Here is a 55,932-nt window from a genome sequence, read left to right on the forward strand (position 1 = left end):
GCCCGAGACCGCTTCTGAACAGCCACATGTGTCCATGTCGCGGCGGTGCAGAGCCGGGCTGGTCGGCCTGCCTGCCGGAACGGGCGACTCGCGCACGCATTCCGGGCGACTCGCGGGGTGGGGGCGACATGGACACGTGTGGCTGATTTTCGGGCCCGGATTCCGCGACATGTGTCCATGTCGCGGTGCGACCTTCTCCCGTCGCGCGCGGGTCGGATGGGTGGTGGCGTGGGCGCCCGGACCGTCGGAAGTTTCGGAAAATTGCCGATTGTGCGGTTGCGTGTCGTATGCGACCGTTGCAAGCGCTTTCCGACCCCCGTCACCGTCGATCGGAGATCCGTGAGCACCCGGCCCCCGTTCCCCGCCGACAGCTCGGCACGCTGATGCCCTACGCCGGCGCCAGCGGCCCCGTCGGCGGCCTGCTGCCCGAGCCCGCCCCCCTCGGGCTCGGGCTGCAGCACGAACACGGCCGCTCGGTGTCCGTCACCCACCACGGCGCACAGCTGCTCCGCTACGTCACGCACCCGTGGGACCCGCAGCTCGAGTCGCCGCGGCCCTACGTCCATCCACTGCGGACGCTGTCCGGGCAGCTGGTCAGCCTCTACCGCCCGCACGACCACGTGTGGCACAAGGGTCTGGGCTTCGCGCTGCCCAACGTCGGGGAGCACAACTTCTGGGGTGGCCCGACCTACACGCGGGGCCCCGGCTACCGGCAGTCGGACAACGACGGCTCGATGCGGCACCGCAGCTTCGACGTGCTGCACGCCGACGCGGACAGCGCCACGATCGGACACGTCCTCGACTGGGTCACGGCCGCCGGGGAGACGGCGATCGTCGAGCACCGCCGCATCGACGTCACCGTTGCGGCGGGCGCGAACGCGTGGGTACTGACGTGGTCCACCCGGCTGACCAACGTCTCCGGCGGAGCGTTGCCCATCGGCAGCCCGGCGACCGAGGGCCGCGAGGGCGCAGGATACGCCGGGCTGTTCTGGCGCGGTCCGCGCTCCTGGACCGGCGGCACGGTGCTGGCCCCCGGCCGGTCCGGAGACGACGACCTCAACGGCGTCCACGGGCCGTGGCTGGGCTTCACCGGACGGCACGACGAGGGCGGCGACGCCTCCACGCTGGTGTTCGTCGACGCCGAGGACAACCTGCGGCACCCGACGCCGTGGTTCGTCCGCTCCGGCCTCTACGCGTGCCTGTGTCCGGCGCCGTTCGGCGAGACCGAGTACGTGCTCGACGACGACGCGGAGCTGCACCTGCGCTACGCGGTGGTCGTGGCGGACGGCGAGCACGACCCCGACGGCGCCGCGCACCTCGCCGCGCTGGGCGCGAAGTCCCTGACGCAGCGGTCCCGCTGACTCCCCTACCGATCTGGAGGAACGCATGCTCAACGGAGAGCGGCACCGATCCCGTCTCCTCGCCGCGCTGGCCTGCGCCGCCGTCCTGCTGCTCACCGCCTGCGGCGGGAGCGGCGGAGGCGACGGTGGGGACGGCGGTCCGGTGGAGCTCCGCTACTCGTGGTGGGGCAATGCCGACCGCGCCGCTCTCATGCAGCAGGCGATCGCGATCTTCGAGGCCGACCATCCGGACATCAAGATCACCCCGAACTTCTCCGACTTCGCCGAGTACTGGCAGAAGCTCAACACGGAGTCGGCGGGCGGCGGCACCCCGGACGTCCTGCAGATGGACTTCAGCTACCTGCGGGAGTACGGCGACCGGGGTCTGCTGCTGGACCTCGACAAGTCGGAGAACCCGGTACCCGTGAACGACCTGCTGCCCGGCCTGCAGCAGGCCGGCGTGGTCGACGGCCAGCGGTTCGCGGTGGCCCTGTCCGGCAACACCTGGGGCCTGATCTACGACCCGGCCGCGTTCCAGACCGCGGGGGTCAGCGTCCCCGAGCGCTGGACCTGGGAGGAGTACGGGGCGGCGATCACGAAGGTCGCGCAGACCTCCGGCATGGCGGGCGCGTGGGACTACACGTCGATCATGGGTGTCTTCGAGATCTGGCTGCGCCAGCAGGGCAAGGCCCTGTTCACCGAGGACGGCCGCATCGAGGCCACGCCCGCGGACCTGGAGCGGTTCTGGCAGCAGGGCGTCGACCTGCGGGCGGCCGGGGCGTTCCCACCCCAGGACAAGGTGGCGCAGGCCCTGCCGGTCACGGTGATGGGCGCCGACCTGGCGGCCTCGACCGTCAACCTCGACAGCATGGTCACCCGCTATGCGGGCGAGTCCGATCGGGAGTTCGCTCTCGGCGCGCTGCCCAGCTCGAACCCCGCCGACCTGGGGATCCGGCTGCGGCCGGGCATCCTGCTCTCGGCGTTCAGCGGTACCGACCACCCGCGGCAGGCGGCCCAGCTGATCGACTTCATGGTCAACGACCCGCGGGTCGGGGAGATCTTCGGCGGTAACCGCGGCCTGCCGGCCAGCAACGCGCAGCGCGCGGCCGCCACTCCGAAGCTCTCCGCCACCGACGCGGCGGTTGCCGAGTACGAGAAGACGATCGCACAGCAGCTGACGGTGCCGTCGGCCCTGCCGCCCGCGGGCGTGGGCACCGCCGACTCCGCCTTCCTGCGCATCAACGAGGAGATGGCCTACGGCCGCATCTCGGTGCAGGACGCGGCGGCGCAGTGGTTCTCCGAGACCGAGGCGGCACTCAGGTGACAGCGGGGACCAGTGCAGGGCCTGCCCTGTCCCGGGGCCTGCGCCCGAGCGCCGGTCCCCAGCAGGCCGGCCCGGGCGGGCGCACGAGGAAATCGTTGCGCACGGACGGGCCGGCCGGGTACTTCTTCCTGAGCCCGTGGATCCTCGGCATGCTCCTGCTGACGCTGGGGCCGATGCTCGCGTCGCTCTACCTGTCGTTCACGGACTACAACCTGTTCACGGCGCCGGAGTGGGTCGGGCTCCAGAACTACGTCGACATGTTCGCCGACCAGCGGTGGCGGCAGTCGGTGCTGGTCACGCTGACGTACGTGGTGATCTCGGCACCGCTCAAGCTCGCCGTCGCGCTGGCCGTCGCGATGCTGCTGGCCCGCCCGCGCCGGAGCCAGGGGTTCTACCGGTCGGCGTTCTACGCGCCGTCCCTGATCGGCGCGAGCGTCAGCATCGCGATCACCTGGCGGGCCTTGTTCAGCGACGACGCCGCGGTGGACCGGGTGCTCACCGCGCTCGGTTTCCCCTCGGGCGGCTGGGTCGGCGACCCGTCGCGGGCGCTGATGATCCTGGTGCTGCTGGCGGTGTGGCAGTTCGGCGCCCCGATGGTGATCTTCCTGGCCGGGCTCAAGCAGATCCCGCGCGAGCTGTACGAGGCCGCCGAGTGCGACGGCGCGGGCCCGTGGCGGAAGTTCTGGTCGATCACGCTGCCCACACTGTCGCCGGTGATCTTCTTCAACGTGCTGATGGAGACGATCGGCGCGTTCCAAGCCTTCACCAGCGCGTTCGTCGTCAGCAGTGGCAATGGTCTCGGCGGACCCGCCGGGTCGACCCTCTTCTACACGCTCTACCTGTACGAGCGCGGCTTCCAGGACTTCCGGATGGGCTACGCGTCGGCGATGGCCTGGATGCTGTTGCTGGCCGTCGGGCTGGTCACCGCGGTGCTCTTCCGCACCTCGCGTTCGTGGGTCTTCTACAACGACGGGAGCAGCTGATGACCACGCGCGTCCGCTCGGTGGTCTGGCACGTTGCCGCGCTCGCGATCCTCGTGGTGCTGCTCTACCCGGTGGCCTGGACGATCGGGGCGTCGTTCACGCCGTCCCGGGACATCGTGGGCAACCTCGAGCTGTTCCCGGCCACGCCGACCGGGGCGAACTACGCCCGGGCCGCGGAGGGCATTGCCGGGGTGAGCATCTGGAGCTTCTTCCGCAACTCCGTGGTGCTGGCCGTGCTCTCGGTGATCGGCACGGTGGCGTCGTCGGCGATGGCCGGCTACGCCTTCGCCCGGCTGCGCTTCCGCGGGCGGGGACTGATGTTCACGATGATGATCGGCACGCTGCTGCTGCCGTTCCACGTCATGATCATCCCGCAGTACATCATCTTCCAGCGGGCCGGCCTGATCGACACGTTCGTGCCGCTGCTGATCGGCAAGTTCCTGGCCACCGAGGCGTTCTTCGTGTTCCTGATCGTGCAGTTCATGCGCACGCTGCCGCGGGAGCTGGACGAGGCCGCCACGATCGACGGCTGCGGGCATCTGCGGCTGTTCTGGAACATCATCCTGCCGCTGTCGCGGCCCGCGCTGATCACCGTCTCGATCTTCACGTTCATCTGGACGTGGAACGACTTCCTCGGCCCGCTGCTCTATCTCAACAGCCCGGAGAACTACCCGCTGCCGATCGCGCTGCAGGCGTTCATCGACCAGACCACCACGTCGGACTACGGCGCGATGATCGCGATGTCGTTGCTGGCCCTGATCCCGGTGCTGCTGTTCTTCCTCGCGTTCCAGCGCTACCTCGTCGAGGGTGTGGCGACCTCGGGGATGAAGGGATGAGCAGCGACACCACCCGGGTCGGCCGGCTGGAGCTCTTCGCCGAGTGCCTGCTGCTCGGCGTGCTGGTGGCGGTTGCGGCGCTGCCGCTGGTCACCCTTCCCGCGGCACTCGCGGCCGGGTGTTCGGGTGTCCGCAGGCTCGTCGAGCACCGGACCAGCGGGGCGCGGGTGTTCGTCGGCGACCTGCGGCGGGCGCTGCACACCAGCGCGCCCGCGGCCGCCGGTGTCGTCGGGGGCTGCGCGCTCCTCGGGTTCGACGCCCTCGTGGTCGTGCGGGCCGGGCTCCCCGGTGCCGTCGCGGTGGCCGGGGTGGTCGCCGCCACCGCCGTCGCGGGGCTCGTCGTCCTGCTCCGCGCCGCGGCGCTGTGGCGCGCGGACGGCCCGGCGTGGTCGGCCCTGCTCCGGCTGGCGGGCGCTCGCGCCGCGGCCGACCTCTCCGGCTGCGCGCTGCTGGTCGGTGCGCTCGTCGCCGTCACCGCGCTCGTCTGGCAGCTGCCGGTACTCCTGCCACCCGCCGTCGGATGTCTCGTTCTGGCCGGCACCGCGATCGAGGCACGAGCGAGCGCCCGGATCTGACCGGGTGCCGGTCGCGTCGACCGGCCACACCGCAAGCTCTCCCGGTATCGGGGCTCACATCCCCTCACCAGCGGTGATACTTCCTCGGGCGTATAGTTGCTTATTGTCAGGCAACTATCTGGAGGAGGCGACATGACGGACACCTTCGACGACGAGGCAGTCGCCCGCCTCCGGATCGCACTCGCCCGCATCTCGCGTCTGCTCGACCGGCAGTCGCGCGGTGACGCGCTGACCCGCACCCAGGCATCCGTGCTGGCCACGGTCGTGCGTCTCGGGTCGGTACGCCTGTCCGAACTCGCTGACGTCGAGGGCGTCAACCCCACGATGCTCTCGCGCATCGTGGCCAAGCTCGAGGACGGCGGTCTGCTCCGTCGCGACCCCGACCCCGACGACCGGCGCGCCGCTCGCGTGGAGTGCACCGACGTCGGGCGTGCGGAGCACCTGCGCCTGCGCGCCGAACGCACCCAGCTGCTCAGCGCCCGTCTCGCGACGATGCCAGCGGCCCACGCGGCCGAGCTGCTCGCCGCGCTGCCCGCGCTCGAATCCCTCGCCGACCAGCTGACCCCCGCCATACCCCGCAAGGAGAACCAGTGACTCTCGTCGGCGAGCGAACCCTCGCCCCTCTCGATGCGCTGCGCCGGCAGACCTTCGCGTCCTTGTCCAACCCCAACTACCGGCGCTACATCAGCGGCCAGTCCATCTCGCTCGTCGGCACCTGGATGCAGACGATCGCGCAGTCCTGGCTGGTCCTGCAGCTCACCGGCTCGGCGACGGCGCTCGGCCTCGTCGTCGCGCTGCAGACCCTGCCGACGCTCGTCCTCGGCCCGTACGGCGGCGTGATCGCCGACCGGATGGACAAGCGCAAGCTGATGATCGGCCTCCAGTCGATGATGGGCGCACTCGCGCTGCTGCTCGGGCTGCTGACGATCACCGGCGTCGTCCAGCTGTGGCACGTGTACGCGCTCGCCTTCCTGCTCGGCCTCAACAACTGTTTCGAGAACCCGGCCCGCCAGTCGTTCGTCCTGGAGATGGTCGGTCCGACCGACCTGCGCAACGCCGTGAGCCTCAACTCGGTGCTGGTCAACTGCGCCCGCGCCGTGGGCCCGGCCGTGGCCGGCATCGTCATCGCCACCGGCGGCATCGGGCTGTGCTTCATGCTGAACGCGGTGAGCTTCGTCGCCGTTGTCGTGTCGCTCAGCCGGCTCGACACGTCGAAGCTCAGCCCCTCGGACCCCGCTCCCCGCGCTCCCGGACAGCTGCGTGAGGGCTTCAGCTACGTCCGCCGGACGCCGAAGCTCGCGGTGCCGCTGCTCATGATGGGGCTGGTCGGCTGCCTCGCGTACGAGTTCCAGGTGGTGCTGCCGATCGTCGCCAGCGAGACCTTCCGCGGTGATGCCCGCACCTACGGCTTCCTGACCGCCGCGATGGGCGTCGGCGCCGTGGTCGGTGGCCTCTACGTGGCCGCGCGGGGACGGACGGGGATGAAGTCGATGGTCGTCGGGGCCACCGCGTTCGGCGTGGCGCTGCTGGCCACCGCCTTCTCCCCCACGCTGATGCTGGCGCTCGGCGGAATGGCACTGGTCGGAGCGGCGAGCGTCGCCTTCCAGTCCACGGGCAACAGCACCCTGCAGCTGACCGCCGCACCGCACATGCGGGGACGGGTGATGGCGCTGTGGGCCGTCGCGTTCCTCGGGTCGACGCCGATCGGCGGCCCCATCGCCGGCGTGGTCAGCCAGCACTTCGGAGGTCGCGCCGGTCTGGTGCTCGGCGCCATCGCATGCCTCGTCGCCGCCGGGCTGGGAGCGATCGTCGTCCGCCGGGAGTCAGCCGCCGCCAGGGCGTCCGAAATCGTCGGGTGACACGTCGTCGAGGAACTCCCGGAAGTGCGCAGCTGCTGGTCCGGTGGGGCGTCCGCACCGTTCGGGAACAGGTCGCTGACCGGCTGACCGACCTCGTCGAGGATCGCGTCTGCCACGCCGATGGACAGGCCCTCCCGCACCGCGAAGGCCAGTGCGTCACTCGGCCGGACCGGAACGCGGTGGCCGCCGTCGAACACCAGCGCGGCCGAGTACCTGCCCTCGCGCAGCTCGGTGATCTCGGCGCCGTCGAGGTGGTGTCCGAGGCCCGTGACCACCGGCAGGAGCACGTCCTGCGGCAGCGGCGGGCGGGACTCGTCCCTCCGACCGGCCGCGATCACCTCCGCCGGGCCGCGGTGCAGGAACACGGGAAGGCAGCGGTCGCCGTCGACCTCGCCGAGCAGCAGCACCGGCTCCCGCGTCCGCACGTGGACCACCAGCCGCAGCACACGCATCTCCCGCATCCTCGGCCTCACTCCTTCGGGCGCCGCGGCCAGTCTGCGCCACCGGTGTCGCCGACGCGACGCGTCGGGGTGAGGTCGACGTCGTGGGTGGTGGCGAGGTCGTCGCCGAACCACGCCTGGATCCCGGCCTCCCGGACACCGAGGTACTCCGGGTGGTCGCGCCCCTCCGGCCAGACGAGCGGGACGTCGTGGCCAGGAACGACGACGGCGCCGGGCCGCTCGCGCCACAGAGCCGTGATGAGCGCAAGGGTGCGCCTGCTGGCGTCGCGGTCGGTGGTCATGTCGACGTCGCCGGACAGCAGCTCGGCACGGTTCTTCGCGGCGTCGCCGGTGAACAGGACGGGACCGGCGGTCCCCTCCACCAGGAAGACGAGGCTGCCCGGGGTGTGGCCAGGGGCGGCCACGGCCGTGATGCCCGGCACGACCCGGCAGCGCGCGTCCGGCCCGGTCTCGATCGGGCGGGTTCGTGGGTTGGTCGCCAGGTCTTTCACGTAGAGCTCGGGCACCGGGCCGAACGCGGGACCGACGGCCTGCGCCCAGGCGAGCTCCGCCGCGCCGACGTGCACTGCGGCTCCGGGGAACAGCAGGTAGTTGGCGGCGTGGTCGTGGTGGGTGTGGCTCAGCAGCACGTCGGTGACGTCACCCGGCTCGACGCCGTGTTCGGCGAGCCGCTGCGCGAGCACCGCCCGCATCCCGAAGCTCCCCGAGTCGACGAGCACCAGCCGGTCGGTCCCGCGCAGGAGCGTCACGCTGCTCCAGCCGAGCACGCCGTGCCGGGTGCTGCGACCCGGGAACCCCTGCACGAGCTCGACGACCTCGTAGGTCTCGTTCATGCGTCCACCTCCGGAGCCCTGAGCAGGTCCCACCGATTGCCGGCGACGTCGAGGAACACGGCGACGCGCCCGTAGTCCTCCCCACGGGGCGGGGTCACGAACTCGACGCCCGCGGACGCCATCCGCAGGTAGGCGGCATCGAAGTCGGCCACCTGGAGGAAGAACCCGACTCGGCCGGCCACCTGGTTCCCGACCGCGCCGGACTGACGTTCCCCGTCGGCGCGGGCGAGAAGCAGCCCGGTCCCGGCGCCGGGCGGCCGGACGACGACCCACCGCTTCGGCCTGCCGTCGTTCGTGAGCGACGGGGAGTCCTCCTCGAGCTCGAAACCGAGCACGTCGACGAAGAACGCGATGGCAGGGTCGTAATCGTCGACGACGACGGTGACCAGATCGATTCGCATCTGCACCTGGCGATGATGACCCCTTCCGCGCGCCGGGTGCGGTCTGCACAGGGCCCACGGGGCCTGCGAGGACCACAGCCGGCGCGCGGAACTGCCCGGCCTCGTACTCAGAGCTCGGCAGGCCCCTCCTGCGGCACCATGCCGAGCTGGTCGGCGACCGAACCCATCACGTCCTGCACCGCGACGGTGTCGGCGAGCGGCATGACCTCGCTCTGTGTGCGCCCCGCCAGGACACCGTCGGTGACCTCACGCAGCTCGTGGGCATAACCGCCCCCGACGTGCGGCACCGTGACCTCCTCCGCGTCGTGCCCGGTGCGGTGGAGCACGAACGTGTCGGGGTGGTGGAAGCGCGGCAGGAGGTCGATCCAGCCTCCGGTGCCGAAGATGCGCATCTGCCCGGGGGTGGCGCAGCGGAGCGAGGTGAAGAGGGACGCGGTGCGGCCGTCGGCCCAGCCCAGCAGCACGGCCTCCTCGATGTCGACGCCGTTCGCGGCGAGCGTGCCGTGGGCGGCGACCGTGTCGGGGGTGCCGAGCACCATCTGGGCGAACGAGATCGGGTACACGGTGAGGTCGAACAGCGCGCCGCCGCCGATGGCGATGTTGTAGTAGCGGTCGAGCGGGTCGGTCGGGGCGTTCACCCCGAGCTCGCCCTGCACTCCGCGAACCTCGCCGATCGCGCCGTCGGCGATCAGCTCCCGCATCCGCACCACGGCGGGCTGGAAGCGGGTCCACATAGCCTCCATCGCGAACACCCCCGCGTCGGTGGCCGCATCCGCGATCTCCCGGGCGGCCGCGGGCGTGACCGTGAACGCCTTCTCCACCAGCACGCCCTTGCCCGCCTTGATCGCCGCCAGCGCAACGGCACGGTGGTGCGGGTGCGGGGTGGCGATGTACAGCACGTCGACGGCGTCGTCCTCGACGATCGCGCGGTAGGAGTCGTGGACGCGGGCGATCCCGTGGGTGGCGGCGAAGGCCTGCGCGCGTTGAGCCGATCGGGACGCGACCGCGACGACCTCCGCTCCCGGTACGTGCGGGAAGTCGGCCACCACCTTCTCCGCGATCCGGCCCGGCCCCACCACTCCCCAGCGGACGATGCTCATGCCCCCATCCTGGCGGCGCCGCGGCTCCGATGCCGGACGGCATCCACAGCTGTGGACAGCTCGGTGGACAACTCGAACGGACGTTCGAGATTCAGATTGTGACGGTTTCGACCCGGGCGCTTGGGTTGCCGATCGATGCCTGGGATACCTCCCAGGAGTGGGCGCCGGTACCCGGCGCCACACCACGGACAGCCCCACATCCCGAGCGCTGATGGACAGGAACACAGATGGCAGACGAGACAGCAGAATCGACACCGACGGCCCGCCGGAGCACCGGCACAGATCGTCCCCGCACCGCACAGGCCGAGCGCGGCGAGCGCGGCGAGCAGGGCGTCCGCGGAGCAGCGGGCCCCGGCGGCGAGCAGGGCCGGGCGGGCGAGCCGGGCACCCGCGGCGGACAGGGCCTCCGCGGCGGGCAGGGCACGCCCGGCAACAAGGGCGAGCACGGCGCACCCGGCGAGAACGGCCGCCAGGGCGGACCCGGAGACAAGGGCGGACCCGGAGACAAGGGCGAGCACGGAGACAAGGGCGCACACGGCGAGCAGGGTTCGCCCGGCGAGCGCGGCCAGCAGGGCGCACCCGGCGAGAAGGGCGCGCCCGGCGACAAGGGTGAGCGTGGCGAGCAGGGCCCCAGCGGCGAGCAGGGCGAGCGCGGGGAGCACGGCCTGCCCGGCGAGCGCGGTGACAAGGGCCTGCCCGGAGAGCAGGGCCCACGCGGAGAGCAGGGCCTGCCCGGCGAGAAGGGCGAGCGCGGCGACCAGGGTCCGCGCGGCGAGCAGGGCGAGAAGGGCGAGCGCGGTGAGAAGGGCGAGCAGGGCGAGCCCGGAATCCGCGGTGCGCAGGGGCCGGCCGGCCCTCCCGGGCCCCCCGGGCTGCCGGGCCCGCAGGGACTTCCCGGTCCGCAGGGACAGCAGGGGTGGGCGCCCGCGCCCAGTCAGCCGGCAGCGGCGGGAACCCGATGGGTCGTTCCGGCCACGCCGGCGAAGGCCGTCGCGTCGGGGGTCGAACTGGCGTTCGCGCCGGTCCGGATCTTCGCCTCGATGGTCGAGACCATGGTGCGGGTGCAGCAGCAGACGTGGTCGGCGCTGACCGCGGCCCAGCAGCCGGGCTCCCGGGATGCCATGCGGCGCTGACCTCCGCGCGTCCACCGGCGGGTGCCCTCCTCCGGATCAGGAGGGCACCCGCCGGTGCCGTTCACGCGTCGCCGCGGACGTCGCCCGCTCCGCCGCCCCGAGGGCCGGTGGCGCCGGCCGCCGGGCGCGTGACCACGTAGTCCAGGCGTTCGAGCACAGCGGCGGCCACCTCCGGTGCGACCCGGACCGCGTGGGCGAGATCCTGCACCGGGGCCTGCCGCTCGGCACGCCGTCCCCGTCGGCGCAGCGGGGCGGGCCACAGGTCCTGCAGTGCGGCGTTGAGGTGGGCGCCGAGGATGATCGCGAGCGCGATGAAGAAGTTGCCGAGCAGGAAGGCGATGGGTGCCGCCAGCGCGCCGTAGGTGTAGCCGGTGCCGGTGATCCAGTCGAGGTAGAGGCGCAGGCCCGTCGCGCCGACGAGGAACACCACGGCGGCCAGCAGCGCGCCCGGCAGGCCCCGGTACCACGGCGGCTTGAGCGGCAGCGCGATCTTGTAGAACGTGGTGAGCGCCAGCACGAGCACCAGCCCGATGAACGGGTAGTACAGCGATCCGAGCACCACTCCCGCCAGCGGTTCCCAGGCATCGGGGAGCAGCGGGAGCAGGCGGTCGGGGCTCAGCGCGATGATCGGGAGGAACACGATCCCGACGGAGAGACCCACCAGGTAGAGCAGGATCGCGAGGATCCGCTGCCAGACCAGGTTGCGCAGCTGGTACTGGCCGTATGCCCTGGTCACCGCATCGACGAACGCGGCCATCGCCGAGGATCCCGACCAGAAGCTGAGGACGAACCCGATGGAGATCACCTCACCACGGGCGGAGGTCAGGACGTCCGCCACGGTCGGGACGATGATCTCCTCCACCGCGTTGCGGCTGAACACGCCGCTGGTGAGGTCGATGATCCACTGCTGGACGGCCACGACCGTGTCCGGGCCGAACCAGCCGCCGACGTAGCCGAGCACGCCGAAGAGGCCCAGCAGCAGGGGTGGCAGCGACAGCGTCTGCCAGAACGCGGCGGAGGCGGACTCGCTGAAGATGTCGTCGTCCCACGCGCTGCCGACCGTGCGCCGCAGCACCCGGCGCACCGCGTGGCCCCGCTCGCGGGTGTCCGTCACCGCCGGGCGCTCGTGGTCCGGCCCCGACCCTCGTCCTCCCGCGCCCCCGTCACCGCGTAAGGATGCGCCGCAGCCACCCGGCTGTCGCTGCCGACGGCGACCACGGCTGCCGTCTTGATCATTCCGAGATCCAGCTACCGTCAACTTCGGGTTGACGAACCTCTACCGTCAACTTAGAGTTGACGCATGACGAACCGCGTCCGCATCGCCAACCCGGTCCGACTCGACGACCTGATCGACGGCATCAAGAAGGTCCACACCGGCGCCCTCGACCAGCTGTCCACCGCAGTCATCACCGCCGAGGCCCTCGACGACCTGGCCGACCACCTCATCGGCCACTTCGTCGACCAGGCACGACGCTCCGGCGCGTCCTGGACGGAGATCGGCCGCAGCATGGGCGTCTCCAAGCAGGCGGCGCAGAAGCGCTTCGTGCCGAAGGGACCCGGTGAGCCGGCCGACCTCGATCCCGATCAGGGGTTCAGCCGGTACACCGACCGTGCGAGAAACGTGGTGGTCGTCTCCCAGAACGAGGCCCATGCTGCCCGGAACGACACGATCCGGCCCGAGCACCTCGTGCTGGGTCTGCTGGGCCAGCCGGACGGGCTCGGCACGCAGGCGATCGTCGCGCAGGGCGTGGAGCTGGAGACGGTGCGCCAGGCGGTCGTGGCGGCCCTGCCCCCCGCGGCCGATCCGGTGCCCGACCTCGTCCCGTTCGACCCGCAGGCACGCAAGGCGCTGGAGCTGACGTTCCGGGAGGCCCTGCGGCTGGGCCACGACCACGTCGGGACCGAGCACATCCTGCTCGCGCTTCTCGAGCTCGAGAACGGCACGGGCGTGCTGGGCGGCCTCGGTGTCACCAAGGAAGGCGCCGAAGCCACCATCACCGCCGCCGTGGCCGCCCGCGCGGCCGCCGACGAGCAGCAGTAGACGGGGGGCGCCCGGGGCTCGTCAGTCGTCCTCGGGAGGCGCGAACCGCCGGAGCGCGTCGATGGAGGGGACGGTGTAGTAGCCCCCGGAGACGGGCTGGGTGTAGCGGGTCAGCGCGTCGCGGATCCCGTCGCCGACGCCCGCCATCTGCCGCAGCATCTCCTCGAGCCGGAACTGCTCGCAGCTGAATCCGACGAACGCCGTGCCGTGCCGGGTGGCGGTTCCGTAGGCGACGTTGCGCCGGAAGATGTCCAGTTCCTGCCCGTCGACCTCCAGCGTCGACCGCGAGACGTGGCTGTCGGCGGGCATCGTCTCGTCGTCGAACTCGATGCTGTCGGGCTTGGTCCGGCCGATGACCCGTTCCTGCTCCTCCTGCGGCAGCTTCTCCCACGCAGTCGTGCTGTGCTCCCACAGCTGGACGAGGACGATGCTGCTGCCCGCCCCCGGCTTGCCGCCGGGCACCAGCGCGACCTCCGGGGCCTCCAGCAGCGACGGGTTCTCGGTGCCGTCGATGAACCCGGTGAGGTCGCGGTCGTGGCGGTACAGCCAGCCGGCCGTCTCCCGTCGCAGCCGGGCGACCGCCGAGAGGCCGTCGACGATCGCCCGTCCGTTGTCGAACACCGCCGTGCGGTCCCCACCCGCCGTCCACAGCCAGGCGTCGTGCTGGGTGGCGGGCATGGTGAAGCCGTCAGGACCGGCGATGCCCTCCTCCCAGCCGCGGGCGCCCGACGGCACCTCGGCGGGGTCGGCCACCTCCGCCCAGAGTTCGGGCCGGAAACCGACGACGAGGTTGACACCACCCGTGGTCGACAACGGTCCCACCAGCGAGGCCGCGGCCGTGACGAGATCGACCGGCTGCGCTCCGGGCAGGAGGTCGAACTCCTGATACCCGTGCTCCGGTGTACCCAGGGCGAAGATTCCCGGCTGCGCATTCACGACGACCATGCTGGCAGTGTCCACACTGGCGCGCTGCCGCCCCGGCTGTGTGTTCGGGCACCGATCGGGCGATCAGCCGCCGTCGGCGGCCGTGACCCTGGCCTTCCGCCGCCTGCGCAGCACGACGAGGAGCAACAGGGCAGCGGCCGCACCGGCCACCGCACCCGGCCGGTCCCGAAGGATCTTCCGGACGGCTTCGGCCTTCTCGACGGCGAGCCGGTACATCCGGTCGAACTGCTGCTGGGCCGCCGCGACCGTCTCCACCTTCTTGGCCTGCACCCGCGCCGGGACGTCCAGGCGCGCCACGAGCTCCTCGACGGTGTCACCGAGCTCCGCGCGGAGCTCGTCGATATGCCGCAGCCGATCGTCGTCCAGCTCGACGACCTCCTCGCGGAGCTCCTCCGACGACTTCCCTCTCCCGTCGACCACCGGTCGGTCCGGTGCCACGGGCACCGTCCCCTCGCCGGCGTCGTCGGGCTCCCTGCCCGTCGCACCCGTGCTCATCGTGGTGCCCTCCTCCTGATCCGACGTGGCGTCGCCACCCACGTGGATGACCGTTTCTCCGGCCGGCCAACCGCGAACATCGGCGATGGCACCCAGGAGAGCCACGGCCGGGCGCCGCCACCGAATGGGGACTTCATGGCGATCACGACCATGAACGAAATGCGACAGATGCCGTTCCAGCGAGATTTCTCCGCTCCATTCGGCCCAATTTCGCCGCCTCATGTTTTCCTCCCGGCCACCCCGGAAACGCTCAGCTGTTCAATCCGTGATCGACGCAGAGCGAGGTGGGCAGTGACGGCCAAGGCGAGGACGACGGAGAAGCAGCCCGAAGACGTGCGCCCGGACCGCCCGGCCGAGGGCCGGTTCGAAGGACACCGGTCGGCCACGGTGAACCTGCCGTTCGTGACCGCCCAGTTCCGCGTGCCGGATCTGCATGCGCCGAGCCGCGGGGACCTCGACGCCGCCGCACGTGGAGCGCGGTCGATGCTGCCGTCGACGAAGTCGATGTTGTTCTTCGGCGGTCTGGCGGCCACCGCCGTCGTCGGCGTGCTCGAGTGGCCGGTGGCGGCGGCCATCGGCATCGGCAGCGCGTTGGCCAGCCGGGGTTCGGCGGATCCCCAGCCCCGCGCGGCGTTGCCATCCGCGCAGGCCGAGACCACGGGTTCGACGACGACACCGGGGTCGCCGCCCCAGGCGGGGAAGGCACAGAACTGACCTGATCCGTCAGGACGAGCCGCGCCAGGTCGCGGCTCGTCCTCATGCTTGGCTGCGAGGCACTGGTGTTGCAGAGCGTCTTCGACCTGGCCGGTGCCGCCGTAGGCACGATCGCCGGCGCTGCGAGTGGGGTGGCCGAGCTGATCTCGGCCACCACCTCCGGCGCCACCTCGGTGTCGGACGGGCGGGTGCACGTCCCCGTCCGCGGACTCCACACCGGCGACGCGCCGACCACCGCCATCGAGGACCGGCTTCTCGCCAACGAGGGCGTCTGCCGGGCCGAGGTCAACGCGGCGCTGGGCCATGTGCTGGTCGAGTTCGATCCGGACCTGCTCCCCGTGTCCGAGGTGCTGGACCTCGTGCAGGAGGTCGAGGAGGACCACGGGCTCGCGTCGGAGCCGCACACCGACCAGGACCACCCGGGAGCCGCCGGCCGGGCGCTGCAGGAGGCCGCGCTGTTCGGCCTCCATGCCGTCGGGTTGGTCTACACGACCGTGGGCAGCGCGCTGCCCGCCGCGCCGATCGCGCTGCCGTCGTCGATCCTCGCGCTCGTCGACGCCACCCCCCGCCTGCGCGGACTCGTCGAGGCGGCGGTCGGCGAGCCCGTCGCCGAGGCGCTGCTCAGCACGGGCGCCGCGATGTCCAACGGGCTGGGCAAGCGGCCGATCGGGCTCGTCGTCGACGCCTGCCAGCGCTACCTCCTCTACCAGGAGAGCCAGGCCCGCCGTCGGGCGTGGACGGTGTGGGACGGCGCTCTTGCCGGTCAGGAGGGCGCCCATCGGGCTGCGGCCCACCCGGTCGGCCCCCGCCCGGCGCCCCTGCCGCCAGGACCGGTGGAGAAGGTCGCCGACCGGTCCGGCGTGGCCGCTCTCGGCGGCGCCGCGGCGCTGTTCGCCGCCACCCGGTCGATGCCGCTGGTCACCACCTCACTCGCTCTCGGCGCACCCAAGGCCGCGCGGTCGGGGCGGGAGGGGTTCGCCGCCCAGCTCGACCGCGCCGCCGCCGCGAGGGGCACCCTCGTCCTCGACCGCCACGTGCTGCGCAGGCTCGACCGCGTCGACACGATCGTGCTGGACTCGGAGATCCTGCTCACCGGCCGCCACGGCATCGACGAGGTGATGCCGATCGGCGAGGGCGTCGATCCGGCCGAGCTCGTCGAGCGGGCCCACGACCTGATCGACATGCGCAGGCCACGACGTCCGAGTGCCCAGGAGGGATGGGCGGTCGCGCCGACCGGCCCGGAGGCGGCGGAACGGACGGGCGAGGCGGCCACCGCGCTCTCCCGGCGGTCGTCGATCATGCTCACCCTGCGCCGCGACGGCGATCCGGTCGCCCTCGTCGGCGTCTCACCGGTGCTCGATCCGTTCGCCGAGGCGGTCGTGGCGGCCGCCGCACGGGCCGGCCTGGTTCTCGTCGGAGGTCCTGCCGAGCTGGCCCGGCGCCTGGAGCTCGACGGGGCCGTCGCCGGCGGGGCCGGGCTGGTCGGCGCGGTACGGGCGCTCCAGGCCGACGGTCACGTGGTCGCCGTGGTCAGCGGGACCCACCACGGCGCGCTCGTCGCCGCCGACGTGGGCATCGGAACCGTGACGCCCCGGCAGACCCCGCCGTGGACGGCGGACGTGCTGACCCGGTCGGCGGGCGAGGTGTGCCTGCTCCTGGACGCCGTCGGCGCGGCCCGGCAGGTGAGCCGCCGCGCCGCGCAGCTCGCCGTGGCGGGGTCGGGGTTCGGAGCCCTGCTCGCCGTGCTCGGGCCCCCGACCGGCGCGGCGAGCCGCGCCGCCATTCCCGTGCACACCGCCGCGCTGCTCGCGCTCTGCCTCGGCGTCTGGTCGGCGACGACGCTCGACCGGCGCCCCGCCCCGGTGCCGGCCGACCGGACGCCGTGGCACGCCATGTCGGCCGGGGCCGTGCTGGGCACGTTGCGCAGCACACCGACCGGTCTCTCCGAGGTGGAGTCGCGGCGGCGCCACCACGAGCGGTCCACGCCCGGCGACCCCGACGCGGCCGGTCTCGGCCGGGCGACCCTGGAAGAGCTCGCCAACCCGCTCACCCCCGCACTCGCCGCCGGGGCCGGGGTCTCGGCGGCCACCGGCTCGATCCTCGACCCGCTGCTGATCACCACCGTGCTCGCGGTGAACGCGCTCATCGGTGGGGTGCAACGGGTCGCCGCGCAGCGGGCGCTGCGCACCCTGCGGCACAGCAGCGCGTCCCGGGTGCACGTCCGCCGGGGTGGGTCCGAGGCGGAGCTGCGCGCCGACGAGCTGGTCCGAGGTGACGTGATCCGGCTGCAGGCCGGTGACGCGGTCCCGGCGGACTGCCGGGTGCTCTCCGGGCACGACCTGGAGGTGGACGAGTCGTCCCTGACGGGTGAGTCGGTGCCGGTGGCGAAGTCGAACCGCGCGACGAACGCCCGGACGCTCGCCGACCGGCGCTCGATGCTCTACGAGGGCACGGTGGTCGCCGCCGGGCGGGCCGAGGCGGCGGTCGTCGCGACCGGTAGCCACACCGAGGCCGGTCGGGCGCTGCACCACGACGGCGAGCAGGCGCCCCCGACCGGCGTGGAGATCCGGTTGCGCAAGCTCACGGCCCGCACCCTGCCCATCTCGCTCGGCGCAGGCGTCGTGCTGATGGCGGTGGACCTCCTGCGCCGGCAGCCGACGGGGGTGGCACTGACCCGGGCGGTCAGCCTCGCGGTGGCCGCCGTGCCCGAAGGGCTGCCGTTCGTGGCGACGGTGGCGGAGCTCGCGGCCGCCCGCCGGCTGTCCGCCCGCGGCGCACTGGTGCGCAACCCGTCGACGATCGAGGCCCTCGGCCGGGTGAACGTGCTGTGCTTCGACAAGACCGGCACCCTCACCGAGGGCCGGATCAGTCTCCGCCAGGTGTCCGACGGGACCGCCACCGCCACCGTCGACGAGCCGCTCCCTCGCGACCTGCAGGACGTCGTCGCCGTCGCGGTGCGCGCCAGCCCGTTCCGGGCCGACCCGCACCAGGTCACCCACCAGACCGACCGGGCCGTGCTGCGCGGCGCCGACGCCATCGGGGTGAGCGCGGAGAACGGGCACGCGCTCGTCGAGCAGCTCGACGAGCTCCCCTTCGAGTCCAGCCGCGCGTACCACGCCACTCTCTGGCGCGGTCACAGCGGCGAGCGGATCAGCGTCAAGGGCGCACCCGAGGTCGTGCTGCCCCTCTGCAGCACGCGCAAGCGGCACGAGGACGCCCACCCGCTCGACGACGCCACGCGCGCCGCCATCGACGAGGAGGTGCACCGCCTGGCGCGGGAGGGACACCGCGTACTCGCCGTCGCCCAGCGGCGCGTTCCCCACCAGACCCGCCTGGCCGAGGCCGACGTCCGGGACCTGGAGTTCCGCGGTCTCGTCGCGCTCGTCGACCCCGTCCGCCCGACCGCCGCCCATGCGGTGGCCACCCTGCGCGCCGCGGGCGTCGAGATCGTCATGATCACCGGCGACCACCCCAGCACGGCCCAGTCCATCGCCGCCGAGCTGGATGCCCTCAACGGACGCACGGTCATGACCGGCGTCGAGCTCGAGGAGCTCACCGACGCCCAGCTCACCGACACCCTGCCCCGCACGGCGGTGTTCGCCCGCGTCAGCCCCTCGCAGAAGGCACGGATCGTCCGGCTGCTGCAACAGCGGGGTCTCGCGGTGGCCGTCACCGGCGACGGCACCAACGACGCGCCCGCCATCCGCCTGGCCGACGTGGGCATCGCGCTGGGTGCCAGAGCCACGCCGGCCGCGCGCGAGGCGGCCGACCTCGTGGTCACCGACGACCGCATCGAGACCATCACCGATGCGATCGTCGAGGGCCGCGGCATGTGGTCATCGGTCCGCGACGCCCTGTCGATCCTCCTCGGCGGGAACCTCGGCGAGATCGTCTACACCCTCGCCACCGGGCTCGCGGGAGGCAGCGGCGTGCTGAACGCGCGGCAGCTCCTGCTGATCAACCTGCTCACCGACGTCCTGCCCGCGATGGCCGTCGCCGTCCGCCCGCCGCCCCACGCCACCCCCGAACAGCTCCTCGCCGAAGGACCCGAGACCTCACTCGGCGGCGCCCTGATCCGCGACATCCAGGTCCGCGCCGCCATCACGGCGACCGCCGCAGGCGCCGCATGGCTGGTGAGCCGCCCCGTCAGCACGCCGGGCCAGGCCGGCACCACGGGACTCGTCGCGCTCGTCGGCGCGCAGCTCGGGCAGACCCTCGCCGTCCGCGGGCGCACCCCGCTCGTCGCCGCGTCGGTCGTCGGCTCGATGGCACTGCTCGCCGTCGCCGTCCAGATCCCCGGGCTCAGCCACGCCGTCGGGTCGCGGCCACTCCTGCCGCATCAGTGGGCGATCGCGCTCACCGCGGCGGTGGCGGCCACCACTGCACAGCTCGTGGCGCAACGTCTCGTCGCCCCCGGCTGAACGCGCTCGTCATCTTCTCGCCATCGGACATCCAGCCCGGGTGCGCCCATCGCTCACCACCGTCACCGATCCTGGACATCCATCGGAAGGCGGAAGCTATGACCGGTTTCTTCACCGCGGTGCTCGTCGCGGTCGCAGCAGCACTTCTCGAACGGCTCGCGGTGCGGGTCGCCAGGTCGTTCTGGGGGTCGCTGCAGCCCGCTGCCGCCTGACCCGATCGCCGATCCACCCGGCGGGTGGCGCGGTGTCGTTCGCTCAGGGCAGCCTGCGGGTCTCCTCGATCCAGTGGTCGATCTTCGCCCACCACTGGTAGAGCCACTCCACCTGGTCCTCCTCGCCGGACGGTACGTCGGCCGCGGGCACCCGCCACCAGCGCATCCGTACGGTCGCGTCGAGCGGGAGCTCCCGCCAGATGTCGGCCACGGTGTAGAGGTGGTCGAGTCCGGAGTGCGCGACGAACACGACGTCGGCCTCGGGAGCCGCGGCCAGCGCCGCGTGGACTCCGCCGGGACGCGGCGGCAGTACGTGCCGCATGGCCTCCGAACGGCGCGCCATGCGCTCCAGGCCCCGCGCCCGCAGTCGCTTGATCCCGGCCAGCCGCCTGCGCTCGGTGAAGTTGCCACCCTCGGGGAAGATCACGAACGCGTCGTTGTGGTCGAGCGCGGTGGCGAGCTCGCCGATCCGTCGCTGCAGCTGTGCTCCGCCGCCGGCCGGCAGGAACCGGGTGGGCAGCCGGTTGAGCACCACGTCGAGCGCCGGATCCCACTGCAGGGCCGCGGTCAGCACGATGCGCGGCTCGCGCGCGTACCAGTTCACCAGCGCGTGGACCAGGAGGAACGAGTCGCCCGGGCCGGCGTGGCGGCAGAACACGAGCAGCGGACGGTCGAGGTACTCGTCGGGGTCGGGGCCCTCCACCTCGACCTTCAGGCGCAGCACCCGGACCGCCTCGCCGTAGAGCACCTGCAGGTACCAGCCCACGAGCCGGTAGTGCAGGTACTGGAACGGCGGGGAGCGCACCAGCAGCCCGAACCCCGACACCAGCCACAACACGAACAGGACCACCAGCACGACGCTGTCGAGCACCATCGCCACGACCGCCACCCACAGCACGCGCAGCGGGCGCCACCGGCCGGGAAGGAACGGCGACAGGGCAGCCGCGAGCAGCAACCACATCGGCAACGTGGTGACCACAGCGACGGTCATCAGCACCACGGCGGGTGCGAGCATCGTCCGCCGGACCCAGCGAGGCGGTGGCGTCACCGGTGGTCGCTGCCGAGCGAGGCGTCCAGGTACTCGACGGACGCCCGGTACGCAGTGGCGATCCGTTTCGCGGTGGTCCCGACGTCGCGGTAACGCAGCGCGGCGCGGCTGTCCCAGCGCGGGGCGGCTCCTTCGCCTGCCGGCAGCACGTGCACGGTGACGCCGTCGGGAACGGCGGCCAGATCGCGGGCGTAGCGGTGTCGGCGCGCGATCTCGAAGGCCACCATCGCCACTTCCCACGGCTGCCGCGGCGGTCGGAGCGGCTGGTCGACCCGACCGACGTGCAGCACGAAGATCCGGTCAGCGCCCAGCTCGACGGCGTGGCCCAAGGGGATGCTGTTCACCAGGCCACCGTCCATGTAGTGGCGGCCCTCGACGACCGCGGGCGGCAGCAGCCCGGGCACGGCCGCCGAGGCCATGACCGCGTCGACGATCCGGCCGCGGTCGAACCAGTGTTCCGCGGACTGCTCGATACCGGCCGCGCAGCACAGGAAGCGCACCGGGAGATCCTCGATCCGCCGGTCCCCGAGCACGGCGGTCAGCGCCCGGCGCAGCGGCGTCGAGGGATGCGCCGCGACCCGGCTTCGAGCGAGCTCCCGCAACCGTCCGATCGTGCCCGCCGCGAACACGGCCCTGGCCTCGGCCGAGGACCACAGCGCGGTGAGCCGGTCGGGCACGTCGGCAGGCGGCAGCGCGGCGAGGACCGCACCGTTGATCGCTCCGACCGACGTGCCGAGCACCAGGTCGGGACGCACTCCGGCCTCGACGAGCGCGCGGAGCATGCCGACCTGGACGGCGCCGAGCACGCCACCCCCACCGAGGACGATCGCGGTGCCAGCCATCGACCGCCATGCTGCCAGCCGCCACCGATCAGCACAGGACAAGGCGGCCACGATCACGACGGGCCGGGAGCCCGCTCCCGTGTCGTGGGGGACAGAACACGTGAAGTGATACAAGATCTCGACGCTGAGCGCCCAACGGTGTCGATCAAGGGGTTGACCGACCGGACACGTGCGGTCGTGCGCGAAGCGGCACTCTGCCTGCTGCTCGTCGCTGCCATCCGTTCGATGGCCGCGCCGACGGCGGGGCGGCGGAGCCCGGACAGCGCTGCTGAGTTGACTGATAGCAGCCTCCTGTCAGGCTGATCACCGAGTCATCCCTGGAGTTCCCGATGTTCCGATCCCTGCCCGCGCCGTCACGCGACTGGATGCTGCTGCTGTCGCGTGTCGTGATCGGCGTCGTGATGTTCGCCCACGGCTTTCAGAAGCTGGCGATCGACGGGATCGGGCAGACCTCGGCCGGGTTCGAGAACATGAGCATCCCGCTCGCCATCGTCTCCGCCTCGTTCGTGACGGTGGTCGAGTTCGCCGGCAGCGTGCTGATGGTGGCGGGGGTGGCCACCCTGCTCGTCGCCTCGCTGGAGCTCGTCACCATGGCGGGCGCCGCGATCTTCGTCCACATCCCCCACGGCATCTTCGTCGGCGACGGAGGCTGGGAGCTCGTCGGCGTGCTCGGTGCGGGGCTCCTCGCCATCGCGGCCACCGGCCCGGGGCGCTACAGCGTCGCCCATCTGATGCGGACGCGTGAGTCGGTGCCCCAGCAGCGGCCCCCGGCCTTCGGGACGACCTGACGGGGACGGGAGCACGGCGCCGCCGTGCCGATGCACCCCGGCGAACGCCGCAGGTGCGTCCTCCCCTCACATCGACGGTCCGATCCCCGCACTTGCCTCTGGAGGCTCCCCATGACGTTGCCCAAGCCCACCGATGACATCGCCGTCCTCGTCGCCCGCGTCCTGCTCGGTGTCGTGCTCATGGCGCACGGCCTCCAGAAGCTGGTCACCGACGGCATCGGCGGCACCACCGCGTCGTTCCAGGCGATGGGCATCCCGCTCCCGACGGTCTCCGCTCTCTACGCCACGGTCGCCGAGATCGGCGGAGGGCTACTGCTGCTGGTCGGCCTGGCCACCGCGGTGGCCGCGATCCTCGTCGCCCTGGACATGGCAGGCGCCCTGGTCTTCGTCCACATCAGCAACGGTGTCTTCGTCCAGAGCGGCGGCTGGGAGCTCGTCGGCCTCATCGGCGTGGTCGCACTGCTGATCGCGGCGGTCGGTGCCGGTCGCTTCAGCATCGACGGCGTGCTGGCGGCCAGGAAGCGCCCGGAACGCTCGGACGCGGCCGCCTGATCCCACCACGGTCGCGACGAACTCGGCCTTGCCGTGCGAGTACGCCTCGCGATCATTCGCGTGCCGGGACGCCAGTTCCTGCTTGGTCCGGGCGTACCGCCTTCTGAGATCGGCGTCGCTCCGCAGCGCATCGCGGAAGACGAGCTGTTCGTGCCATCGCGGACTTCCGTCGATCATCAGGTGTAGGTGCGCAACGCGCCGGTCGTCCTCGACGAGCACGAAGAAGCGACGCCACGGCCGTCGGTCGAGCTCCGCGGGCACGACGTGCCAGCCCTCCGGGGCCAGCACATCCGCGACGTGTGCCGTACAGGAGAGGTCGGCCACGGCCGCCTGCACGTCGATGATCGGCTTGGCAGCGAGTCCGGGGACGGCCGTCGAACCGATGTGCTCCACAGGACGGGTGAGCCACTCCGCCAGGAGCCGGCCGAGTTGGCCGGCGACGAGCTCACCGCGGCTGAGCCAGAGCGGGTCGTGGTCGACGACCTCCACGGGTTCCGTCGCCCAGCGCGGCCACTGCCCCGGTTCCGTCACCGCCCAAGGATGACGCTACGAACCCGCTGTGGGACCAGGCGGGATGTTGTGGTTGAACCGGAACATGTTGGCCGGGTCGTACTCGGCCTTGAGCGACCGGAGACGCTGGTAGGTCGCGTCGTCGAAAGCCTTGCGCGTCTCCTCCACCGCAGCGTCCGCGGGTGAGAGGAAGCTCGGGTGCTTCCGGGGACTGACCCAGGGACGCAACCCCTCCATCAGTTCCAGGCCGGATGCCTCGGACCCGGCGACCTCACCGGGCGGGACGAAGGTCAGGGCGAAGACGGCGAAGGCCGCGTCCCGGTTCCCGACCGCGTTGCGGTTCCCGGCGGTCCCGGCGAGCGCGCCGCCCATCTGGCGGATGTCGATGATCGAGATCCGGGAGTCGGCACCCGGACCGGCGACCTCCGTGATGGCATCCGCCGTCGCGGCCGTCATCGCGGTGAGCAGTGCGAAGTGCTCGACCGCGGCGACCGGCTCGCCGGAGTCCGGAAACATGGAGGTGGAATCCGCGTAGGGGATGTCGGCGACCGTGTCGAGCAGCACCGGCGCCGCCGCCCTCAGCAGCGCGATCAGCTCCTCGCCTTCGTGTTTCGAACCCAGGTAGGAGATCCTGATGTTGACGGTCAGCTTTCCCCGCATGAACTCGGGAATGAACGGAAGGTCGGGCATCCGGAGGAGGGCGATCGACGAGGTCAGGTCATCGGGCGCCTGCGCCGCGAACTTCTGATAGGCGCGCAGCACCTCACGGGTGTGCTCGCCGGAGTAGAACAGGTTCCCGGCATACAAGCGGGTGACCGGGAAAAGCGTGAACTCCAGCGCCGTCACCACACCGAAGTTGCTCTTGCCGCCGCACAGCGCCCAGAACAGGTCCGGCTCGGAACCCGGCGTCACGTGGTGGAGTTGCCCGTCCGCGGTCACCACGTCGATCCGGCGGACGTGGTCGGCGGCCCATCCGAACGCCCGTGCCAGGGTGGCGCTGATCCCGCCGCCGAGCGTGTACCCGACCACGCCGACCGTCGGTGACGACCCGGCCAGCGGGGCGAGCCCCGATTTCGCGGCCTCGTCGACCACCTGCTGCCAGCACACCCCGGCCTCGACCCTGGCGGTCCGGGCGACCGGGTCGATCGTGAGTCCGGTCATCCGCCGGGTGTTGACCAGGACCCCGGAGTCGATGGGCACCGACGGTCCGTGCCCGGTCAGGAGGACGGCCACGGGAAGGTCGTACGCGGCCGCGAAGCGCACGGCAGCCTGGACGTCGGAGGCGCCGGTGGCGCCCACGGCCACCGCGGGCCGATGGTGCACGGAAAGGTTGATGGTGGCCACCTCCTCGGCGTAACCGTCATCGCCGGGAAGAAGGACCGGACCGTCGACGGCGGCCGCGAGCACGTGACGGGAACTCAGTACGGAAGCCAACGCCATCACTTCCAGACGTGTGATGAGAATGGACACCAGCAACGTGCGTCTGCCACTTCTCACCGGCAGGTCGGTCTGCAGCGGAAAGGCATCCACGATCAGCGCGCTCCATCAGCCTGCTGGGTGGAGGTCAGCGAAACCAGACGCGGCCGCGGTGATGAAGATCGCAAGGTTTTCGGGTCGACTGATTGCACAACCGACTCCTCCGGATTCACCGGAATGGGCAACTGGTGACCATGGTGCCCATCAGGGCCTGTGTCCGAGCCACCCGCGAAGCCGTCGCGAGGCAGGTCCGGCACCGTCCCGGCGGGGTCGCGAGTGCCGGAGAGGACCCCGAATCACACTTTTCGGATGATCCGCCGCCCCGCGCACCGGGTGATGGTGGCGGCCCACGCCCGGTCGAACCGCGGCCGGACAGGACGGGATTGGGACCGGCCATGGCGACCCACGACGTGTCTCCTGCAGCGGGGCGGCCGAGTACGTCCGTGACGGGGCGAACGGGCGGGGAGGCCCCGCGATGACCGATCCGGCAGCGCATGGGAAGGCAGCGTCGAAGCGCACCGATCAGAACCGGCGGCGGCCGTCCGCCCGGGTTCTGATCGGCGCCGTACTGCTGCTCCTCACCTTCGTGTTCATCATCGAGAACCGCGAACCGGCCGCCATCCGGGTGATCATCCCGATCGTCGTCATGCCCTTGTGGGCGGCCCTCACCGCCATGTTCCTCGTGGGCCTCATCGTCGGCCTCGTCTGGCGACGGCGGAGCTGAGGCCCGGGGCCGATCACCGGCTGTTGGTCGCCTGCATGCCCGAGAGAATGAGCTCGAGACCGTAAGCAGCCTGCGGCGGCGAACACCGTCGGGGCCCGTGCCCCGTCGTGGTGCCCGCCGCCGCGGCATCCGCGGTCAGCGGGCGAGGCGCGCCACCAGGCTCTCGCGCACGCCCGGCCATTCCTCGGCGATCACGGAATAGACCACGGTGTCGCGCAGAGTGCCGTCCGGCCGGATCCGGTGGGCCCGCAGCACGCCTTCCCGCTGCGCTCCGAGACGCTCGTTCGAGCGCTGCGACGCCTCGTTGCGGATGTCGGTCTCCAGCGAGACGCGGTTGGCGCTCAGCTCCTCGAACGCGTGGCGCAGCATCAACAGCTTCGACTCGCTGTTGAGCGGGGTGCGCTGCCACGGCTTGCCGATCCAGGTGTGACCGATCGACAGGATCCGATGGTTGGCGTCGATCTGATAGAAGGACGTCGTGCCGGCGACCTCGCCCGTCGCGGCATCCACCTGCGCCCAGGCGAGCCGGGTGCCATCGGCGAGGATGTTGTCGACGAGCTTGCGCATCCCCCCGATGTCGTCGGGCTGGCGGACGGCGAGCCAGGTCCATACGGCGGGGTCGGAACCCGCCTTGTACAGGCCTCCGGCGTGTTCCGCTGTCAGTGGTTCGAGCCGGACGTGTTCCCCGGACATCGTCGGACGGTGCTTCCAGGCATCGGTCACCGCCGACACGTTACGGCATACTGTATGCAAAGTAGAGTGTCTCGGATCGATCGGTCCTGGTCCTCGATGTCCGAACCGGTGGCGAGGCCCGGCGACGCGCGACCACGACCATCACCGACGCGCGGAGGCCACGTGCGCGGTCACTCGTCGACAGCCGGCCCCGCGGACGGGCAGATCACCGGCAGCGAGCTTGCGCTGGGGCCCGTTTCCCCATAGCGTGCAATTATTGCTCCGTACACGGAGCATCTTATCGATCAACCATTTCTCATGGGTTGAGTAAAGAGGAAGAAATGTCTGCCGCCAAGACGGACCCGGCCTACGACGCGCTCGCCGGCCTCGATTCTGCACCGCTGTGGCGATACTTCGGAGACCTCTTCCTCCGCGAGCCGCGCAGCGCCGCCCGGCCGCACCGCTGGGAGTACGCGGCACTGCGGCCACTCGCCCTGCACTTCGCCGACACACTCTCACTGGAGGAGGCCGAGCGCCGGGTACTGATGTTGATCAATCCGGGCATGCAGGACCCTCCGGCCACGGTGAACAGCCTGTTCGCCGGGCTCCAGATCATCCTTCCCGGTGAGACCGCCCAAGCCCACCGCCACACCGCCAACGCCTTCCGCTTCATCATCGAGGGTGAGTCGGCCTACACCACGGTGAACGGCGAGCGGGTACACATGAACCCCGGTGACCTGCTCATGACACCGGGGATGCACTGGCACGACCATTACCACGAGGGCGACCGCCCCATGATCTGGCTGGACGGCCTCGACTTCCCGCTGACCAACTCGTTCGAAGCCGGCTTCTTCGAACTGTTCGGGGATCGCTCGCAGAAATCGCTCGTGCCCGATGATCTGTCGAGCCGTCAGTTCATCCACGGCCGCCTCAACCCGGCGTGGCTGCCGGCGGCCGGGCCTGCGTCGCCCGTGGGCAACTATCCCTGGCAGGAGACGGCGCGGGCATTCGCCGCGATCGCCGACGACGCCGAGGGCAGCGAGTCCGAGGGGATCGTCCTGGAGTACACGAACCCGTGGACCGGCGGCCCGGTGCTGCCCACCATCGACTGCAAGATCAGCAGGCTCCGGCCGCGCTTCCACGGACGCGCCCGCCGGACCACGGCGAGCACGATCGTGCACGTCGTGCACGGCGAGGGGTACATGGAGATCGGCGACGAGCGCTTCGACTTCGCCCCCAAGGACGTGATCGCCGTGCCGGGCTGGCAGCCCCACCGGTTCGTCAACACCTCCGCGGGCGAGGACGCCGTGCTCTTCGCCTGCAGCAACCGCCCCGCCCTGCAGGCCCTCGGCCTGCTGCGCGAAGACCTTCCCGGATCGGACGCCTGAGAGTCGGCAGCATGGCCGACGCCCGGTGATGACCTCGATCGTGTCCGGCAACAATGGTTCTCCCTCTAACCTACGGCGGTGACCACCGAGCTGGCCCTCCTGCCGCGGGTCGCGTTCCGCGGACAGGAGATCACCGGCCCTCGGCTCCGCGGCCTGATCGCATTGCTCGCCGCCGACCTGCGTACGGGCTGCAGCACCGCCCGGCTCGTGGAGGGACTCTGGCCGGACGAGCAGCCGGAGAACCCGACCAAGGCGCTCCAGGTGCTCGTCTCGCGTACCCGCGCCCTGCTGGGCGCCGGCGTCATCGCCAGCACACCGACCGGCTACCGGCTGTCCCTCGGCGAGGACCAGGTCGACGCATCGGCGCTGCTGCTGAACGCGTCGGCGAGCGCTCAGCACGCCCGGGCCGGCGACCACGCCGCCGCACTGGCGCAGGCGGAGGCGGGACTCGCGCTGTGGGAGGGCCGCACCGACGGCGACGCGATGACGGACGATCCGGTGTCGGCCCTGCGCGCCGAGCGCCTGCCGACGTACCGGGCGTTGGTGCGGGCCAGGGCACTGGCGCTCGCCCGGGTGGCCCGGCACGCCGACGCGCTCGACGGGCTCGCCCGGCTCGCCGTGGAGCGGCCGCGGGACGAGGAGGTGCTGCTGGAGCTGCTGCGCTGCGAGGCGGCCACGGCCGGACCCTCGGCGGCCCTGGCCCGGTTCGACGCCTACCGCCGCGGGCTGCGCGAGGAGCTCGGAACCGACCCCGGCCCGGCGCTGCAGGCCCTCCACCAGCAGCTCCTGCAGGGCCAGGCGCCCGCGGTCCGGCACGGGGTCGTGCACGAGCCCAACGCGTTGCTCGGCCGCGACGACGACGTCGTCGCGGTGGCCACTCTGCTGCGGACGTCCCGCGTGACCTCGATCGTCGGACCGGGCGGCCTCGGCAAGACGCGGCTCGCGCACGTCGTGAGCCGGCAGGCGGAGCAGCGCGTCGTGCACTTCGTCGGGCTGGCCGGCGTCGCGACGGACGACGACGTGGCCGCCGAGGTTGCCTCGGTGCTCGACGTCCGCGAGTCGCGGCGAGCGCCGTTCGCGCATCGCACCCTCCAGCCGGATCTGCTCAGCGGCCTCCTCGGCGCTCTGGGGACCGGGCCCGCACTGCTGGTGCTGGACAACTGCGAGCACGTCCTCGACGGCGCCGCCGAGCTCGTACAGGCGCTGGTCTCGATGACCGGCGAGCTGCGCGTGCTCACCACGAGCCGCGCCCCGCTCGGCCTCTCGTCGGAGTCGGTGTACGCGTTGCCGGAGCTGGACCTGCCGACCATGGTCGAGCTGTTCCGCAGCCGGGCGCGGGCCGCCCGTCCCGGCGTCGATCTCCCCGCCGCGGCCGTGGTGGAGCTGTGCCGGCACCTCGACGGGCTGCCGCTCGCCGTGGAGCTGGCCGCTGCCCGGGTGCGGGTGCTGTCGGTCGCCGAGATCGCCCGGCGCCTGGAGGACCGCTTCGCGCTGCTGCAGGGCGGGCCGCGGGACGCACCGCAGCGACACCGCACCCTGCACGCCGTGGTGGACTGGAGCTGGAACCTCCTCGACCCCGCTGACCGCACCGCGATGCGCGCGCTGTCGATCTTCCCGGACGGGTTCGCGGCCGAGGCCGCGGAGCACCTCCTGGGCGGCGACGGCACGCTCGCTGTCCTGGAGGATCTGGTCGACCAGTCGCTGCTGAAGGTCACCGACACGCCGTCGGGGACGCGTTTCCGCATGCTGGAGACGGTCCGGGAGTTCAGCGCCGCGCGCCGGCACGAGGCAGGCGAGGACGAGCGCGCCGTCGCCGGGCTCCTCGCCTGGGCCCGCGACTTCGGCATCGCGCAGCACGAGTCGCCGCTGGGCACCGACCCCGTCGGAGCCGCGGCTCGCATCCGGGCCGAGCAGGACAACCTGGTGCAGGCACTGCGGCTGGGGCTCGCCCGCGGCGACGGCGCGACCGTCGCCGCCGTCACGGCCGTGCTGGCCACCCTGTGGCTCGTCGAGGCCAACCACCCCCGGCTGGCGGCGCTGGCCGAGGAAACGGCGTGGACCCTGTCGCATTTCCGGCCCGCGCCCGGGCTCGTCGAGGTCACGCGGACGGCTGCCGCGATCTCCGCCGCGACCACGTTCATGTTGGAAGGACCCCGCGCGGTGCGCGCGCTGGTGGTGCTGCACCGGCTTCCTCCCGCTCCGCCGGACACGCCGATGCGGGCCGTCGCCGCGGTGCTCCTGCAGGCCCGGGAGCTCTCCGGCCCGGACCGAACGGTGCTCGACGCGATGTCCACCAGCCGCGAGCCGTGCCTCGCCGGGATCGCGAGCGGCCTTGCCAGCTACGTCCGGCAGCACGAGGGCGATCGCGCGGGCGCCGTCGCGGCCGCCGAACGGATGGTGGCCGCGTTCGAGGGACCGGCGACCCCCTGGCTCCGGGCGACCGCTCACGCCCGGCTCGCCGAGCTGTTCCTGCAGGAGGAGCGCGGCGCCGAGGTTCGGCACCACCTCGAGGAGGCCTCGCTGCTCGAGGAGATGGGGCTGTTCGAGACCGGCGTCCGGTGGTCGCAGGTCCTCACCGACCTGCAGCTCGAGGACGTCGACGAGGCAGAACGCCGGTGGAAGGAGGCGACCGCCGACCTGACGGACGAGACGGCCTCACCGTTCCGGGAGGACCTCATCGCGCGCGCGGAGATCCTGCTCCTCCGGGGCGAGGTCGACGCCGGTCTGGAGCTCTGGCGCTGCGCGGTCGACCGACTGCGGCATCCCGCGGAGGGGGCCATCGGTGTGGGTCCGTGGCTGGTCGAGGTCCTCGCCGCCACCGTCGTCGCGCACGCCCGGCACGGCCGGCTCGATCTCGTCGAGGAGATCACCGAGGAGCTGCCGCGGACCCTCACGACGATGCTCGCCCAGCCCGCCGAGCGGCAGCCGGGCCACTTCGTCGAGCTACCGCTGCACGGTGCGCTCCTGCTGGCGCTGGCGACGGTGGACCTCGATCGTGGACGGCGTCTCGGGGACACCCGCGCGACCGCGTCGGGGGTGCGGCTCGTCGCCCTCGCCGAGCGGTTCCACTTCGTACGGACGTTCCAGCCGACGATGTCGTCGGCCCGGGCCCGCGCCGCGGCAGAACAGGCCGACGGTCCGGCGTACCTCGACGCGGTGTCGAGGTACGCCGGACTGGGTCGCGACGAGCTGCGGGGAGCCGCCCTTCAGGCACTGGGGGCACGGCCGTGAGCCCGCCCTACCGGGTCCGTTCCCGGGTGAAGAGCCGCTTCGCCCACAGGTAGCTGGCCAGGGCGATCACCACGCACCAGGCGATCGCGAGCACCGCGCTGCCACCGGCCGCGCTGCCCGTCAGCAGGGCGCGCAGCGTCTCGATGACCGGGGTGAAGGGCTGGTACTCGGCGAACCAGCGCAGGGCGGCCGGCATCGAGTCGGTGGGCACGAACCCACTGCCCAGGAACGGCAGCAGCACCAGGAACATCGGGGTGTTGCTCGCGGTCTCGACGCTCTTCGCGTTGAGGCCCAACGCGACCGACAGCCAGGTGAGCGCGAGCGTGAAGAGCACGACCAGACCGAGCGCCCCGAGCAGTCCCCCCACACCCGCGGTGGTCCGGAAGCCGACGAGCACGGCGATCGCGAAGACCACCACGATGCCGAGCAGTGTCTGGATCATGCTGCCGACCACGTGGCCGGTGAGCACCGACGCGCGGGAGATGGCCATGGTGCGGAACCGGTCGATGATGCCCTCGGTCATGTCCATGGAGACCGAGATCGCCGTGCCCTGTGCCGCTGCGGACACCGTCATCGCGAGGACCCCGGGCACCACGTAGGCGACGTAGTCGGCACGACCGCCGGCCGGGCCGCCGAGCCCGGCCCCGAGGGTGCCTCCGAAGACGTAGACGAACAGCAGCAGGAAGACCACCGGCATCCCGATGAGCATCAGGGTCAGCGACGGGTAGCGGACCATGCGGCGCACGTTGCGGCGCAACATCGTCCGCGAGTCACGGGCGGCATAGGCGAGCGTGGTCATCGGGCAAGCTCCTTCTGCGGCTGCGACTGCGGCTGCTGCTCTTCGGCGGGGCGGCCGGTGAGGGCCAGGAAGACGTCGTCGAGGTCCGGGGTGTGCACGGTCAGCTCGTCCACCTCGATGGCTGCCCGGTCCAGCTGGTCGAGCAGAGCGCGCAACGACCGGACGTCCCCGTCACCCGCGACCTGCAGGGTGAGCGCCTCGTCGTCGCGTGCGGACCCCGCGAAGACCCGAGCGGCGGCGTCGAGCCGCGCGGGATCGGTGAACCGCAGGCTGACGTGTCCGCCGGGCACCATCCGCTTGAGCTCGGCCGCCGTGCCCTCGGCCACGATCCGTCCGTGGTCGAGGAGCGCGATCCGATCGGCGAGCTGGTCGGCCTCCTCGAGGTACTGGGTGGTGAGGAAGATCGTCACCCCGCCGGCCACGAGCTCGCGGATGATCTCCCACATCGTGCGGCGGGTGCGCGGGTCCAGCCCGGTGGTCGGCTCGTCGAGGAAGATCACGCGCGGGTCCCCGACCAGCGTCATCGCCAGGTCGAGCTTGCGCCGCATCCCTCCGGAGTAGGTGGCGGGCGACTGCCGGGCCGCGTCCCGCAGGTCGAACCGCTCCAGCAGCCCGGCCACGCGGCGCCGGCCCTCCCCCCGCTCCAGATGGTGCAGGTCGGCCATCAACTGGAGGTTCTCCTCGCCGGTGAGGAGGTTGTCCACCGCGGAGAACTGTCCCGTCACGCCGATCACGGCCCGTACGGCGTCGGGGTCCCGGGCCAGGTCGTGGCCCGCGATGTGGATCTCGCCGGCGTCGGCACTGATGAGCGTGGACAGGATCTGGACGGCAGTGGTCTTCCCGGCACCGTTCGGGCCGAGCAGCGAGAAGACCGTTCCCGCCGGGACGCGCAGATCGACACCGTCGAGGACGACCTTGTCGCCGAACGACTTGCGCAGTCCGGCCGCCGCGATCGCGGACGGCGATGGTGTGGTGTTCATCGGCCCCTCGTGTTCCCGCGTGGCCCTGGTTGCCACGACGACGAGAGCGTGCGGCCCGGCGAATTCAGCGCGGCTTCACGACGGTTTCAGGACCTTTCCCGCAGGCTGCGCAGCCGGAATCCGCTGGCACCCGCCGCCGTCCCCCTGACAGCATCGGGCCGTGGATCTTGCCGCCTCCGTGCCGACGTTCGTGATCGCGGTGCTCCTGATCTCCGCGTCGCCGGGGCCGGCGATGGCCTTGATCATGCGACGGGCCGCGCTGCACGGCTTCCGCGGCGCGGTGCCCACCGTGCTCGGCCTGGAGGCCGGGCTCTACGTGTGGGCGTTGCTCGCGGCCGGCGGCTTCGCCGCACTGGTCGCCGCATCGGAGGTGGCGTACCTCGTGCTGGAGATCGCTTTCTACCTCGCCATCGCCGCGGGAGTGGCCCGGGCGGGCACCTGGTTCCGGCGGCCGCGAATACGCCGTCGGCTGGAGGCGGTCAGCGGCACCGTCCTGGTGGGCCTGGGCGTGCGGCTGGCCGTAGCCAGCCGCTGAGCGCGGTCGGCCCGGTTCGTGGGATCTTCTTCCTGATGAGTGAATCAGACAAATCAGTCAGCGAGTCCGAGAGCTACGACCTGGCCTTCCGGGTTCTGCACAAGAGCCGCCTGGTACGGGAGCTCTGGGCCCGAGCGCTGGGCGACCAGTACCCGGCAGAGGTCGACCCCTTCAGCTCGTGCTGCTGGTGGCTGCTCGGGCAGGTGGTGGCCGGCCTCCGGCTGAAGCCGGACGACACCCTCCTCGATCTCGGGTGTGGCCGCGGCGGTCCTGGCCTGTGGCTCGCCCGGGCCCTGTCCGCCCGCCTGGTCGGAGTCGACTTGAGTCCGGTCGCGATCGAGCTGGCGGGGGCGCGGTCACCGCGGTTCCTCGCCGAGGGCCGGGCCTCGTTCCGGGTCGGCGAGTTCGACTCCACCGGGCTGGCAGCCGGCAGCGCTCAGGGCGCGGTGAGCATCGACGCGTTGCCCTTCGCTCCCGACCGCGCCGCAGCGCTGCGTGAGGTCCACCGCCTTCTCACGCCCGGCGGGCGCCTGGTCTTCACCGCGGCGCAGAACCGGGCCGTGGTGCCCGGCACTCCCGACTCGTGGGACCACCTGCTCGACGACGCCGGCTTCGATCTCGAGGCACGCATGCCCAACGCGTTCCACCACGAGCACTGGCGTCGGCTCTACGGGTTGTGGCGTGAGCACGCCGACGACCTCCGGGCAGAGCTCGGCGAGATGGTCGCGAACGGTCTTCTCACCGAGGCAGCCGGTGCGGACCGCCTCGACGAGCAGGATGCGCTCCTCTTCGTGGCTCGGCGACGCGACGGCTGATCCCCGCTCAGTCCTCGGCGGTCCCGTTCTCCTGGCGCGTGCCGTCCTTGCCGTACACGCGCAGCACCGCGCGCCGGATGCCCTCGTAGCCCGTGCAGCGGCACAGGTTCGAGGCCAGCAGCCCGTCCAGGCGTTCGGGATCCTCGGCGATGGTGGGGTCCTCCTGCAGGGCGCCGACCACCAGCATCACGAAACCGGCTGTGCAGAACCCGCACTGCAGGCCGTGTTCGGCGGAGATCGCCTCCTGGAAGGCGTGGAGTTCGCCGTCCGCCGTCAGCCCCTCGACCGTCCGGATGTCGCGGCCGGCGCACTGCACCGCGAACATGAGGCAGGAACGCACCCCCTCGCCGTCGACCAGGACGGTGCAGGATCCGCACACGCCGTGCTCGCAGCCGAGCTTGGTGCCGGTGAGGTCGCAGTCCTCGCGCAGCACGTCGGCCAGCAGCCGTCGTGGCTCGACCGTGACATCGTAGGGCGTCTCGTTGACCGTGAGCCGTACCGGGATCCGCCCTGTCATCGTGCCTCCCAGCCGTCGTGTCCGTCGCGGCCCGCGCCGCTGAAGAAGTCCGCGCTCTCGCTGTCCTCGCGGGCCTGCACCAGCGCGCGCCGGACGAGCACGCCGATCACGTGCCGCCGGTACTCGACGCCGGCGTGCGGCTCGGAGAGTGGGTCGGCGCCCGCTGCGGCCAGGGCGGCGGCCTGGGCGAAGACGTCGGGCTCGGGCTCTCTGCCGACCAGATGGCGCTCGGCCTCGTGCGCGCGCACCGGCCGGTCGGCCGCCCCGGCCAGCCCCAGGCGGGCCTCGACGATCACCCCGTCCCGCAGTGTCAGCACGGCGACCACCGCGACCTGGGCGAAGCTGGCGTGCGTGCGGTGCTGCTCGCAGAAGCCGACGCCGACCGTGCCGGTCTCCGCCCCCGGAAGCAGCGGCAGCCGTACCGACGTCAGGATCTCGTCCGGTTGCCGCGCGGTGCGGAAGGGGCCGAGGAAGAACTCGCCCGCACCCACCAGGCGGCTGCCCGCCGGCCCGGTCAGCTCGATCCCGGCATCCAGGGCCACGGCCGTGGCGCACCACTCGGAGACCGGGTTGGCCCATGCCAGGCTGCCGGCCATGGTGCCCCTCGCCCGGACCGGCGGATGCGCGATGAGCGGGCTGACCCGGCTCAGCAGCCGACCCAGCGCCCCCGGCGCCACGGTGGGCGTCTCGAAGGCGCGGTGCCGGGCGAGGGCACCGACTCGCAGCGCGTCGCCGTCCGCGGTGATCGTGTCCAGCTCGCGTACGTTGTTGATGTCGACCAGCAGCGCGGGACGCTCGCGGCGGTAGTGCATCTCGAGCACGAGGCTCTGGCCGCCGGCCAGCACCCGGGCCGTCTCCGGCCGCTCGGCGAGCGCGGTGACGGCGTCGGACAGCTCCGCCGGGGCGGTGTAGTCGAAGGGTGCCGGCTTCATCGGGCCACCTCCTGGCCGGCGGCTGCGAGCCAGCAGGTCTCCGGGGTCAGCGGCAGCTGCATGCCGCCGATGTCCGTGGCCGTGCCGGCGGGCTGCGGTCCCAGCGCGTCGATGACGGCGTTGACGATCGCGGGCGGAGTGCCGATGCAGCCGGCCTCGCCCGCGCCCTTGGCCCCCAGCGCGGTGTTCGGGTTGGGGGTGACGGTGGTGTCGAGGCTGATGGGTGGGAGCTCGCCGATCGTCGGCAGCAGGTAGCCGAGCAGCCCGTCGGCCTGCGGCACGCCCTGGTCGTCGTAGGGCATCACCTCGTACAGCGCCTGGCCGAGCCCCTGCACGATGCCTCCGCGCGTCTGGTCCTCCACGATCTCCGGGTCGACCGCCACTCCGCAGTCGTCGACGGCGACGAGGCGCAGCACGCGTACGTTGCCCAGCTCGCGGTCGACCTCGACCACCGCCACGTAGGTCCCGAAGGGGAAGGCAGCGGGGGTGTCGTACACACCACCGGCCCGCAGCGGTTCCGGCGACGCCGCCGCCAGCTCAGCCAGCGTCCAGCTGCGCTGACCGGTGATCACGGTGCCGTCGGCGTAGCGGGCGTCCGGCTCCCCCGCGCGGCGCCTCGCCTCCTCGATCAGCTCCAACGCAGCCCGGTGCAGTGCCGCGCCTCCGACCTGCATCGAGCGGCTGCCGAAGGTGCCGATGCCCTGCGCCGTCTCGTCGGTGTCGCCCTCGATGAGCGAGACCCGGCCCGGCGGGATGCCGAGGGTGCGCGCCACGAGCTCCGGAAAGACCGTCTCGTGGCTCTGGCCGGTGGAACAGGTGCCGACGCGGGCGGTGACGCTCCCGTCGGGCGCGACGTCGACGGAAGCCCACTCGTTTGCCATGGGCGCCTGTTCGAGGCCCGAGCGCTCGGTGAAGCTGCACAGCCCGATGCCGAGCGGCCGCTCGCTGCCCGAGCGCCGACGCCGTTGCTGTTCCTCGCGCCAGTGGGTGTAGTCGACCAGCTCCAGCGCCTTGTCCAGGGCCAGCTCGTACTGCCCGCTGTCGAAGACCCGGCCGGTGGGTGAGTGGTACGGGAACGCCTCCGGCGGGATGAAGTTGCGCCGCCGCAGCTCCGCAGGGTCCATGCCGAGGCGGCGGGCGAGGAGGTCGACGGTGCGCTCGACGGCGTAGACCTGCTCGGGACGTCCGGCGCCGCGGTACGGGGCGGTGGGGGTGGTGTTGGTGACGACCACCCGGATCCGGGCGTGCACGTTCGGGGTCAGGTACACCCCGGCGGCGGCCTGCCCCGTCTCGGCGGCCACGAACCCGGTGTTCGGGTACGCACCGACGTCGGCGTCGACCTCCAGCGCCAGCGCCAGCATCCGGCCGTTCTCGTCGGCGGCCAGGCGCACCCGCTGGTTCTGGCCGCGGCCGTGGGTGGAACCGGACAGCGTCTCGGCGCGGTCCTCGAGCCACCGCACCGGACGGCCCAGCTTCACCGCCAGCCCGACGACCGACAGGTACTCGGCGAAGGTCCCGCTCTTCGTCCCGAAGGCGCCGCCGCTGTCGGCGACCCGCACCCGGATCCGCTCCGCGTCGAGCCCCAGCGCCGAGGCGAGGTCCCTGCGGAGCCGGTGGGGCGCCTGGTGGGAGACCCAGACGGTCAGCTGCCCGTCGGGTTGGGGGACAGCGAGGATCGCCCGCGGCTCCATCGGGGTGGGCGCGAGGCGCGGCTGCCGGTAGGCGCCCTCGACCACGACGGCGGCCCGCTGCCACACCTCGTCGTCGATGGGCGTCCCGAACTCCATCTCCGTAGCGACGTTGTCCACCCCGTCGAAGAGCCACGTCGACGATGCGGCGGCCTCCCCGGGGTCGACCAGCGCGGGCAGCGGGTCGATGTCCACCCGCACCGCGTCGGCCCCGTCCTCCGCCACATAGCGGTCGGTGCCGACGATGACGGCGAGCGGCTCCCCGACGTACCGCACCCGGTCGACCGCCAGTGCCGCACACCTGCGCGGATCCTCGCCGCCGGCGGACGGGAAGAACGGGGGGACGAAGGCCAGATCGTCGCCCAGGTCCGCAGCGCTCCAGGCCCCGACGACGCCGTCGACCTCGGCGGCCGCGCTCGTGTCGACCGCGAGCAGCCGCCCGTGGGCGACGGTACTGCGCACGAAGGCCGCATCGAGGCAGCCGGCGACCTTGAGGTCACCGACGTAGTTGCCCGCTCCGGTCACCAGGCGGGCGTCCTCCCGTCTCCCCAGCGCCCAGGACTGCGCGCTCTCGGGGACACGGGTGGAGGCAGGAGGCGGCGACACAGGAGGCCGGACCGGGACACGAGTCTGCGGAAATCCGCTCACTCCCCGCACAGTAATCCCCGGACCTCGGGCGAGGGCGGAATCCGAGCCGCCCACGATCACGAGGTGCGCAGCGAAATCGTCGAAAACGACATATCACCCGATATTGACGTAGTCCGGATGCCGATCCCGGCCCGTTCGGGCAACTTCCTCCGCAGCGCCGTTGACATTGCGTCACGGCCCCGATGATCATCGGTCATCCCGAGCCGAGGACAAACCCATGCGCATGAAACAACGGCCCCTCGGGGGCACCGGCCTCACCGTGTCGCAGGTCCTGCTCGGATGCGGATCGATCGGCGGTATCGGCACTCCGGCGAGCACCCGCGCAAGGGTCTCCGCGTCGACGAGGGGTTGGCCCAGATCGACGCGGCCGACACGCTGGGCATCACCGTGCTGGACACCGCCGACTCCTATTCGGGAGGAATCAGCGAACAGGTCGTCGGGCTGTGGAGCATCGAGCACCCCGACAGCGAGATGCTGATCTCCACCAAGGTCGGCAATCTGGTGTCACCGCAACAGCGCCGCGTCACGCTGACCGCCGAGCACATCACGCGCCAGTTCGCGATCAGTGAAGAACGGCTCGGCCGCGTCGACCTGTACCTGTCACACGGCCCGGACGACGAGACCCCGATCGAGGAAACGCTGGAGACGTTCGCGGGCCTGCTCGAGTCCGGCCGGATCCGCGGTTTCGGCGCCTGCAACGTCAGCGCGTCACAGTTGGAGTCCGCCCTCATTGCCGCGGACCGGCACGGCCTGCCGCGATACGAGTGGGTCCAGAACGAGTACAACCTGCTGAACAGGGACGACGAGTCCGACGTGTGGCGCCTCGTGGCCGAGCACTGCCTCGGCTACACCCCCTACAGCCCGCTGGCCGGAGGAACGCTGTCCGGCCGCTACCAGCAGGGCGTGGCGCCGGACCCGGGGAGCCGCCTGGTGGTCGCCCCCGGCTCGCTGCGTCCCCTCGACGAACCCACGTGGCGAGGGCTCGACCTGCTGACCGCCGCCGCCCGCCGCCGCGGAGTCGGTACCGCCGCACTGGCTCTGGCCTGGGTCGCCAGCGCGCCGCTGGTCACAGCCCCGCTCGTCGCACCCCGCAATGCGGGCCAGTTCACCGACGTATCCGACGCACTCGACCTCGCCCTCGACCCGGACGAACGCGCGGAGATCGCGGCCTTCTTCGACCGCACCTCGTGACGGCACCCCGGTAGGCACGACCGGGGGACTGACCCCTGTCGATGACTCGCGGAACGACCCGCAGCGGGCAGACTGCAGAACCCGATCCGCCACGGCGCCCGCGATGAACAGGGACGACAGTGACCGAGCCGACGACACCCGCGGACGCCGAACCCGGTGGCGCCGGGACCCGGCGGCCCGCCGGCTCACCGGCGCGCACGGCAGGTCGATGGGCGGCGCGGGCGGTCGACGTACTCCTGCTCCTGACCAGCCTGGCCGCCATCGTCAACCCCGAGGATCCCGAGGCGGACCTCCGCCCGTTCATGATCACGAGCCTGCTCTGGATCGTCGTGGGCAGCTGCTACATCGGGATCCGGGTGGTCCGGGTGCGCCGGTCGAGCAGCGGGGACCAGGACTGGCCGGAACGGCTGGCCCGCGGCCGCACGAGCTACCTCATCAGCCTGTCCACGGCGATCATCCTGCTCGGGTCCGGGCTGGAGATCGTCGGCGTCGAGGGCACCGGGGACGTCGCCGACACCATCCGGACCGTCAACGTCATCACCGTTCTGCTCGCGTGGGCGATCCTGCATCTGAGCTACGCCGAGCGCTACGCCCAGCTCTGCCTCGGCGCCGACGACCCTCCGCTCTCATTCCCCCATACGCCGGCCCCCACGCTGCTGGAGTTCGTCTACTTCTCCTTCACCGTCGGCACGACGTTCGTCACCTCCGACGTCGAGATCCGCTCCGCCCGCGCCCGCGGGATGGTGCTGGCCCACGGCCTGATCACGTTCGTCTACAACACCGCGATCCTCGGCCTGGTGGTCGGGCTGATCACCAGCACCTGAGTCCTGCTACCCGTGCTCGTGGGGCGCGGCGAGGGGCAGGGACACGCACAGGGACGTGCCGGCATCGGGCGGGCTGTGCACCGAGAAGCGGCCACCGAGCGCCTCGACGCGGTCCTTGAGGCCGACGAGACCGGACCCGCCGCCGGTGTCGGCGCCACCGCGCCCGTCGTCACGGACGACGACGTGCAGGAGGCTGTCATCGGTTCTCACCTCGACGTCGACCACCTCGGCGTCCGCGTGCTTGGCCGTGTTGGTGAGCGCCTCGGAAACGGTGTAGTAGGCCGCGAGCTCGATCGGTTCGGGCAGCCGGGTGTCGACCCGGATGTCGAGTCGGACGGGGACGGCGGAGCGGCGGGCCAGCGTCTTCACCGCGGCGCCCAGGCCGCCCTCGGCGAGGGCGGCCGGGTGCAGACCGCGGGCGATCTCCCGCAGGTCGCCCAGCACCTCGCCCAGCTCGTCGACGACCCGGTCCAGCTGCGCGGTCAGATCGTCGGAACCGGGCGGTACCGCCTGCTGCACGCTGCCGCGCAGGTGCAGAGCGAGTGAGACGAGGCGTTGCTGGGCGCCGTCGTGCAGGTCGCGCTCGATGCGGCGGCGCGCGGTATCGGCAGCAGCCACGATGCGCACGCGCGAGGCGGTGAGCGCAGCCCGGGCATCGGCGTCGGCGAGGGCGGTGGCGACCAGATCGGTGAAGCCGGCCAGCCGCGCCTCCGCGCCGGCAGGGAGCGGCGCCGCGCGCGACACGGCGATCATGACGCCCCACAGCCGGCCCTCGACGGTGATCGGTGCCCCCGCTCCCGACCTGGCGCCGAGGTGCGCGAAGCAGTTCGCGATCGATCCTTCGGGGCCCTCGAAGTGCTCCGTCCGCACCGGCCGGCCGGTCGCCAGCACCGTCGCCGCGGTGCCGCCACCCGCCACCCGCATCCGTGCGGTACCCGGGAAATCCACTCCGGGCACGCTCCACACACCGACGACCGTGCCGACGCCATCGGGCTCGTACCGGAACACGACCGCGACGTCCGCGCCCAGCAACCGGCCGACCTCGCCTGCCACGAAACCGAACGTCTCGGCCGGTGCCGCCCCGCCGGCCACCATCGTCGCCACCCGCCGCAGGGCCGCCTGCTCCTCCGCGAAGCTCCGCAGCTCAACCCGGGCCTGCGCGTTGCCGATCGCGGTGGCGACCAGCTCGGTGAAGCCGGTCAGCCGGACTTCCGTCTCGGGTGGGAGGGGGCCGCTCACGGACCAGGCGATCAACACGCCCCACCGCCGGTTGTCGACGACGACGGGAACCCCGACAACCGACTTCAGATCTGCGCCACGAGTGAACGGCGTGGCGACGTCCTCGTAGTCGTCGACGCGGACCGCGCGCCCCGTACGGAGCACCTCGGCGGCCACGGTCGTCCCCTCGACCTCCGTGCGCTGGTAGGCAGGAGGAGCGCAGCCGGGCAGGCTCCATTCGGCCACGTGCACGAGCTCCGTCCCGTTCTCGTAGCGGGCGAGCCGGACGCCGTGCACGTCGAGCAGGGTGCCGGCCTCCGCCGCCACCGAGGCGAAGAAGTCATCGGCGGGCACGCCCTTGGCGACGAGGGTCGCGACCCGGCGAAGCGCCACCTGCTCGTCGGCGATCTCACGGTGGGCCCACTCGGCGGCACGGGCGCGGCGCGCGGTGTGGGCCGCCAGCTCGCCCAGGACGACCCCGACGACCAGGTAGACGACGAGATCCACCAGGTTGGCCGTGTCCGGGAACGCGAACGGGTGCGTCGGCGGCAGGTAGAACCAGTCGAAGGCGAGCATGCCCGCCATCCCCGCCGGGACCGCGTACACGACGCTCACGAACCGCGCTGTCGCGACCACGGCGAGGAAGCTCACGACGCCAAGGACCGCAGCGACCACCCTGGAGTCGATGTGCTCCAGAACTACGGCTGCCAGGGCGAACGTGCCGACGCCCGTTGCGAACGCCAGCGCCATCTCCGCGCCGAGCGGAAGCCGATGGGCCCGCTCCCATGCGGCCACAGGTGCAGGCTACCCCCGGCTCCGAGCCGGAAGAGGCGTCGAAGAGTGGATTCAGCCGGGCGGCCGACCGGGGTTCCGCAGCGCGCGCAGCTGGTGCGCCTCGTCCGCAAGGGTCCACAACGAGCACGGCCACGGCGCCCGCGGCGTCCCGTGGCCAGGGGTCGTGCACTCGACGCACAGCCCGTCGTCGTTCGGCAGGTGCGCGGCCATCAGCCGCTCGATCACGTCCCGCCGCGTCGCCAACTCCTCGAGCCAGGGATCGCCGAGGGCGAACCGCGACATGGACACATATCGCTGTTCCCAAGGCCCTTCGGACCGCGACATGTGTCCATATGACGGGCGGAAGGCTTGGGAACGTCAGTCGCCCACGTCGTCCCGCAGCAGCAGCACGGTGCGGAGCACGTACTCGACTGCGGACTCGAACGCGCCGCCCCGCAGCTCACCGCGCACTCCGAGGTTGCGCGACGCGAACTCGAGCATCTGGTCCGGTCCGACGCGGCGGACGACCAGTGCGGCGATCTCCTCGAGGTCGAGGCCCGGGTTGTCGAGTCGCGTCAACGCGAACTCGACCACCAGCTCGTCGACCGTCACGGCATCCGCTCCCTGGCTCTCGGGTCCTGTACTCCCATCATCCCGGACCGGCGACGGCGACAGCTCGCCGTTCACCCGGCGACACGGGGACGAGACCTCTGGAGACATGGGGATGTGACCGTTTCCTTACCCTGCCAGCCCGCCGCCGTCGATTGATCCACAAGGGGCCCGGATTGGCTACGTTGTCGCGGCGGTGCACACCGGAGAAGATGCGAGGTTCTCGGAATGGTCGTCCCCATCGGGCAGGGTGCTGGGCAGGCGTACGTCATCGGTGGGGGTCCCGCCGGGCTCGCCGCGGCCGCCGTCCTCAAGGGACACGGCATTCCTGCCACCGTCCTGGAGCGCAGTGAGGTCGTGGCGGCGAGCTGGCGCACCCATTACGACAGGTTGCGCCTCCACACCATCCGCAGTTTGTCCGGCCTGCCGGGATTCGCGATTCCCCGGTCCTACGGCCGCTGGGTGGCCCGCGACGACCTCGTGCGGTACCTGGAGGGGTACAGGGAGCACCACGGTCTCGACGTCCGCACCGGCACCGAGATCGAACGGGTTGACCAGGCTGACGGCGCCGCGCACGACGGCGCCCGCTGGTTACTGCGCACCGCCGGGGGCGAGGAGCTGACCGCGCGCACGGTCGTGGTCGCCACCGGCCACAACCACACCCCTCACCTGCCGGACTGGGCGGGACGGGAGACGTTCACCGGCGAGTTCCTCCACGCGAAGGACTACCGCAACCCCGGTCCGTACGCCGGGCGCGACGTCCTCGTCGTCGGCGTCGGCAATACGGGGGCGGAGATCGCGGCCGACCTGGCGGCCGGCGGCGCGCGTCGCGTGCGCCTCGCGGTCCGTACGCCGCCGCACATCGTCCGCCGCGACGTGGCGGGCTGGCCCGCTCAGGCATCCGGGATCCTGCTGCGCCACGCCCCGCGCGTCGCGGTCGACCAGGCGGCGCGCGTGCAGGCCCTCCTGAGCACCCCCGACCTGAGCGCGTACGGCCTCCCCCGCCCACAGGAGGGCATGTACACGCGCGTGCTCCGGGACCGCGCGGTCCCCGTCCAGGACGTCGGTCTCATCGACGCCGTGAAGTCGGGCAAGGTCAAGCCCGTGGCGTCGGTTGCCGGATTCGAGGGGTCCGGGGTCCGGCTGGCCGACGGCTCCGTGATCACCCCCGACGTGGTCATCGCCGCGACCGGCTACCGCCAGGGCCTGGACAAGATGGTCGGCCACCTCGGCATGCTCGACGGCGACGGGCGCCCGCCGGCCTCAGGCGTCGCTGTTGCACCCGGGCTGTACTTCCTCGGCTACACGATCTCCATCAGCGGCGCGCTCCGCGACATCGCCATCGAAGCCCGGCGGATCGGCCGGGCAGCGCGCCGCGATACCCCTATGAACCGAAGCTAGAACCGCGACATGGACACATTTCGCGGTTCACAAGGCACTTCCGACCGCGACATGTGTCCATGTGACGGGCAGGAGTCCGTCAGCAATTACCGTTCGCCGCCTGGGGTGCCGGCACGAGGCGGCACAGGAGCACCGCGAGGGCGCCGGTGGCCACCCCGACGAGGGTGCCGGTGACCACGCTGGAGATCGCAGCGACGGTACGCAGGGCGGTTTCCTGGGTGGCGGGGTCGGTGCCGGCGAGCTCGCCCCCCAGGGCCGGTGTCTCCTCGCCGAACGCGATGCCCCAGAGCAGTTGGTGGCCCAGGGCGAGGAGCACCCCGTAAATCAGACCGATGACCATGACGGTGGCGAACGGGCGGTGGGGGCGTTTCCACAGCACCGCGGCGATCCAGCAGACGGGTGGGACGAACACGAACAGCCCGTTGACGAACGAACCCTCCTCGATCACTCCCAGGTCGTGCAGCACGACCCGGGGGACGGCCAGCGTGGCCAGCCCGATCAGCACCGGCCAGGAGAATCCGAGCACCCGCGTCGGTCGGCTCACAGCAGCGCCCCGCCGGTTTCGGTGCGCTCGCGGCGGTCGGTGCCGGCCCGTGCGGCCCTGCCGACCCACCGCAGCAGCGCCGTGAACGCCAACGCAGACGTCACAGCGCCCCCGGCTAAACGCACCCAGTGCCCGGTCACGAACTCCTGCGCCACCTGACGCAGGTACTCCGGGGAATGGGTACCGACCGGATCCACGAACATGATCTCGTTGCGCGGCCAGAAGAACAGCGCCGAGAACAGGAACTCGCACCCGATGAACACCGCGGCCGCGGCCACGATCCACCACCGCAGCCGCGGCTCCCGCCACGTCAATGCCGTCGCCACCAGGCACGTGAGCACCACGGTGGCTCCCAACGGGGGGAAGTAGTCGCTCGGACCACCTGCGATCAGGAACTCCCGCGCCCGATCCAACGACGCCGGCGCATCGCCGAAGATGTTCGGATACAGCATCACCGTCTCGGCGGCCACCCCGCCGAACGACATCATCGACGCCCACACCAGCGCTATCAGCACCACCGTGATCCATCTCGTGCGCGACATCCCCCGCGTCCCCTCTCATCGGTCCTCGACAACCCCGGCGACAGGACCGCCGCCACCGACGACGCTAAGTTCGTCCGGCCGCCCCGACCGCCTCCTGACCGCGCGACCCCACGTCGCTTCTCGACGTACACCGCGGGCCCAGAGTCACGCGTCTCGACGACGGTCCCGCGGCGTCCGCGGCGCTAACCTGCGACATCGTGCGAGCCGGCCGTCCCACCCGTTCCGATGCACTGCTGGCCATCGCGGTGTCCTGTCTCGTGGCGGCCGCGGTGGTCACCGACACCGGACCGATCAGCCGGTCGGTGCTCGCGTACGCCTTCGCTGCCGGATTCGGCGCACTGATGCTGGTGAGCCGCCGGTGGCCGGTGTCGGCGCTGGCGGCGACCGCGGCCGGCCTCGTCCTCTACTACCTGCTCGACCTGCCCCCGATCGGCGTGGCGGTTCCGGTGGCAGCCGCGCTGTACGCCGCTGCCGATCACGGCCGGCCCTTCGCCGCGGCGGGCATCGCCGCGGTACTGCTTCTGGTCTCGGTGACAGCGCGGCTGGCCGAGGGCGACGACCTCACCTACGTCGTGGGTCTTGCCCTCGGATCGGACGCCGTCCTGATGCTCGCGGTGATCGCGCTGGGTGACGCCACGCGCAGCCGACGTGCCTTGCGCGCACAAATGGCCAGGCAGGCCGCTGCGGCGGCAGAGGAGCGACGCCGAGAAGCTGCCCGTGAGGTCGACACCGAACGGATCCGCATCGCCCGCGAGTTGCACGACACCCTCGGCCACACCATGTCAGTGATCACCTTGCAGGCCGCCGTGGCAGAGGAAGCACTCGACGGCGGCTCGGTCGCCGACGTCCGCGGTGCGGTCACGACGATCGGCACTGCGGCGAGGAGCGCAATGTCCGAACTCCGCGCCACCCTCGGCACCTGGCTCGGCGGACCCGGCACCCGCGAACCCCCGCCGGGGCTCGACCGGCTCCGCGACCTCGCCGACGGCGTCATCCGCAGCGGGCTCCCGGTTGACCTGCACCTCACCGGGGACGTCAGCGCGGTCCCTACCGTGGTCGGCACCACCGCGTACCGCGTCGTGCAGGAGGCACTGACCAATGCGCTCCGGCACGCCGACGCAAATCGGGTCACAGTGTCGGTCCGCGCGTCCGCCACGGGGTTGGCACTGGAGGTCGCCGACGACGGCCACGGCGCACCGGCCGACCAACCGGCCGAGCACGGTCACGGACTGCGCGGAATGACCGAGCGGATCGCCCTGCTCGGCGGCAGTGTGCACGTCGGCAACCTGGAGGGAGGCGGCTTCCACGTGCAGGCACACCTGCCCGTCGGGAGGGCGGCACGTTGAGCGAGATACGCGTCGTGCTCGTCGACGACCAGCACCTCGTTCGCGCCGGGCTGCGCGCTCTTCTCGAGCGGGCGCCCGACATCACCGTGGTCGGCGAGGCCGGCGACGGGTCGACCGGAGTCACCGTCGTGCGCACCCACCGCCCGGACATCGTGCTCATGGACGTCCGCATGCCCGGCACCGACGGTCTGCAGGCGACCCGCCGGATCCTCGCCGAACCCGCACTGAGCGGCGTCCAGGTGATCATGCTGACCACGTTCGACGACGACGAGTACCTCTTCGAAGCCATCCGCGCGGGCGCAGCAGGATTCCTCCTGAAGGACACCACACCCGACGCCCTCCGCGAAGCAGTGCGCATCGTGGCCGGCGGCGACGCGCTCCTCTCACCAGCCGTGACCCGACGGGTGCTGGCCGCCGCAGCCCGGTCCGGAGCCGCGCGGCCGGAGCGGCTCGTCGGGCTCACCGACCGTGAGCGCGACGTCCTCGCCCAGGTCGGGGCCGGTCGCTCGAACGCCGAGATCGGAAGCGTCCTGCACATCAGCCCGGACACCGCGCGCACCTACGTCGGCCGCCTCCTCGGCAAACTCGACGCCCGCGACCGCTCCCAACTCGTGGTGATCGCCTACGAGAGCGGGCTCGTCCGGCCCGGCGAGCACTAGCAGGCCTTGGTGCTCGCCCGGTTCAGGCCTGAGCCGGATCAGCCGCCTTGGCCACCCGCTCGATCTTCGCGCAGTGGGCCTCCCAGAAAGCCGTGCCGCGTCCTGCAGGGCCGTGTTCCACGCGGCCGATCCCACCGCGCCGTCCAGTTGCTCGCGCAGGATGTCGGCGTGCCCGGCGTGCCGGTTGGTCTCGGTGAGCACGTGGACCATGACGTTGAACAGCTTCACGTCCGGGCGCGGCCACCAGGGCACGTGGCCGGGCGCGTCGATGGCGAGGGCGGCGATCGTCGCGTCCGCGTGCTCCCTCGCCCGCCGGTACCGGTCGACGACCTCGGCGCGTGACTCGTGCTCGGTGACCCACTTGTCGGCGGCGAAGTCGGCGTCCTCGTCCCACCAGGGCAGTCGTTCCGGGAACGGGCGCCCGAACACGTCCCCGAAGTATCGGGCCTCGGTGTTCGACAGGTGTTTGACCAGGCCGAGGAGATTGGTCCCGGTGGAGGTCAGGGGGCGGCGGACGTCGTACTCGGTGAGCCCGTCCAGCTTCCAGAGCATCGTCTCCCGCACGTCGCGCAGGTCGCTGTGGAGGTACGCCTTCGCGAAATCGTCGATCATGGGGAGCGAGCCTGCCACCCGACGCCATCAGGGCTCACGCACGCAGCGACTGGCTGATCCGCGCTGCCTGCAGGGTGAGGTGGTGGCGCTCGGCGAGGTTGGGGGCGGACCGGGCGGCATCGGCATACAACTGTGCCGCGGTCCGGAGGTCGCCGGCCTTCTCGTGCAGGTAGGCCGAAACGGCGGTGTGGCGGGGCAGGCCGGGGTCCACGGTGGCCAAGGCGGCGAGGCCGGCCACGGGGCCGCCGGCCTCGCCGATCGCGACGGCCCGGTTGAGCTCCACGACCGGGCTCTCGGTGAGCCGGAGCAACTCGTCGTACCAGCCGACGATCTGCACCCAGTCGGTCTCTTCGGCGCGCGGCGCGTCGGCGTGCAGGGCGGCGATCGCGGCCTGCGCCTGGAACTCACCGAGCCGGTCGCGGGCCAGCGCCTTCTGCAGGATGGCGACGCCCTCGGCGATGAGCGAGGTGTCCCAGCGGGAGCGGTCCTGCTCGGCCAGCGGGACCAGGCTGCCGTCGCGCCTGGTCCGCGCCGGTCGCCGGGCGTGGTGCAGCAGCATCAACGCCAGCAGGCCCGCGGTCTCCTCGTCATCGGTCATCGACGCCAACTGCCGGGTGAGCCGGATCGCCTCGGCCGCCAGGTCGACGTCTCCGGTGTAGCCCTCGTTGAAGACCAGGTAGAGCACCCGTCGCACCGTCGCCAGGTCGCCCGGCTGATCGAACCGCACATCAGCGACCGTGCGTTTGGCCCGGCTGATCCGCTGCGCCATCGTCGCCTCCGGCACGAGATAGGCCTGGGCGATCTGCCGGGTGGTCAGGCCACCCACGGCGCGCAGCGTGAGGGCCACCGCGGATGCCGGGGTCAGCGACGGGTGGGCGCACAGGAAGAAGAGCTGCAACGTGTCGTCCGCGGTCTCGGCAGGTCCGGGTGGCGGCTCGACCTCGACCCGCTGCTCCCGGTCGCGACGCGAGATCTCGGAGCGGCGGGCGTCGAGGAACTTGCGCCATGCGACCGTGACCAGCCAGCCCTTCGGGTCGGCCGGTTGCCGGTCCGGCCAGGTCAGCGCGGCCTGGATGAGTGCTTCCTGCACGGCGTCCTCGGCCGTCGCGAAGTCGACTCCGCGACGGGTGAGGACGCCGATCACCGCGGGAGTCAGCTCCCTCAGCAGCAGTTCGTCCATCAGCTGATCTTCCCTGGCCGGCCCGGTCACTCGGTGACAGTGGGCGCAACGCCCAGGAACGGGCGCAGCTCGAGCCATTCGTGGATCGGCTTGCCGCCGGCTCCGGGGGCTGCCGACAGCTCGCCGGCGAGCTCGAGCGCGCGCTCGTAGGTGTCGACGTCGATCACCATCCAGCCGGCGATGAGGTCCTTGGTCTCCGCGAAGGGCCCGTCGGTGACCGGGGGCCGACCCTCCCCGTCGTACCGGACGAACGTGCCCCTGGGCGAGAGTGCCTGATGGTCGACGAACTCACCGGTGCTCTCCAGCCGGGCGGCGAAGTCGTTCATGTACTGCACGTGGTCCTGGACCTCCTCCGGGGTCCACTGGTCCATCGGGACGGGGTTCGCGGCCTCGGGGGCGCCGCGGTAGTGCTTGAGAAGCAGATACTTCGCCATGCTGGGTCTCCTTGGTGCGGTGCGGCCGCGGCGGCCGCATCTGGCCGTGGGACGGAGCCGCGGGGCCGGTCTCGAAATCCTCGGCACATCTTGTCGAGAATCTTCCGACGCACTCACGACGACTACGGGTCGAAGACACGAAGCTGGATCATCCAGAACCTGGGACAGCACCGACGTGACCGCTGGATGCCGAACATCTGGACGCGACGTACGCGGTGCGGGCCGGTTCCTGATCGACGACCGAGTCGGCAGGATGGTGAGATGGCCGGGGAATCGTCCTACGTGGAGCGCGCGCCGGCGCCCGCGCTCGCCGCGCTCGCATCGTCTGTCTGGATCCAGCAGGTAGGTGACCGGCCCCTGGCGCAGCGGCACGTACCACACGGCGGCGCCGAGGTGCGATGTGTACTCGGTGAGGCGCCCCGGCTGCTCGGGCCCCTGACCACGTCGACGTATCAGGAGATCCCGGCGGGAGGCACGGTCGTCGGGGTGCGGCTGCGGCCGGGCGTGCTCGGTGGTCTCGTCGGGGTGCCGGCCGACGAACTGGTCGATCAGGACATCGCAGGCACCGACATCTGGTGCGACCTCGCCTACGTGACAGATCTTCTCGGGAATGCCACGACACCGCGGGGCGCGCTCGATCTGCTCCAGTCGTTCGTCGCTCGCCGTGCCGGAGAACCGGACCGGTTGGTGAACGAGATCGTCCGGAATCTCATGCCGTGGCACGGCAGCCGAACGGCCGCTCTACCTGCGTTGCTGTCGATCTCCGAACGCCAGTTGCGGCGCCGGTGCCGGGCTGCGGTCGGCGTCGGCCCGAAGGAGTTGCACCGCATCCTGCGTTTCCAGGGCTTCACCGCTCGCGTGCAGGCGTCAGTTGCCCAGCAGGGCGCCGCACCCGTGGGTCTCGCAGGGTGGGCCGTCGAGACCGGGTACCACGACCAGGCACACCTGAGCCGCGAGTGTCGCCGGCTCACGGGCGTCACGCCTGGCGAGTACCTCGCACAGGCGGGCGCTGCGTGCAGCTGCGGGCATGACCACGCTGCCTCCTACGTCCCGATGCTCGGACCTGGAAATGGCCGTTTCGTACAAGAGCGGCGACCGATTCGCGCTTAGCGTCGCGATCATGCGGCTGAGCCTTCCGATCATGCATCTTCCCTGGTCGAGGGCCGCGCGTGCACGTGAGCTGACGCGGATGGCGCGACCAGCCGAGGACATCGAGGGCCGGACCGGGCTCGGTCACCTCTCCGCCGTCACCTCCCGGATCCATCAACAGGATGTGGAGGGGTACGAGTGATACTCATTACCGGCGGCCTGGGTTCCATCGGGTCGCACACCGCACGGGCACTGCTCGACCTGGGCGAATCCGTCGTGCTGACTGCGCACAGGTCCACCCGGCTGCCCGAGTACCTCGCCGACCAGCCCCGGGTCGTCGTCGAGCCCCTGGACACGGCGGACGAGGCGACCTTCCTCGACATCGGGAAGCGGCACGAGATCACCGGCATCGTGCACCTCGCGGCGGCCCGTCACGACCTGCCCGATCCGGTCGAGTACCTCCGCGCCGACACCCTCGGCCTGCTCAACGCACTCAAGGCGGCGACGGTGTGGGGCGTGCGGCGGTTCGCCGTCGCCAGCACCATCGGCGTCTACGCGGGGGTGGACGAGGTCCCGTGGCGCGAGGACGCCCCGCTGCCGGTGGTGGCAGCGCATCAGATCCCGGTGTTCAAGAAGACCGCGGAGCTGTTCGCCGAGCTGACCGGCGACAGTGCCGGGTTCGACGCGGTGAGCCTGCGGATCGGCACCATCTGGGGGCCTCTCGGCCTGCCCGACAACCCGTTCTTCGCGCTTCCCCGCCTGCTCAGCGCGGCGGTTCGGGGCGAGGATCCCGATCTCACCCCGCCCCGCCCGGCCGCGTACGCCGAGGACACCACCGACCTCTGCTACGTGAAGGACTGCGGCCGGGCCATCGCGCTGCTCATGCTTGCGGAGCGGCTGAACCATCGCACCTACAACGTCTCGGGTGGACGGCTGGTGCGGTACAGCGAGGTCGTCGACGCGATCAACGTCGCGGTCCCGGGCGCGGGCATCTCCCTCCCGGAGGGGCGCAATCCGGACCGGCCCACGGACGGCTATCTCGACACCACCCGGCTGCGGGCCGACACCGGCTTCCAGCCGGAGTACGACGTCGAACGCGCTGTACCGGACTACGTCGAGTGGCTGAGAAGACATGACCGCTAGCCCCGATACCGGACAGGAGGACTCGGAATGACCGTGCTCAACGACGAGGCCCGCGCCCTGTTCGCCGGCCCGAACATCGCTCACATCGCTACGCTCCTGCCTGACGGTGGGCCGCACTCGGTTCCGGTGATGATCGACGTCGACGGCGAAGATCTCGTGTTCTTCACCTCGCCGAACTCGCGCAAGGGCCGCAACCTCGGAGCGGACGACCGCATCGCGATCTCCGTGACCGACCGGGAGAACCTGGTCCGCAGTGCGCTCGTTCGCGGTCGCGTCGTGAAGCGGATCGGCGGCGAAGCGGGCTGGGAGATCGTCGACCGTATCTTCGCCAAGTACACCGGCGGCCCGTATCCGCGGGGCGAGGACCGCGAGGCGTTTTTCGTGGAACCGGCGCACGTGAGTGTCCCGACCTTCGGATGAGGAGCTGAGATGGCCAGAGTTGTGATGCAGGCGGTCGTGTCGGTGGACGGCTACATCGCTCATCCCGACGACACGGTCGGGCCACTCTTCGACTGGTACGGCAACGGCGACACGGAGCTGTCCGCCGGGGCGAGCGGCTGGACGTTCCACGTCTCGCGGACGTCCGCCGCCTACGTCCAGCCCTTCTGGGACGCCGTCAAGGTCACGGTGATCGGTCGTCACCTGTTCGACACGACGAACGGCTGGGACGGCAAGCCGGGCGCCGGAGACGAGCTGGTCGTCGTCACCCACCGGCCGTTGCCGGAGGAGTGGCTCGCCGACCACCCGGAGGCGCCGTTCCACACCGCCGACTCCGTCGAGGCCGGCGTCGCGCTCGCCAAGAAGCTCGCGGGCGACGGTCTCGTCTGCGTGACCGCCGGCAACCTCGGAGGGCAGGCGTTCTCAGCGGGACTGGTCGACGAGGTCGCGATGGACGTCGTCCCGGTGGTGCTGGGCGAAGGGGTGCGATTCTTCGGCGACCATGCCGCCACGGTGCTTCTCGACGATCCCGACCAGGTGGTCCAGGGCGACCGCGTGCTGCACCTCCACTACACGGTCAGGCGCTGACCGGTCGTTGCCCTCGGGATCCGGGCCGAGAGCGGGTCGCTCTCCAACAGCTTCCGTATCAATCGAGGCAGAGGTTCGGCTCGATATGTCAGTTCAGCATCGATCGATGCGGAAAAGGTAGCCTGGAATGATGGAGACCGAACAACGCCGCCCGACCGGGCGACCGCGAGGATTCGACGTCGACGAGGCTCTCGAGCGCGCCCTGCGGGTGTTCTGGGAGCAGGGCTACGAGGGGGCCAGTCTGGCCACCCTGACCGGCGCGATGGGCATCTCCACCACCAGCATGTACTCGACCTTCGGCAACAAGGAGGAACTCTTCCGCAAGGCCCTCGATCGCTACTCCGAAGGCCCGAGCGCCTACCTGCACCGGGCCCTGGACGAGCCGACCGCTCTCGGCGTCGCCTCCGCAATCCTGGCCGGCACCATCCTGACCACCACTCGCCCCGACAACCCTCACGGCTGCCTCGGGGTCCAGGGCGCCCTGGCCACCAGCGACTCCGGACGACAGGTCCGCGACCTCCTCGCCGCCTGGCGAGACGACACCTGCACCCTTGTCCGCGAACGGTTCGCGCGAGCCGTCGACGACGGCGACCTGCCCCCGGAGGTCGATCCGGGATTGCTCGCCCGTCTCGTCACCACCGTGGCCTACGGAATCGCCGTGCAGGCTGCGAGTGGCGTCGACCAGGAGGAGCTCCGGGCGATAGCCGACGCCATCCTTCGCCAGTGGCCGCTCCTCTGAGGTCGACCACCGGTCTCACTCCTCCCTAGCTCGACGCCCGGCGCGTCCGGTTTTGCATCGATCGATGCGGAATGTGCTAGCTTCGAGTTCCGCAGTGATCGCTGCAGAACTCGGGGAGGGTTCGTCTCATGGGACTGCTCGAAGGAAAGACCGCCGTCGTGACCGGCGGCAGCACCGGGATCGGCCTGGCCACAGCACGGCGGTTCGCCGAAGAGGGTGCACACGTGTTCGTCACCGGGCGGCGCGTGGAGGAGCTGGAGAAGGCGGTGGCCGCGATCGGCAACGCCACGGCGGTGCCCGGTGATGTCAGCGTCGCCGCCGACGTGGATCGGCTGTACCAACTGGTGCGCGAGCGCGGGCAGGGGCTCGACGTCCTGTTCGCCAACGCGGGCGTCAACCACGTCGCCACGCTGGAGGAGCTCACCGAGGAGGCTCACGACCGGGTCTTCGACATCAACGTCAAGGGCACCGTACTCACCGTCCAGAAGGCCCTTCCGCTGCTCAACGTCGGCGCATCGGTGATCCTCGCGAGCTCGACGGCCAGCGTGAACGGCATGGCCGGCCTGGGTCCGTACGGGGCGTCAAAGGCAGCCATCCGCTCCTACGCGCGCACCTGGACCAACGAGCTGCGCGGCCGGGGCATCCGCGTCAACGCGATCTCGCCGGGTCCGACCGACACACCGCTGTTCGACGTCCTCGGCGATCGCGCCGACGAGACGAAGGCGGCGATCGCGGCCGCCGTGCCCGCCGAGCGGCTCGCCGCCCCGGAGGAGATCGCCGCCGCCGTGACCTTCCTCGCCTCGAACCAGAGCAGCTTCGTCCACGGCGCCGACATCGTCGTCGACGGCGGAGAGCTCGTGGCCTGACCGGAGGTAGCGGAATGAGTGGACAACTCACCGGCAAGGTCGCCGTGATCACCGGAGGTACGAGCGGGATAGGGCTGGGTATCGCGCGCCGCTTCATCGCGGAGGGCGCGCAGGTGTTCGTCACCGGGCGCCGAAAGACGCAGTTGGACGCCACCGCGGACGAGCTCGGATCCCAGGCCGTCGCCGTGCAATGCGACGTGAGCGATCTGGCCGACCTCGACCGGCTCTACGACATAGTGAACGAGCGGGCCGGACGGATCGACGTCCTGGTGGCCAATGCGGGCGACCCCACCGTCGCCGCCCTCGGCGACATCACCGAGGAGCATTTCGACGCCTCGTTCGCCACCAACGTGAAGGGGGTCGTCTTCGGCGTGCAGAAGGCGATTCCGCTGCTGTCGTCAGGAGCGTCCGTGATCCTGATCGGGTCGACCACGTCGGTGCGGCCTGATCCCGGCCTCGAGGTCTACGGCGCCACGAAGGCGGCGCTGCGCAACTTCGCGCGCAGCTGGACGGTCAACTCGAAGGCTCATGACTTCCGGGTCAACGTGCTGAGCCCGGGCCCGACCAGGATTCCCGCGCTGCTGGGTCTCGCGCCCGTGGACGAGCAGGCCGCGCTCCTGGACCGGTTCGCCGCCACAGTGCCGCTCGGCCGCATCGGTGATCCCGACGAGATCGCTGCGGCCGCGACGTTCCTGGCGTCGGACGCCGCGGGGTACGTCAACGGCGCCGAGTGGTTCATCGACGGCGGCTACGCACAGGTCTGAATCCTCGGCCTCCTTCCCATCCGCACCTTCAGAGAGGGCGACCATGCCCGAGAGCAACCTGCGCGACTTCTACGAGCGCTACATCGAGGCGCTCAACGCCCACGAGTTCGACCGCATGCACGAGTTCATCCACGACAGCATCACCCTGCAGAGCGAGCCGGGCACCCGCGACGATGTCATCGCCCAGTTGCGCGGGATCGCCGATGCAGTTCCCGACTTCCACTGGGAGACCCAGGAAATCGCCATCAACGGAGATCGGCTGGCCGCGCGACTGATCAACACCGGAACTCCCGTGAAGGAGTGGCTCGGGGTGGCTCCGAGCGGCGCGTCGATCGAGATCGTCGAGTACGCCATCTACACGGTCCGCGACGGACGGTTCCTGCACATGTCAGCCATGCACGACGCCGAGGCCCTGCAGCGCCAATTGGCGGGGTGAGACAGGAGTCCACGAGATGGCCCCGGCCGAAGGGTCGGGGCTCTCTCGTCGGTGAGGCTTCACCGCACACCAGTCGATTGCCGGACCCCGCGCCTACTTCCGCACGCGGAAGCGGAGCATCGTCACGGGACCCGACTGCGTGTTGTTGAACGGTTCCAGGTCGATCCTGCCGAGGCCCGACGTCGAGAAGCGCACGCCGTCGCCGAGCAGCACCGGCAGGACATACACCAGGACCTCGTCGACGAGCCCTCGCTGCAGGCACTGGCTGGCCACGTCGGCACCGAGGATCTCCAGGTCCTTCCCACCCGCGGCAGCGCGCGCCGTGGCGACGGCCTCCGCGAGGTCGCAGGTGAGGAAGGTGACCCCTCGCTCCGGCTCGTCCGGCGGCCGGTGCGTCAGGACGAAAATCGTCCCCCCGTCGTAGCTGGTGTCCTCGTCGGACATCCGCTTGCCGACCTCGTGGGTGCCCCGGCCGACGAGCATGGCGCCGGTGGCGTCCATGACCTCGGGAAACGCGTACTTGTTGTACTCGAGGACCCAGTCCATCGCGTTGTCGGGGCCGGCGATGAAGCCGTCGAGCGACATCGCTCTGTTCACAACGACCTTGCCCAGGTCAGCATCCGTATCGGTCACGCCGGTTACGACCTGGCGCAGTTGACGAACTCATCGGCGGCGACGGAGCAATCCGCGGATCGCCTCGGGGCGACCGCGCCGAGG

General features: G+C 71.6%; 55 protein-coding genes and 3 pseudogenes. 32 read left to right on the forward strand and 26 right to left on the reverse strand.

All coding sequences use genetic code 11. The features are described from left to right. Positions 1-383: 383 nt before the first annotated feature. The 7 genes from HF577_RS07190 (at position 384) to HF577_RS07220 (ending at position 6,917) form a co-directional block, all read left to right on the forward strand. Positions 384-1,361, forward strand: coding sequence for a DUF6807 domain-containing protein (locus tag HF577_RS07190; RefSeq protein ID WP_169394961.1), 978 nt, complete (start codon positions 384-386; stop codon positions 1,359-1,361). Between the two features lie 25 nt (positions 1,362-1,386). Continuing rightward, positions 1,387-2,664: an ABC transporter substrate-binding protein gene (locus HF577_RS07195; protein ID WP_169394962.1), complete on the forward strand. Its 1,278-nt coding sequence runs from the start codon at positions 1,387-1,389 to the stop codon at positions 2,662-2,664. Positions 2,665-2,759: 95 nt separating this feature from the next. Next, a complete protein-coding gene (locus HF577_RS07200; RefSeq protein WP_407692191.1) occupies positions 2,760-3,647 on the forward strand; it encodes a carbohydrate ABC transporter permease in 888 nt (295 codons plus the stop codon). After that, positions 3,647-4,483 (forward strand): carbohydrate ABC transporter permease, encoded by an 837-nt coding sequence (locus HF577_RS07205; RefSeq protein WP_169394963.1) that lies wholly within the window; start codon positions 3,647-3,649, stop codon positions 4,481-4,483. Before HF577_RS07200 ends, HF577_RS07205 begins: the two co-directional genes overlap by 1 nt. After that, positions 4,480-5,058: a hypothetical protein gene (locus tag HF577_RS07210; RefSeq protein ID WP_169394964.1), complete on the forward strand. Its 579-nt coding sequence runs from the start codon at positions 4,480-4,482 to the stop codon at positions 5,056-5,058. Before HF577_RS07205 ends, HF577_RS07210 begins: the two co-directional genes overlap by 4 nt. A 132-nt stretch (positions 5,059-5,190) precedes the next feature. Beyond that, positions 5,191-5,652, forward strand: a complete 462-nt coding sequence (locus HF577_RS07215; protein ID WP_211173911.1) for a MarR family winged helix-turn-helix transcriptional regulator — start codon at positions 5,191-5,193, stop codon at positions 5,650-5,652. Further along, positions 5,649-6,917 carry an MFS transporter gene (locus HF577_RS07220; protein ID WP_211173912.1) on the forward strand — a complete coding sequence of 423 codons (1,269 nt, stop codon included), beginning with the start codon at positions 5,649-5,651 and terminating at the stop codon, positions 6,915-6,917. Before HF577_RS07215 ends, HF577_RS07220 begins: the two co-directional genes overlap by 4 nt. A gap of 137 nt (positions 6,918-7,054) precedes the next feature. Here the strand turns inward: HF577_RS07220 and HF577_RS37985 are convergent. The 4 genes and pseudogenes from HF577_RS37985 to HF577_RS07240 form a co-directional block, all read right to left on the reverse strand. Continuing rightward, positions 7,055-7,378 (reverse strand): annotated as a pseudogene (locus tag HF577_RS37985) (bifunctional nuclease family protein); the annotation flags it as partial. A gap of 8 nt (positions 7,379-7,386) precedes the next feature. Further along, on the reverse strand, positions 7,387-8,211 hold the full coding sequence (locus HF577_RS07230) for an MBL fold metallo-hydrolase (protein WP_169394965.1): 825 nt from the start codon (positions 8,209-8,211) through the stop codon (positions 7,387-7,389). Next, complete coding sequence (locus HF577_RS07235) at positions 8,208-8,612, reverse strand: VOC family protein (protein WP_169395019.1); 405 nt, start codon at positions 8,610-8,612, stop codon at positions 8,208-8,210. The genes HF577_RS07230 and HF577_RS07235 overlap by 4 nt, the downstream gene beginning before the upstream one ends. Before the next feature lie 107 nt (positions 8,613-8,719). After that, positions 8,720-9,712: a Gfo/Idh/MocA family protein gene (locus HF577_RS07240; RefSeq protein WP_169394966.1), complete on the reverse strand. Its 993-nt coding sequence runs from the start codon at positions 9,710-9,712 to the stop codon at positions 8,720-8,722. A gap of 227 nt (positions 9,713-9,939) precedes the next feature. Between HF577_RS07240 and HF577_RS07245 the strand changes: the two genes are divergently transcribed. Beyond that, complete coding sequence (locus HF577_RS07245) at positions 9,940-10,845, forward strand: collagen-like domain-containing protein (RefSeq protein ID WP_169394967.1); 906 nt, start codon at positions 9,940-9,942, stop codon at positions 10,843-10,845. Between the two features lie 61 nt (positions 10,846-10,906). Here the strand turns inward: HF577_RS07245 and HF577_RS07250 are convergent, their stop codons facing one another. Continuing rightward, entirely contained in the window at positions 10,907-11,959 is a 1,053-nt protein-coding gene (locus tag HF577_RS07250; protein ID WP_169394968.1) for a YihY/virulence factor BrkB family protein, read from the reverse strand. A gap of 186 nt (positions 11,960-12,145) precedes the next feature. On the opposite strand from HF577_RS07250, the gene HF577_RS07255 reads away from it, so the two are divergent. Continuing rightward, the gene (locus HF577_RS07255; RefSeq protein WP_169394969.1) at positions 12,146-12,886 is read left to right on the forward strand and encodes a Clp protease N-terminal domain-containing protein; all 741 of its coding nucleotides are present in this window, start codon (positions 12,146-12,148) and stop codon (positions 12,884-12,886) included. Positions 12,887-12,907: 21 nt separating this feature from the next. On the opposite strand, the gene HF577_RS07260 is transcribed toward HF577_RS07255, so the two are convergent. After that, on the reverse strand, positions 12,908-13,831 hold the full coding sequence (locus tag HF577_RS07260; RefSeq protein ID WP_169394970.1) for a Dyp-type peroxidase: 924 nt from the start codon (positions 13,829-13,831) through the stop codon (positions 12,908-12,910). A gap of 63 nt (positions 13,832-13,894) precedes the next feature. Next, positions 13,895-14,326 (reverse strand): DUF3618 domain-containing protein, encoded by a 432-nt coding sequence (locus tag HF577_RS07265; RefSeq protein ID WP_169394971.1) that lies wholly within the window; start codon positions 14,324-14,326, stop codon positions 13,895-13,897. A gap of 291 nt (positions 14,327-14,617) precedes the next feature. Here HF577_RS07265 and HF577_RS07270 point away from each other — a divergent pair, with 291 nt between their 5' ends. Both HF577_RS07270 and HF577_RS07275 read left to right on the forward strand, forming a co-directional pair. After that, positions 14,618-15,040 (forward strand): hypothetical protein, encoded by a 423-nt coding sequence (locus HF577_RS07270; RefSeq protein WP_312858990.1) that lies wholly within the window; start codon positions 14,618-14,620, stop codon positions 15,038-15,040. 65 nt (positions 15,041-15,105) lie between these two features. Next, positions 15,106-19,461 carry a cation-translocating P-type ATPase gene (locus HF577_RS07275; RefSeq protein WP_169394972.1) on the forward strand — a complete coding sequence of 1,452 codons (4,356 nt, stop codon included), beginning with the start codon at positions 15,106-15,108 and terminating at the stop codon, positions 19,459-19,461. Positions 19,462-19,716: 255 nt separating this feature from the next. On the opposite strand, the gene HF577_RS37990 is transcribed toward HF577_RS07275, so the two are convergent. After that, the gene (locus tag HF577_RS37990) at positions 19,717-20,721 is read right to left on the reverse strand and encodes a 1-acyl-sn-glycerol-3-phosphate acyltransferase (protein WP_169394973.1); all 1,005 of its coding nucleotides are present in this window, start codon (positions 20,719-20,721) and stop codon (positions 19,717-19,719) included. Continuing rightward, positions 20,718-21,563 carry a patatin-like phospholipase family protein gene (locus HF577_RS07285; RefSeq protein WP_169394974.1) on the reverse strand — a complete coding sequence of 282 codons (846 nt, stop codon included), beginning with the start codon at positions 21,561-21,563 and terminating at the stop codon, positions 20,718-20,720. The genes HF577_RS37990 and HF577_RS07285 overlap by 4 nt, the downstream gene beginning before the upstream one ends. 329 nt (positions 21,564-21,892) lie before the next feature. On the opposite strand from HF577_RS07285, the gene HF577_RS07290 reads away from it, so the two are divergent. Together HF577_RS07290 and HF577_RS07295 are read left to right on the forward strand one after the other, a co-directional pair. After that, positions 21,893-22,351, forward strand: a complete 459-nt coding sequence (locus tag HF577_RS07290; protein ID WP_169394975.1) for a DoxX family protein — start codon at positions 21,893-21,895, stop codon at positions 22,349-22,351. A 111-nt stretch (positions 22,352-22,462) separates the two neighbouring features. Beyond that, positions 22,463-22,903, forward strand: coding sequence for a DoxX family protein (locus HF577_RS07295; RefSeq protein ID WP_169394976.1), 441 nt, complete (start codon positions 22,463-22,465; stop codon positions 22,901-22,903). Positions 22,904-22,921: 18 nt separating this feature from the next. Here the strand turns inward: HF577_RS07295 and HF577_RS07300 are convergent. Next, positions 22,922-23,434, reverse strand: a pseudogene (locus HF577_RS07300) (GrpB family protein); the annotation flags it as partial. A 15-nt stretch (positions 23,435-23,449) separates the two neighbouring features. Then, on the reverse strand, positions 23,450-24,847 hold the full coding sequence (locus tag HF577_RS07305; RefSeq protein WP_246265988.1) for an FAD-dependent oxidoreductase: 1,398 nt from the start codon (positions 24,845-24,847) through the stop codon (positions 23,450-23,452). A 517-nt stretch (positions 24,848-25,364) separates the two neighbouring features. Here HF577_RS07305 and HF577_RS07310 point away from each other — a divergent pair. Beyond that, positions 25,365-25,613 (forward strand): DUF1049 domain-containing protein, encoded by a 249-nt coding sequence (locus HF577_RS07310; protein ID WP_246265989.1) that lies wholly within the window; start codon positions 25,365-25,367, stop codon positions 25,611-25,613. 135 nt (positions 25,614-25,748) lie between these two features. Here the strand turns inward: HF577_RS07310 and HF577_RS07315 are convergent, their stop codons facing one another. Beyond that, positions 25,749-26,306: a GNAT family N-acetyltransferase gene (locus HF577_RS07315; protein WP_169395021.1), complete on the reverse strand. Its 558-nt coding sequence runs from the start codon at positions 26,304-26,306 to the stop codon at positions 25,749-25,751. Positions 26,307-26,626: 320 nt separating this feature from the next. Between HF577_RS07315 and HF577_RS07320 the strand changes: the two genes are divergently transcribed. Together HF577_RS07320 and HF577_RS07325 are read left to right on the forward strand one after the other, a co-directional pair. Next, entirely contained in the window at positions 26,627-27,673 is a 1,047-nt protein-coding gene (locus tag HF577_RS07320; RefSeq protein ID WP_169394978.1) for a cupin domain-containing protein, read from the forward strand. 78 nt (positions 27,674-27,751) lie between these two features. After that, positions 27,752-30,904, forward strand: coding sequence for an ATP-binding protein (locus HF577_RS07325; RefSeq protein ID WP_169394979.1), 3,153 nt, complete (start codon positions 27,752-27,754; stop codon positions 30,902-30,904). A gap of 7 nt (positions 30,905-30,911) precedes the next feature. Here the strand turns inward: HF577_RS07325 and HF577_RS07330 are convergent, their stop codons facing one another. Then, positions 30,912-31,703: an ABC transporter permease gene (locus HF577_RS07330; RefSeq protein ID WP_169394980.1), complete on the reverse strand. Its 792-nt coding sequence runs from the start codon at positions 31,701-31,703 to the stop codon at positions 30,912-30,914. Next, a complete protein-coding gene (locus tag HF577_RS07335) occupies positions 31,700-32,683 on the reverse strand; it encodes an ATP-binding cassette domain-containing protein (RefSeq protein WP_169394981.1) in 984 nt (327 codons plus the stop codon). Before HF577_RS07335 ends, HF577_RS07330 begins: the two co-directional genes overlap by 4 nt. Positions 32,684-32,843: 160 nt before the next feature. On the opposite strand from HF577_RS07335, the gene HF577_RS07340 reads away from it, so the two are divergent. Both HF577_RS07340 and HF577_RS07345 read left to right on the forward strand, forming a co-directional pair. Next, a complete protein-coding gene (locus HF577_RS07340) occupies positions 32,844-33,218 on the forward strand; it encodes a LysE family transporter (RefSeq protein ID WP_169394982.1) in 375 nt (124 codons plus the stop codon). Positions 33,219-33,253: 35 nt separating this feature from the next. Next, positions 33,254-34,033, forward strand: a complete 780-nt coding sequence (locus tag HF577_RS07345; RefSeq protein WP_169394983.1) for a class I SAM-dependent methyltransferase — start codon at positions 33,254-33,256, stop codon at positions 34,031-34,033. A gap of 7 nt (positions 34,034-34,040) precedes the next feature. On the opposite strand, the gene HF577_RS07350 is transcribed toward HF577_RS07345, so the two are convergent. The 3 genes from HF577_RS07350 to HF577_RS07360 are packed head-to-tail and all read right to left on the reverse strand — an operon-like array spanning position 34,041 to position 37,695. Beyond that, positions 34,041-34,550, reverse strand: coding sequence for a (2Fe-2S)-binding protein (locus tag HF577_RS07350; protein WP_211173914.1), 510 nt, complete (start codon positions 34,548-34,550; stop codon positions 34,041-34,043). Further along, entirely contained in the window at positions 34,547-35,482 is a 936-nt protein-coding gene (locus HF577_RS07355; RefSeq protein WP_169394984.1) for an FAD binding domain-containing protein, read from the reverse strand. Before HF577_RS07355 ends, HF577_RS07350 begins: the two co-directional genes overlap by 4 nt. Then, on the reverse strand, positions 35,479-37,695 hold the full coding sequence (locus HF577_RS07360) for a xanthine dehydrogenase family protein molybdopterin-binding subunit (RefSeq protein WP_169394985.1): 2,217 nt from the start codon (positions 37,693-37,695) through the stop codon (positions 35,479-35,481). The genes HF577_RS07355 and HF577_RS07360 overlap by 4 nt, the downstream gene beginning before the upstream one ends. Before the next feature lie 402 nt (positions 37,696-38,097). Here HF577_RS07360 and HF577_RS07365 point away from each other — a divergent pair, with 402 nt between their 5' ends. Continuing rightward, positions 38,098-39,009 (forward strand): aldo/keto reductase, encoded by a 912-nt coding sequence (locus HF577_RS07365; protein WP_169394986.1) that lies wholly within the window; start codon positions 38,098-38,100, stop codon positions 39,007-39,009. A gap of 119 nt (positions 39,010-39,128) precedes the next feature. Beyond that, positions 39,129-39,833 carry a DUF1345 domain-containing protein gene (locus HF577_RS07370; protein ID WP_169394987.1) on the forward strand — a complete coding sequence of 235 codons (705 nt, stop codon included), beginning with the start codon at positions 39,129-39,131 and terminating at the stop codon, positions 39,831-39,833. 6 nt (positions 39,834-39,839) lie between these two features. Here the strand turns inward: HF577_RS07370 and HF577_RS07375 are convergent, their stop codons facing one another. From HF577_RS07375 to HF577_RS07385, 3 genes are all read right to left on the reverse strand, one after another. Next, positions 39,840-41,846 carry a GAF domain-containing protein gene (locus HF577_RS07375; RefSeq protein WP_169394988.1) on the reverse strand — a complete coding sequence of 669 codons (2,007 nt, stop codon included), beginning with the start codon at positions 41,844-41,846 and terminating at the stop codon, positions 39,840-39,842. Between the two features lie 51 nt (positions 41,847-41,897). Then, complete coding sequence (locus HF577_RS07380) at positions 41,898-42,128, reverse strand: hypothetical protein (protein ID WP_169394989.1); 231 nt, start codon at positions 42,126-42,128, stop codon at positions 41,898-41,900. Between the two features lie 75 nt (positions 42,129-42,203). Next, positions 42,204-42,437, reverse strand: a complete 234-nt coding sequence (locus HF577_RS07385) for a hypothetical protein (protein ID WP_169394990.1) — start codon at positions 42,435-42,437, stop codon at positions 42,204-42,206. Positions 42,438-42,662: 225 nt separating this feature from the next. On the opposite strand from HF577_RS07385, the gene HF577_RS07390 reads away from it, so the two are divergent. Then, on the forward strand, positions 42,663-43,835 hold the full coding sequence (locus HF577_RS07390; RefSeq protein ID WP_169394991.1) for a flavin-containing monooxygenase: 1,173 nt from the start codon (positions 42,663-42,665) through the stop codon (positions 43,833-43,835). A 79-nt stretch (positions 43,836-43,914) separates the two neighbouring features. Here the strand turns inward: HF577_RS07390 and HF577_RS07395 are convergent, their stop codons facing one another. Both HF577_RS07395 and HF577_RS07400 read right to left on the reverse strand, forming a co-directional pair. Further along, on the reverse strand, positions 43,915-44,379 hold the full coding sequence (locus HF577_RS07395) for a hypothetical protein (protein ID WP_169394992.1): 465 nt from the start codon (positions 44,377-44,379) through the stop codon (positions 43,915-43,917). Further along, the gene (locus HF577_RS07400) at positions 44,376-44,921 is read right to left on the reverse strand and encodes an anthrone oxygenase family protein (protein ID WP_169394993.1); all 546 of its coding nucleotides are present in this window, start codon (positions 44,919-44,921) and stop codon (positions 44,376-44,378) included. Before HF577_RS07400 ends, HF577_RS07395 begins: the two co-directional genes overlap by 4 nt. A 197-nt stretch (positions 44,922-45,118) precedes the next feature. Between HF577_RS07400 and HF577_RS07405 the strand changes: the two genes are divergently transcribed. Together HF577_RS07405 and HF577_RS07410 are read left to right on the forward strand one after the other, a co-directional pair. Beyond that, positions 45,119-46,267, forward strand: a complete 1,149-nt coding sequence (locus HF577_RS07405) for a sensor histidine kinase (protein ID WP_312858991.1) — start codon at positions 45,119-45,121, stop codon at positions 46,265-46,267. Next, positions 46,264-46,926, forward strand: a complete 663-nt coding sequence (locus HF577_RS07410; RefSeq protein ID WP_169394994.1) for a response regulator transcription factor — start codon at positions 46,264-46,266, stop codon at positions 46,924-46,926. The genes HF577_RS07405 and HF577_RS07410 overlap by 4 nt, the downstream gene beginning before the upstream one ends. Before the next feature lie 22 nt (positions 46,927-46,948). Here HF577_RS07410 and HF577_RS37995 read toward each other — a convergent pair. The 3 genes and pseudogenes from HF577_RS37995 to HF577_RS07425 all read right to left on the reverse strand — a co-directional run bounded on the left by HF577_RS37995 (position 46,949) and on the right by HF577_RS07425 (position 49,152). Next, positions 46,949-47,538, reverse strand: a pseudogene (locus HF577_RS37995) (DinB family protein). Between the two features lie 34 nt (positions 47,539-47,572). Continuing rightward, entirely contained in the window at positions 47,573-48,718 is a 1,146-nt protein-coding gene (locus HF577_RS07420; protein WP_169394995.1) for an RNA polymerase sigma factor, read from the reverse strand. Between the two features lie 26 nt (positions 48,719-48,744). Beyond that, complete coding sequence (locus tag HF577_RS07425; RefSeq protein ID WP_169394996.1) at positions 48,745-49,152, reverse strand: YciI family protein; 408 nt, start codon at positions 49,150-49,152, stop codon at positions 48,745-48,747. 261 nt (positions 49,153-49,413) lie between these two features. Between HF577_RS07425 and HF577_RS07430 the strand changes: the two genes are divergently transcribed. The 9 genes from HF577_RS07430 to HF577_RS07465 all read left to right on the forward strand — a co-directional run bounded on the left by HF577_RS07430 (position 49,414) and on the right by HF577_RS07465 (position 55,215). After that, on the forward strand, positions 49,414-50,262 hold the full coding sequence (locus HF577_RS07430) for a helix-turn-helix domain-containing protein (RefSeq protein WP_169394997.1): 849 nt from the start codon (positions 49,414-49,416) through the stop codon (positions 50,260-50,262). Between the two features lie 10 nt (positions 50,263-50,272). Further along, positions 50,273-50,443 (forward strand): hypothetical protein, encoded by a 171-nt coding sequence (locus HF577_RS37350; RefSeq protein ID WP_211173915.1) that lies wholly within the window; start codon positions 50,273-50,275, stop codon positions 50,441-50,443. Beyond that, the gene (locus HF577_RS07435; RefSeq protein WP_169394998.1) at positions 50,440-51,384 is read left to right on the forward strand and encodes an NAD-dependent epimerase/dehydratase family protein; all 945 of its coding nucleotides are present in this window, start codon (positions 50,440-50,442) and stop codon (positions 51,382-51,384) included. Before HF577_RS37350 ends, HF577_RS07435 begins: the two co-directional genes overlap by 4 nt. 27 nt (positions 51,385-51,411) lie before the next feature. Continuing rightward, the gene (locus HF577_RS07440) at positions 51,412-51,804 is read left to right on the forward strand and encodes a pyridoxamine 5'-phosphate oxidase family protein (protein WP_169394999.1); all 393 of its coding nucleotides are present in this window, start codon (positions 51,412-51,414) and stop codon (positions 51,802-51,804) included. 9 nt (positions 51,805-51,813) lie between these two features. Further along, on the forward strand, positions 51,814-52,410 hold the full coding sequence (locus HF577_RS07445; protein ID WP_169395000.1) for a dihydrofolate reductase family protein: 597 nt from the start codon (positions 51,814-51,816) through the stop codon (positions 52,408-52,410). Between the two features lie 130 nt (positions 52,411-52,540). Next, a complete protein-coding gene (locus tag HF577_RS07450) occupies positions 52,541-53,149 on the forward strand; it encodes a TetR/AcrR family transcriptional regulator (protein WP_169395001.1) in 609 nt (202 codons plus the stop codon). 128 nt (positions 53,150-53,277) lie between these two features. Next, complete coding sequence (locus HF577_RS07455) at positions 53,278-54,015, forward strand: SDR family NAD(P)-dependent oxidoreductase (RefSeq protein WP_169395002.1); 738 nt, start codon at positions 53,278-53,280, stop codon at positions 54,013-54,015. Between the two features lie 14 nt (positions 54,016-54,029). Beyond that, a complete protein-coding gene (locus HF577_RS07460) occupies positions 54,030-54,779 on the forward strand; it encodes an SDR family NAD(P)-dependent oxidoreductase (protein ID WP_169395003.1) in 750 nt (249 codons plus the stop codon). Between the two features lie 43 nt (positions 54,780-54,822). After that, complete coding sequence (locus HF577_RS07465) at positions 54,823-55,215, forward strand: ester cyclase (RefSeq protein WP_169395004.1); 393 nt, start codon at positions 54,823-54,825, stop codon at positions 55,213-55,215. 93 nt (positions 55,216-55,308) lie between these two features. On the opposite strand, the gene HF577_RS07470 is transcribed toward HF577_RS07465, so the two are convergent. Beyond that, a complete protein-coding gene (locus tag HF577_RS07470; RefSeq protein WP_169395005.1) occupies positions 55,309-55,848 on the reverse strand; it encodes a dihydrofolate reductase family protein in 540 nt (179 codons plus the stop codon). Positions 55,849-55,932: the final 84 nt, after the last annotated feature.

This window comes from Pseudonocardia xinjiangensis (assembly GCF_012911925.1).
Taxonomy (GTDB): domain Bacteria; phylum Actinomycetota; class Actinomycetes; order Mycobacteriales; family Pseudonocardiaceae; genus Pseudonocardia; species Pseudonocardia xinjiangensis.

Excerpts from the sequence above, each read along its gene's own strand:
- HF577_RS07190 (WP_169394961.1), top strand. The coding sequence starts at position 384 with ATGCCCTACGCCGGCGCCAGCGGCCCCGTCGGCGGCCTGCTGCCCGAG.
- HF577_RS07195 (WP_169394962.1), top strand. The coding sequence starts at position 1,387 with ATGCTCAACGGAGAGCGGCACCGATCCCGTCTCCTCGCCGCGCTGGCC.
- HF577_RS07205 (WP_169394963.1), top strand. The coding sequence starts at position 3,647 with ATGACCACGCGCGTCCGCTCGGTGGTCTGGCACGTTGCCGCGCTCGCG.
- HF577_RS07210 (WP_169394964.1), top strand. The coding sequence starts at position 4,480 with ATGAGCAGCGACACCACCCGGGTCGGCCGGCTGGAGCTCTTCGCCGAG.
- HF577_RS07215 (WP_211173911.1), top strand. The coding sequence starts at position 5,191 with ATGACGGACACCTTCGACGACGAGGCAGTCGCCCGCCTCCGGATCGCA.
- HF577_RS07230 (WP_169394965.1), bottom strand. The coding sequence starts at position 8,211 with ATGAACGAGACCTACGAGGTCGTCGAGCTCGTGCAGGGGTTCCCGGGT.
- HF577_RS07235 (WP_169395019.1), bottom strand. The coding sequence starts at position 8,612 with ATGCGAATCGATCTGGTCACCGTCGTCGTCGACGATTACGACCCTGCC.
- HF577_RS07240 (WP_169394966.1), bottom strand. The coding sequence starts at position 9,712 with ATGAGCATCGTCCGCTGGGGAGTGGTGGGGCCGGGCCGGATCGCGGAG.
- HF577_RS07245 (WP_169394967.1), top strand. The coding sequence starts at position 9,940 with ATGGCAGACGAGACAGCAGAATCGACACCGACGGCCCGCCGGAGCACC.
- HF577_RS07255 (WP_169394969.1), top strand. The coding sequence starts at position 12,146 with ATGACGAACCGCGTCCGCATCGCCAACCCGGTCCGACTCGACGACCTG.
- HF577_RS07260 (WP_169394970.1), bottom strand. The coding sequence starts at position 13,831 with ATGGTCGTCGTGAATGCGCAGCCGGGAATCTTCGCCCTGGGTACACCG.
- HF577_RS07265 (WP_169394971.1), bottom strand. The coding sequence starts at position 14,326 with ATGAGCACGGGTGCGACGGGCAGGGAGCCCGACGACGCCGGCGAGGGG.
- HF577_RS07285 (WP_169394974.1), bottom strand. The coding sequence starts at position 21,563 with ATGGCTGGCACCGCGATCGTCCTCGGTGGGGGTGGCGTGCTCGGCGCC.
- HF577_RS07290 (WP_169394975.1), top strand. The coding sequence starts at position 21,893 with ATGTTCCGATCCCTGCCCGCGCCGTCACGCGACTGGATGCTGCTGCTG.
- HF577_RS07295 (WP_169394976.1), top strand. The coding sequence starts at position 22,463 with ATGACGTTGCCCAAGCCCACCGATGACATCGCCGTCCTCGTCGCCCGC.
- HF577_RS07310 (WP_246265989.1), top strand. The coding sequence starts at position 25,365 with ATGACCGATCCGGCAGCGCATGGGAAGGCAGCGTCGAAGCGCACCGAT.
- HF577_RS07315 (WP_169395021.1), bottom strand. The coding sequence starts at position 26,306 with ATGTCCGGGGAACACGTCCGGCTCGAACCACTGACAGCGGAACACGCC.
- HF577_RS07320 (WP_169394978.1), top strand. The coding sequence starts at position 26,627 with ATGTCTGCCGCCAAGACGGACCCGGCCTACGACGCGCTCGCCGGCCTC.
- HF577_RS07330 (WP_169394980.1), bottom strand. The coding sequence starts at position 31,703 with ATGACCACGCTCGCCTATGCCGCCCGTGACTCGCGGACGATGTTGCGC.
- HF577_RS07335 (WP_169394981.1), bottom strand. The coding sequence starts at position 32,683 with ATGAACACCACACCATCGCCGTCCGCGATCGCGGCGGCCGGACTGCGC.
- HF577_RS07345 (WP_169394983.1), top strand. The coding sequence starts at position 33,254 with ATGAGTGAATCAGACAAATCAGTCAGCGAGTCCGAGAGCTACGACCTG.
- HF577_RS07350 (WP_211173914.1), bottom strand. The coding sequence starts at position 34,550 with ATGACAGGGCGGATCCCGGTACGGCTCACGGTCAACGAGACGCCCTAC.
- HF577_RS07355 (WP_169394984.1), bottom strand. The coding sequence starts at position 35,482 with ATGAAGCCGGCACCCTTCGACTACACCGCCCCGGCGGAGCTGTCCGAC.
- HF577_RS07365 (WP_169394986.1), top strand. The coding sequence starts at position 38,098 with ATGCGGATCGATCGGCGGTATCGGCACTCCGGCGAGCACCCGCGCAAG.
- HF577_RS07380 (WP_169394989.1), bottom strand. The coding sequence starts at position 42,128 with ATGTCGCGGTTCGCCCTCGGCGATCCCTGGCTCGAGGAGTTGGCGACG.
- HF577_RS07390 (WP_169394991.1), top strand. The coding sequence starts at position 42,663 with ATGGTCGTCCCCATCGGGCAGGGTGCTGGGCAGGCGTACGTCATCGGT.
- HF577_RS07400 (WP_169394993.1), bottom strand. The coding sequence starts at position 44,921 with ATGTCGCGCACGAGATGGATCACGGTGGTGCTGATAGCGCTGGTGTGG.
- HF577_RS07420 (WP_169394995.1), bottom strand. The coding sequence starts at position 48,718 with ATGGACGAACTGCTGCTGAGGGAGCTGACTCCCGCGGTGATCGGCGTC.
- HF577_RS07425 (WP_169394996.1), bottom strand. The coding sequence starts at position 49,152 with ATGGCGAAGTATCTGCTTCTCAAGCACTACCGCGGCGCCCCCGAGGCC.
- HF577_RS07430 (WP_169394997.1), top strand. The coding sequence starts at position 49,414 with ATGGCCGGGGAATCGTCCTACGTGGAGCGCGCGCCGGCGCCCGCGCTC.
- HF577_RS37350 (WP_211173915.1), top strand. The coding sequence starts at position 50,273 with ATGCGGCTGAGCCTTCCGATCATGCATCTTCCCTGGTCGAGGGCCGCG.
- HF577_RS07440 (WP_169394999.1), top strand. The coding sequence starts at position 51,412 with ATGACCGTGCTCAACGACGAGGCCCGCGCCCTGTTCGCCGGCCCGAAC.
- HF577_RS07445 (WP_169395000.1), top strand. The coding sequence starts at position 51,814 with ATGGCCAGAGTTGTGATGCAGGCGGTCGTGTCGGTGGACGGCTACATC.
- HF577_RS07450 (WP_169395001.1), top strand. The coding sequence starts at position 52,541 with ATGGAGACCGAACAACGCCGCCCGACCGGGCGACCGCGAGGATTCGAC.
- HF577_RS07455 (WP_169395002.1), top strand. The coding sequence starts at position 53,278 with ATGGGACTGCTCGAAGGAAAGACCGCCGTCGTGACCGGCGGCAGCACC.
- HF577_RS07460 (WP_169395003.1), top strand. The coding sequence starts at position 54,030 with ATGAGTGGACAACTCACCGGCAAGGTCGCCGTGATCACCGGAGGTACG.
- HF577_RS07465 (WP_169395004.1), top strand. The coding sequence starts at position 54,823 with ATGCCCGAGAGCAACCTGCGCGACTTCTACGAGCGCTACATCGAGGCG.